The organism is Halorussus marinus (assembly GCF_004521895.1).
Lineage (GTDB): Archaea > Halobacteriota > Halobacteria > Halobacteriales > Haladaptataceae > Halorussus > Halorussus marinus.
Genome location: NZ_SBIR01000001.1, coordinates 111,876 through 167,907 on the forward strand (window position 1 = coordinate 111,876; position 56,032 = coordinate 167,907).

52 protein-coding genes, 2 tRNA genes and 2 pseudogenes (2 of these 56 only partly in view) are annotated in these 56,032 nt (G+C 69.0%); 34 read left to right on the forward strand and 22 right to left on the reverse strand.

Annotated elements, in window-relative coordinates:
* The 6 genes from EPL04_RS00525 to EPL04_RS00550 form a co-directional block, all read right to left on the reverse strand.
* Window positions 1–256, reverse strand: partial view of a methyl-accepting chemotaxis protein gene (locus EPL04_RS00525; RefSeq protein WP_134668447.1) — the 5' end (the start) only. The gene continues 1,391 nt to the left of window position 1, outside the view; 256 of the gene's 1,647 nt are visible here — the first part of the coding sequence; the start codon lies at window positions 254–256; its stop codon lies beyond the left edge, outside the window.
* A 1-nt stretch (window position 257) separates the two neighbouring features.
* The gene (locus tag EPL04_RS00530; RefSeq protein ID WP_134668449.1) at window positions 258–533 is read right to left on the reverse strand and encodes a hypothetical protein; all 276 of its coding nucleotides are present in this window, start codon (window positions 531–533) and stop codon (window positions 258–260) included.
* Between the two features lie 343 nt (window positions 534–876).
* Window positions 877–1,146, reverse strand: a complete 270-nt coding sequence (locus tag EPL04_RS00535) for a hypothetical protein (protein WP_134668450.1) — start codon at window positions 1,144–1,146, stop codon at window positions 877–879.
* A 51-nt stretch (window positions 1,147–1,197) separates the two neighbouring features.
* Window positions 1,198–3,615, reverse strand: a complete 2,418-nt coding sequence (locus EPL04_RS00540; protein ID WP_134668452.1) for a methyl-accepting chemotaxis protein — start codon at window positions 3,613–3,615, stop codon at window positions 1,198–1,200.
* Window positions 3,616–3,806: 191 nt separating this feature from the next.
* Entirely contained in the window at window positions 3,807–4,838 is a 1,032-nt protein-coding gene (locus tag EPL04_RS00545; RefSeq protein ID WP_134668996.1) for a mannose-1-phosphate guanylyltransferase, read from the reverse strand.
* A 23-nt stretch (window positions 4,839–4,861) separates the two neighbouring features.
* On the reverse strand, window positions 4,862–5,140 hold the full coding sequence (locus EPL04_RS00550) for a DUF7091 family protein (RefSeq protein ID WP_134668454.1): 279 nt from the start codon (window positions 5,138–5,140) through the stop codon (window positions 4,862–4,864).
* Window positions 5,141–5,253: 113 nt separating this feature from the next.
* Here EPL04_RS00550 and EPL04_RS00555 point away from each other — a divergent pair, with 113 nt between their 5' ends.
* The 4 genes from EPL04_RS00555 to EPL04_RS00570 all read left to right on the forward strand — a co-directional run bounded on the left by EPL04_RS00555 (window position 5,254) and on the right by EPL04_RS00570 (window position 8,248).
* Window positions 5,254–5,889 carry a LysE family translocator gene (locus tag EPL04_RS00555; RefSeq protein WP_134668456.1) on the forward strand — a complete coding sequence of 212 codons (636 nt, stop codon included), beginning with the start codon at window positions 5,254–5,256 and terminating at the stop codon, window positions 5,887–5,889.
* Window positions 5,890–6,024: 135 nt separating this feature from the next.
* A complete protein-coding gene (locus EPL04_RS00560) occupies window positions 6,025–6,960 on the forward strand; it encodes a replication factor A (protein ID WP_134668457.1) in 936 nt (311 codons plus the stop codon).
* A complete protein-coding gene (locus EPL04_RS00565) occupies window positions 6,960–7,595 on the forward strand; it encodes an RPA family protein (protein ID WP_134668459.1) in 636 nt (211 codons plus the stop codon). The genes EPL04_RS00560 and EPL04_RS00565 overlap by 1 nt, the downstream gene beginning before the upstream one ends.
* A gap of 323 nt (window positions 7,596–7,918) precedes the next feature.
* The gene (locus tag EPL04_RS00570) at window positions 7,919–8,248 is read left to right on the forward strand and encodes a hypothetical protein (RefSeq protein ID WP_134668461.1); all 330 of its coding nucleotides are present in this window, start codon (window positions 7,919–7,921) and stop codon (window positions 8,246–8,248) included.
* On the opposite strand, the gene EPL04_RS00575 is transcribed toward EPL04_RS00570, so the two are convergent.
* Window positions 8,245–8,649, reverse strand: a complete 405-nt coding sequence (locus EPL04_RS00575) for a universal stress protein (RefSeq protein ID WP_134668463.1) — start codon at window positions 8,647–8,649, stop codon at window positions 8,245–8,247. The two genes, EPL04_RS00570 and EPL04_RS00575, sit on opposite strands and share 4 nt — an antisense overlap.
* 140 nt (window positions 8,650–8,789) lie before the next feature.
* On the opposite strand from EPL04_RS00575, the gene EPL04_RS00580 reads away from it, so the two are divergent.
* Together EPL04_RS00580 and EPL04_RS00585 are read left to right on the forward strand one after the other, a co-directional pair.
* Complete coding sequence (locus tag EPL04_RS00580; protein WP_134668465.1) at window positions 8,790–9,320, forward strand: DoxX family protein; 531 nt, start codon at window positions 8,790–8,792, stop codon at window positions 9,318–9,320.
* 10 nt (window positions 9,321–9,330) lie between these two features.
* Window positions 9,331–9,630 (forward strand): DUF7521 family protein, encoded by a 300-nt coding sequence (locus EPL04_RS00585; RefSeq protein WP_134668466.1) that lies wholly within the window; start codon window positions 9,331–9,333, stop codon window positions 9,628–9,630.
* On the opposite strand, the gene hutH is transcribed toward EPL04_RS00585, so the two are convergent.
* From hutH to hutU, 4 genes are read right to left on the reverse strand one after another with little or no spacing between them, the layout of a single operon-like run.
* Complete coding sequence (gene hutH, locus EPL04_RS00590) at window positions 9,631–11,217, reverse strand: histidine ammonia-lyase (RefSeq protein ID WP_134668468.1); 1,587 nt, start codon at window positions 11,215–11,217, stop codon at window positions 9,631–9,633.
* Complete coding sequence (gene hutI / locus EPL04_RS00595) at window positions 11,210–12,430, reverse strand: imidazolonepropionase (RefSeq protein WP_134668470.1); 1,221 nt, start codon at window positions 12,428–12,430, stop codon at window positions 11,210–11,212. Before hutI ends, hutH begins: the two co-directional genes overlap by 8 nt.
* Window positions 12,427–13,368, reverse strand: a complete 942-nt coding sequence (gene hutG / locus EPL04_RS00600) for a formimidoylglutamase (protein ID WP_134668471.1) — start codon at window positions 13,366–13,368, stop codon at window positions 12,427–12,429. The genes hutI and hutG overlap by 4 nt, the downstream gene beginning before the upstream one ends.
* Window positions 13,365–15,128, reverse strand: coding sequence for a urocanate hydratase (gene hutU / locus EPL04_RS00605; RefSeq protein ID WP_134668473.1), 1,764 nt, complete (start codon window positions 15,126–15,128; stop codon window positions 13,365–13,367). The genes hutG and hutU overlap by 4 nt, the downstream gene beginning before the upstream one ends.
* A gap of 88 nt (window positions 15,129–15,216) precedes the next feature.
* Here hutU and EPL04_RS00610 point away from each other — a divergent pair, with 88 nt between their 5' ends.
* Entirely contained in the window at window positions 15,217–15,945 is a 729-nt protein-coding gene (locus EPL04_RS00610) for a helix-turn-helix domain-containing protein (RefSeq protein WP_134668475.1), read from the forward strand.
* 107 nt (window positions 15,946–16,052) lie between these two features.
* Here EPL04_RS00610 and EPL04_RS00615 read toward each other — a convergent pair whose 3' ends face one another.
* Window positions 16,053–16,865, reverse strand: a complete 813-nt coding sequence (locus tag EPL04_RS00615; RefSeq protein WP_167599380.1) for a mechanosensitive ion channel family protein — start codon at window positions 16,863–16,865, stop codon at window positions 16,053–16,055.
* A gap of 163 nt (window positions 16,866–17,028) precedes the next feature.
* On the opposite strand from EPL04_RS00615, the gene EPL04_RS00620 reads away from it, so the two are divergent.
* The gene (locus tag EPL04_RS00620) at window positions 17,029–17,439 is read left to right on the forward strand and encodes a ribbon-helix-helix protein, CopG family (protein WP_134668478.1); all 411 of its coding nucleotides are present in this window, start codon (window positions 17,029–17,031) and stop codon (window positions 17,437–17,439) included.
* On the opposite strand, the gene EPL04_RS00625 is transcribed toward EPL04_RS00620, so the two are convergent.
* Window positions 17,436–17,891, reverse strand: coding sequence for a DUF5814 domain-containing protein (locus EPL04_RS00625; RefSeq protein WP_134668480.1), 456 nt, complete (start codon window positions 17,889–17,891; stop codon window positions 17,436–17,438). The genes EPL04_RS00620 and EPL04_RS00625 overlap by 4 nt on opposite strands.
* Window positions 17,892–18,025: 134 nt before the next feature.
* Here EPL04_RS00625 and EPL04_RS00630 point away from each other — a divergent pair.
* Window positions 18,026–18,098, forward strand: a tRNA-His gene (locus tag EPL04_RS00630).
* Window positions 18,099–18,202: 104 nt separating this feature from the next.
* Here the strand turns inward: EPL04_RS00630 and EPL04_RS00635 are convergent.
* On the reverse strand, window positions 18,203–18,583 hold the full coding sequence (locus tag EPL04_RS00635; protein ID WP_134668482.1) for a DUF7475 family protein: 381 nt from the start codon (window positions 18,581–18,583) through the stop codon (window positions 18,203–18,205).
* 24 nt (window positions 18,584–18,607) lie between these two features.
* Complete coding sequence (locus EPL04_RS00640; protein ID WP_134668484.1) at window positions 18,608–19,720, reverse strand: glycosyltransferase; 1,113 nt, start codon at window positions 19,718–19,720, stop codon at window positions 18,608–18,610.
* A 164-nt stretch (window positions 19,721–19,884) separates the two neighbouring features.
* On the opposite strand from EPL04_RS00640, the gene EPL04_RS00645 reads away from it, so the two are divergent.
* The 5 genes from EPL04_RS00645 (at window position 19,885) to EPL04_RS00665 (ending at window position 25,035) form a co-directional block, all read left to right on the forward strand.
* Window positions 19,885–21,852, forward strand: coding sequence for an aldo/keto reductase (locus tag EPL04_RS00645; protein WP_134668485.1), 1,968 nt, complete (start codon window positions 19,885–19,887; stop codon window positions 21,850–21,852).
* The gene (locus EPL04_RS00650) at window positions 21,849–22,625 is read left to right on the forward strand and encodes a CDP-alcohol phosphatidyltransferase family protein (RefSeq protein ID WP_167599381.1); all 777 of its coding nucleotides are present in this window, start codon (window positions 21,849–21,851) and stop codon (window positions 22,623–22,625) included. Before EPL04_RS00645 ends, EPL04_RS00650 begins: the two co-directional genes overlap by 4 nt.
* 92 nt (window positions 22,626–22,717) lie before the next feature.
* Window positions 22,718–23,749, forward strand: coding sequence for a zinc-dependent alcohol dehydrogenase (locus EPL04_RS00655; RefSeq protein ID WP_134668487.1), 1,032 nt, complete (start codon window positions 22,718–22,720; stop codon window positions 23,747–23,749).
* Window positions 23,750–23,801: 52 nt separating this feature from the next.
* Window positions 23,802–24,179: a 6-pyruvoyl trahydropterin synthase family protein gene (locus tag EPL04_RS00660; protein WP_134668489.1), complete on the forward strand. Its 378-nt coding sequence runs from the start codon at window positions 23,802–23,804 to the stop codon at window positions 24,177–24,179.
* 1 nt (window position 24,180) lies between these two features.
* Window positions 24,181–25,035, forward strand: a complete 855-nt coding sequence (locus EPL04_RS00665) for an SAM-dependent methyltransferase (RefSeq protein WP_134668491.1) — start codon at window positions 24,181–24,183, stop codon at window positions 25,033–25,035.
* Between the two features lie 355 nt (window positions 25,036–25,390).
* On the opposite strand, the gene EPL04_RS00670 is transcribed toward EPL04_RS00665, so the two are convergent.
* Together EPL04_RS00670 and EPL04_RS00675 are read right to left on the reverse strand one after the other, a co-directional pair.
* Window positions 25,391–26,065 carry an SOS response-associated peptidase gene (locus tag EPL04_RS00670; RefSeq protein WP_134668492.1) on the reverse strand — a complete coding sequence of 225 codons (675 nt, stop codon included), beginning with the start codon at window positions 26,063–26,065 and terminating at the stop codon, window positions 25,391–25,393.
* A gap of 4 nt (window positions 26,066–26,069) precedes the next feature.
* Complete coding sequence (locus EPL04_RS00675; RefSeq protein ID WP_134668494.1) at window positions 26,070–27,254, reverse strand: CBS domain-containing protein; 1,185 nt, start codon at window positions 27,252–27,254, stop codon at window positions 26,070–26,072.
* Between the two features lie 181 nt (window positions 27,255–27,435).
* On the opposite strand from EPL04_RS00675, the gene EPL04_RS00680 reads away from it, so the two are divergent.
* Window positions 27,436–28,644, forward strand: a complete 1,209-nt coding sequence (locus tag EPL04_RS00680; protein ID WP_134668496.1) for an RNA-guided endonuclease InsQ/TnpB family protein — start codon at window positions 27,436–27,438, stop codon at window positions 28,642–28,644.
* A gap of 54 nt (window positions 28,645–28,698) precedes the next feature.
* Window positions 28,699–29,091 (forward strand): cupin domain-containing protein, encoded by a 393-nt coding sequence (locus EPL04_RS00685; protein ID WP_134668498.1) that lies wholly within the window; start codon window positions 28,699–28,701, stop codon window positions 29,089–29,091.
* Here the strand turns inward: EPL04_RS00685 and EPL04_RS18530 are convergent, their stop codons facing one another.
* On the reverse strand, window positions 29,092–29,265 hold the full coding sequence (locus EPL04_RS18530) for a hypothetical protein (RefSeq protein WP_167599382.1): 174 nt from the start codon (window positions 29,263–29,265) through the stop codon (window positions 29,092–29,094).
* Window positions 29,266–29,496: 231 nt separating this feature from the next.
* On the opposite strand from EPL04_RS18530, the gene EPL04_RS00690 reads away from it, so the two are divergent.
* The 5 genes from EPL04_RS00690 to EPL04_RS00710 all read left to right on the forward strand — a co-directional run bounded on the left by EPL04_RS00690 (window position 29,497) and on the right by EPL04_RS00710 (window position 34,820).
* The gene (locus tag EPL04_RS00690) at window positions 29,497–31,551 is read left to right on the forward strand and encodes a DEAD/DEAH box helicase (protein ID WP_134668500.1); all 2,055 of its coding nucleotides are present in this window, start codon (window positions 29,497–29,499) and stop codon (window positions 31,549–31,551) included.
* Window positions 31,552–31,645: 94 nt separating this feature from the next.
* Window positions 31,646–31,945, forward strand: coding sequence for a HalOD1 output domain-containing protein (locus EPL04_RS00695; RefSeq protein WP_167599383.1), 300 nt, complete (start codon window positions 31,646–31,648; stop codon window positions 31,943–31,945).
* Between the two features lie 153 nt (window positions 31,946–32,098).
* Entirely contained in the window at window positions 32,099–33,919 is a 1,821-nt protein-coding gene (locus tag EPL04_RS00700; RefSeq protein ID WP_134669001.1) for an SLC13 family permease, read from the forward strand.
* A gap of 81 nt (window positions 33,920–34,000) precedes the next feature.
* A tRNA-Pro gene (locus tag EPL04_RS00705) sits at window positions 34,001–34,073 on the forward strand.
* Between the two features lie 132 nt (window positions 34,074–34,205).
* On the forward strand, window positions 34,206–34,820 hold the full coding sequence (locus tag EPL04_RS00710; protein WP_134668501.1) for a hypothetical protein: 615 nt from the start codon (window positions 34,206–34,208) through the stop codon (window positions 34,818–34,820).
* A 66-nt stretch (window positions 34,821–34,886) separates the two neighbouring features.
* On the opposite strand, the gene EPL04_RS00715 is transcribed toward EPL04_RS00710, so the two are convergent.
* Window positions 34,887–38,495 (reverse strand): InlB B-repeat-containing protein, encoded by a 3,609-nt coding sequence (locus EPL04_RS00715; protein WP_134668503.1) that lies wholly within the window; start codon window positions 38,493–38,495, stop codon window positions 34,887–34,889.
* A 135-nt stretch (window positions 38,496–38,630) separates the two neighbouring features.
* Here EPL04_RS00715 and EPL04_RS00720 point away from each other — a divergent pair, with 135 nt between their 5' ends.
* Window positions 38,631–41,738: a right-handed parallel beta-helix repeat-containing protein gene (locus tag EPL04_RS00720; RefSeq protein ID WP_134668505.1), complete on the forward strand. Its 3,108-nt coding sequence runs from the start codon at window positions 38,631–38,633 to the stop codon at window positions 41,736–41,738.
* A 497-nt stretch (window positions 41,739–42,235) separates the two neighbouring features.
* Here the strand turns inward: EPL04_RS00720 and EPL04_RS00725 are convergent, their stop codons facing one another.
* Entirely contained in the window at window positions 42,236–43,309 is a 1,074-nt protein-coding gene (locus EPL04_RS00725; RefSeq protein ID WP_134668506.1) for a succinylglutamate desuccinylase/aspartoacylase family protein, read from the reverse strand.
* A gap of 174 nt (window positions 43,310–43,483) precedes the next feature.
* Between EPL04_RS00725 and EPL04_RS00730 the strand changes: the two genes are divergently transcribed.
* The 7 genes from EPL04_RS00730 (at window position 43,484) to EPL04_RS00760 (ending at window position 49,065) form a co-directional block, all read left to right on the forward strand.
* The gene (locus EPL04_RS00730; RefSeq protein ID WP_134668508.1) at window positions 43,484–45,580 is read left to right on the forward strand and encodes a minichromosome maintenance protein MCM; all 2,097 of its coding nucleotides are present in this window, start codon (window positions 43,484–43,486) and stop codon (window positions 45,578–45,580) included.
* Entirely contained in the window at window positions 45,581–45,892 is a 312-nt protein-coding gene (locus tag EPL04_RS00735; protein ID WP_134668510.1) for a DUF7854 family protein, read from the forward strand.
* Window positions 45,893–46,008: 116 nt separating this feature from the next.
* Entirely contained in the window at window positions 46,009–46,635 is a 627-nt protein-coding gene (locus EPL04_RS00740) for a DUF7504 family protein (protein ID WP_245154505.1), read from the forward strand.
* A 36-nt stretch (window positions 46,636–46,671) separates the two neighbouring features.
* Complete coding sequence (locus EPL04_RS00745) at window positions 46,672–47,010, forward strand: DUF7855 family protein (RefSeq protein ID WP_134668512.1); 339 nt, start codon at window positions 46,672–46,674, stop codon at window positions 47,008–47,010.
* Window positions 47,007–47,813, forward strand: coding sequence for a DUF7856 family protein (locus EPL04_RS00750; RefSeq protein WP_134668514.1), 807 nt, complete (start codon window positions 47,007–47,009; stop codon window positions 47,811–47,813). Before EPL04_RS00745 ends, EPL04_RS00750 begins: the two co-directional genes overlap by 4 nt.
* Before the next feature lie 32 nt (window positions 47,814–47,845).
* Complete coding sequence (locus tag EPL04_RS00755) at window positions 47,846–48,400, forward strand: DUF7857 domain-containing protein (protein WP_134668516.1); 555 nt, start codon at window positions 47,846–47,848, stop codon at window positions 48,398–48,400.
* Entirely contained in the window at window positions 48,397–49,065 is a 669-nt protein-coding gene (locus tag EPL04_RS00760) for a MinD/ParA family ATP-binding protein (RefSeq protein WP_134668518.1), read from the forward strand. The genes EPL04_RS00755 and EPL04_RS00760 overlap by 4 nt, the downstream gene beginning before the upstream one ends.
* Here EPL04_RS00760 and EPL04_RS00765 read toward each other — a convergent pair.
* Window positions 49,055–49,926, reverse strand: a pseudogene (locus EPL04_RS00765) (transcription initiation factor IIB). The gene EPL04_RS00760 and the pseudogene EPL04_RS00765 overlap by 11 nt on opposite strands.
* A gap of 150 nt (window positions 49,927–50,076) precedes the next feature.
* Here EPL04_RS00765 and EPL04_RS19505 point away from each other — a divergent pair.
* Window positions 50,077–50,445 (forward strand): annotated as a pseudogene (locus EPL04_RS19505) (DUF7858 family protein); the annotation flags it as partial.
* A 163-nt stretch (window positions 50,446–50,608) separates the two neighbouring features.
* Here the strand turns inward: EPL04_RS19505 and EPL04_RS00775 are convergent.
* Window positions 50,609–51,385: a ParA family protein gene (locus EPL04_RS00775; protein ID WP_134668520.1), complete on the reverse strand. Its 777-nt coding sequence runs from the start codon at window positions 51,383–51,385 to the stop codon at window positions 50,609–50,611.
* Between the two features lie 323 nt (window positions 51,386–51,708).
* Here EPL04_RS00775 and EPL04_RS00780 point away from each other — a divergent pair, with 323 nt between their 5' ends.
* The 4 genes from EPL04_RS00780 to EPL04_RS00795 all read left to right on the forward strand — a co-directional run.
* On the forward strand, window positions 51,709–53,166 hold the full coding sequence (locus EPL04_RS00780) for an aryl-sulfate sulfotransferase (protein WP_134668521.1): 1,458 nt from the start codon (window positions 51,709–51,711) through the stop codon (window positions 53,164–53,166).
* Window positions 53,167–53,266: 100 nt separating this feature from the next.
* On the forward strand, window positions 53,267–54,574 hold the full coding sequence (locus tag EPL04_RS00785) for an MFS transporter (RefSeq protein ID WP_134668523.1): 1,308 nt from the start codon (window positions 53,267–53,269) through the stop codon (window positions 54,572–54,574).
* Between the two features lie 62 nt (window positions 54,575–54,636).
* Window positions 54,637–55,692 (forward strand): S66 family peptidase, encoded by a 1,056-nt coding sequence (locus EPL04_RS00790; RefSeq protein ID WP_134668524.1) that lies wholly within the window; start codon window positions 54,637–54,639, stop codon window positions 55,690–55,692.
* A 57-nt stretch (window positions 55,693–55,749) separates the two neighbouring features.
* A protein-coding gene (locus EPL04_RS00795) for a hypothetical protein (RefSeq protein WP_134668526.1) crosses the window boundary here: on the forward strand, window positions 55,750–56,032 show its 5' portion. It continues 275 nt past the right edge of the window; the window shows 283 of its 558 coding nt (coding positions 1–283); it begins with the start codon at window positions 55,750–55,752; its stop codon lies beyond the right edge, outside the window.

Below are 56,032 nucleotides of genomic sequence, written 5' to 3' on the forward strand. Positions count from 1 at the left end.
TCCCGCCGATGGCGAACACGGCGACCGTCGCCGTCATTAGCGGGGCGGTCGCCAAGTTGAACACTTCTGTGTAGATGCCCGCCTTCTCTAACATCAAGCTGACCGTCCACGTAGTACCCAACGCCGAGGCGAAGACGAACGTCATCCAGAACGCCGACTCGGTCTCGCTGTCGCGGTAGTTCAACAATCCGATGACTACCGCCCCGGCGAATCCGAGCGCACCGACCGCGTCGAAGACCGGATTGAGTCCGACCATCTCACGATCCCTCCGTTTCGATGACTTCGTTCCGGCGCAGGTACGCGGCCCAGAGGAACGCGATCCCGGCGGCCCCGACGCCGACGCCGTGTTCGACGAGGTCCAAGACCGTCCCGAGGACGATTGCCTCCAGATTCGTCGCGACCATCCCCACGACCAGGAGGAGGTAGCCCACCGTGAACCACTTCGACTCGTCTCTGTACTGGAGGACGACCGGCACCAGACCGATCACGCTGACGATCAGTCCGACCACTTCGAGCGGTTGTAATTCAGACATAGGTCGATTGGCAGTCGTCGGTCTCGGTCGTAGCGGCGCCGTTCTGTGGTGCCCGTGTGCCAGCGTCGATAGGAGCGTTCGAGTGATAGCTTCGCATAACTGTGTTTGTCGCTATATTTTGAAGTCGCCTCGCTGTTCGATTCCCCAACTTCATGTAAAGAACTTCGACACACCACTTATAAAATCGAGGGTGAAATTATCAATAGTAAGATGGCACTCTTGCTCATGTTATTTTAAAGCACGAAATAGTTACCTAACTTTATTTTACATTCCAGATATACTTATCAGTCCCCGACTTCGATGGATCACACACCCCGCCGACGGCAGGTCTGATGGATCCGCCTCAGCTTTCTATCTTTTCGACGATCTTCTGGGCCTGCTCGCGGGCCTTCCGCTCGCCGACGTGCTTCTCGATCAGGACGCTCTGGACCTTCCAGTCGTCGCCGCCCGTCTCCTCGCCCGTCCGGACCTCCGCCCCCGCCGAGACGTCTTGGGCCGCGTTCGTCGCCCAGTCGGGCGTCCGGATCGTCTTGAACCCCTCGGGATCGCGAAACCGGACGTGGATGTACTCGTCTTCGGTTTCGACAGCCTGAACCTCGGGTGACTCGGCCATACGCGCGGCTTCGGCGGCCACCCTCAAAGTCCGACTGGCCGGGTCGCCGGATCACCTCGCGCCGTCGCCGTCGGTGGCGACCGGCCGGCCGTCCTCGGTCGGGTGCGTCGGATCTCGCCCGTCGGTCGCCACGTCGAACTTATCCAGTAGCGAGTCGAGCTCCAGGGACTTCTCCGAAAGCGTCCGGACTTCGGCGGTCACCTGACTCAGCGACGAGGACTGCTGTTCGGCCGCCGCCGAGACGTTCTCGGCCTCCGTGGAGGTCTCCTCGCTGATCGAAGCGACCTCGCTCGCCATCGCGACGACTTCCTCGGCCGAGGTCGCCTGATCCTCGGTCGCGTCCCTGATCTCCTGGACGCCGTCGTTGGCGTCCTCGACCGCTCGGACCACCTCGTCGAGCGTGCCCAGTCCTTCGTCGATGGTTTCCATCCCGGTTTCGACCCGATCTCGCATCTCCTGCATCTCCTCGACGGTCTCCCCGGTCGAGCGTTGGACTCGTTCGACGAGTTCGGTGATCTCCTGGGTGGCGTCGCGGGTGTCGGCGGCGAGGTCCTTGACCTCTTCGGCGACGACCGCGAAGCCCTCGCCGGCCTCGCCGGCGCGGGCGGCCTCGATCGAGGCGTTGAGCGCGAGCACGTTCGTCTGCTCGGCGATGTCGTCGATCAGTTCGACGATGTCGCCGATCTTGGCCACCTCCTCGTCGAGTCGTTCGACCGTGTCGACGGTCTCGGTCGTCGTCTCCTCTATCCGATCCATCTCCTCTATGGCCTCGTCGGACAGCTCTCGACCCGTCGCGCCTCGCTCGGCGGCCTCCGCCGAGAGGCTCGACACCTCGTCGGCGGAGGCGGCCACCTCCTCGATGGTCGCCGAGAGGGTACTCATCTCGCCGGTGACTTCGTCGATCCGCTCGGACTGCTCGACCGCGCCGCTCGATATCTCGCCGACGGATTCGGCGACCTCCTGACTCGCGCGCTCGACCTCCTCGCTCGCGGTGCTCGCCTCCTCGCTGGCGTCGGCGACCTCGTCGGAGAACTCCTGGATGCGACCGATGGTCCGCTCGAGATCGTCCATCATGGCGTTGAACGAGTCGGCGATGTCGCTCATGGCCTCGCTCTGGCTTTCTGCGTCCATCCGCCGAGTGAGGTCGCCCGCCGCCGCCTCCTCCATGACGTCGCGGAACTCCACGGCTTTCCGTTCGAGCGCGTCGTTGACCGCCTCGGCCTCCGCTTGGGCCTCCTGTGCCTCGGTGCGGGCTCGCTCGATGTCGGTGATGAGCGTTTCGAGGTCGCGGCTCATCTCCTCGAGCGACTCCCCGAACTCGCCGGGCACGTCCTCGTCTAACACCGGCGCGTCGAAGTTCTGGGCGGCGAGCGCGTTCGTCTGCTCGGCGGCGGTGTTCAGGAACGCCTTCATCGACGCGAACGCGTCGATCACCTCGCCGACCTCGTCGATGCGGTCGGTTTCGTCGATCTCCACGTCGAGGTCGCCGTCGGCGATCGCGCTGGCCTTCCCCGAGAGGTCGTCGAGCGAGACGGCGGTTCGACGACCGATCGTGAGTCCAACGACGACGAACCCGAGGGTGAAAACGCCTACGAGAGCCACGATGGCCTGCTCTATCTGGGATTTGAGGGCGTAGGCGCTCGACTGCGGGACGTGCATCAGGACGACCCAGTCGGTCCCCTCGACGGGGGCGAACGCCATGACGTGGTCCGAGTCGATGACGCCCTCCATCGGGCCCATGTCCATTACTCCGGACTCCCCGCCGAGCCCCTTTTTCATCGCCATCGAGTCTTTGCCCATGTACGTATCGAGGATCCGGCCTTCCCGCTGTGCGAACACGACGGTCCCCTCCGAGTCGACGACCTGCGTGAAGCTCCCCTCGTACGGTCGCTTGAACAGGTCCGCGACGTGCCCGGGGTCGACGGTGATCAGGACCGCCCTGTCGGGCGCGTTCGGAACCGGACTGACGAACGCGATGGTCGACTCGTTGTGGCTCCGATACGGACCGGACACGAACACGTCGTCGGCGCTCTGTAGGGCCGAGACGTTCGCCAGCCACGGAACGCCCCGCTCGGCGAGGTCGGCGCCCACCAGTTCGTCTTCGGTCCCGCTGATGACCCGTCCGGAACTCGTGTTGAGGTAGCTGATGCCGTGTACCTCGTCCGGTAGCGCTTCGAGTTCGGTCTCGAACGTCGACCGAATTCGGTCGGCGTCACCCGAACGGACCGCGACTCCCTCCGAGAGCAACCGCGTCGTTCGCTTTCGCTCGCTCTGCCACTCCTGTAGTTGATCGGCCGACAACTCGGTTATGGTCTTCGCCTCGTTGTGCTTCTCGTCGGTGAGCTGGGCCGACACCTCGCCCTGAATCCAGAATCCCACGCCCGCGACGACCGCGAGCGTGAGGAGCACCACCGCGGCGAACTTTCTGAGATAGCTCTTCCGTACGAAACTGAGCGTCTGTTCATCCATCCCCGTGAAAATTACTGATTACTGGCATGTCATAGAACCTTCGTCGCAGTTATCAATTCTGATAGCAGATCAGCCATGTTGAACGAAAATCGTAGACTCTCGATCGAGTCGGGACGGACCGAACGCGACAGGGACCGACGTCTCGCCCGAGCCTCGACACCACGGCACCGAACCCGGTTCGATCGCCCGTCTCAGAACCGCCCCCGTTCGCGAAGCGCGGCGACGACCTCGCGGACGCGCTGGGCGTCGTCTTTCGGGACGACCACCACTCGGTCGCCGGCGGCCGCGACCACCAGTCCCTCGACGCCGACCGCGCTGACGTGTGCGCCGTCGAGGCCCGCGACCACCGTCTCCTCGGCGTCGATCGTGAGCGCGTCGCCGAGGACCGCGTTGCCGTCGGCGTCGGTCTCGACGACGCGCTCGATCGCGTCCCACGACCCCACGTCGTCCCACTCGAAGTCGGCGGCCACGACGTAGGCGTCGTCGGTCCGCTCCATCACCGCGTAATCGACGCTGACGGGCTCGACCGCCCGGAACCCTCGCTCGGGATCGCCGTCGTCGAGGGCCTCGACCAGCGGCGCGAGCGGCGAGTCGCGGGCCGCCCGGAGCAAGGCCTCGGGCGTCCACGCGAACAGCCCGGCGTTCCAGTAACAGCCCGCGGCCACGAGTCGCTCTGCGGTCTCGGCGTCGGGCTTCTCGCGGAACCGAGCGATCTCGGCGTACTCGCCCCTCGACTCGCCCGGCTCGATGTAGCCGTAGCCGGTCGCTGGCCGCGTCGGTTCGACGCCGAACGCGACCAACCCCTCCGTTTCGACTGCGGCGCGGGCCGCGGTCCGGGCCGCGCCGGCGAAGCCGTCGCCGACGACGTGGTCGCTCGGGACACAGAGCACCACGCAGTCGCCGTCCCGATCGGCGGTCGTCTCGCCCTGCTCGCCCGTCTCCGGGGCGGGCCCGTTGCGTTGCTCTCGGACCCGGTGGGCGGCGTACGCCAGCGCGGGGCCGGTGTCTTTGGCGTCGGGCTCGACGATGACCCCCGCCCCGGGAACCGCCTCGCGGACGCGGTCTGCGTGCTCGGCGGTCGTCGAGACGTACACCTCGTCGGCGAACCCGACGCGCTCGACGGTCCGAGCGAGCAGCGACTCCGACCCGCCGAGCGCGAGGAACTGCTTCGGCCGATCCGCCCTGCTCGCCGGATAGAGCCGGGTCCCGGTGCCGCCGGCCATCACCACCGCGACGATCGGGCGGGCTACCACGTCTCGACCCGTCCGTCGCGAACGTCCTCGACACACCCCTCGCAGTCGGGGTGGTCGGCGTCGAAGCAGGCGGGGCGGGCCGCCGCGTCGAGCGAGACGGCCCGACGCTCGGCGTACCGCCGACAGACGATCTTCGCGCGGCCCTCCTCGTCTTGGGGGAGGTCCGCGAGCGCGGCCTGCCGGCCGTCGCGGTAGGCCCGTTTCGCGTCGGCGACCTGTCGCCCCGCGGACCTGAGCTTGGCGCGGAGGAAGCTTTCGAGGCGGTCGTCCATGTCGGTTCATGTAGGGCGTGGGCGTAGAAAGGTTTGTTCGTCGATCGGCTCGATCGAACGGATTGTGCCAACCCCACGATTTAGGGCGGCCCAGACCGACCCTCGAACCAGCGATGCTCCCGTCGATCGACTCGTACTTCGTGTTCGTCGGCGCGGCGGCGGCGCTGATTCTCACGCCCGGCCCCGACACCGTCTTCGTGCTCACGCAGGGCGTGAGCGCGGGCAAGCGCGGCGGCGTCGCCTCCGCGCTCGGGGTCAGCACCGGAATCCTCGTCCACACCGCGGCCGCCACGCTGGGACTGGCCGCCCTGCTCCGGACCTCGGCGCTGGCGTACGCCGCGGTCAAGTACGCCGGCGCGGTCTATCTCCTGTATCTCGGTGCGAAGACGCTCCGATCTGGCGGGGAGTTCGACGTGCCGACCGCGACCGACGCCTCGCGGGCCGACCCCGACCTCCGTCGGAGCTACCTCCGGGGCGTGACCGTCAACGTCCTGAACCCGAAGGTCGCGCTGTTCTTTCTGGCCTTCCTCCCGCAGTTCGTCGACGCCGGGGCCGGCGCGCCGACCGCGATGATCGCGCTCGGTGGGACCTACGCCGCCCTGACCGCGCTGTATCTCGGCGGGGTCGGGGTGGCGTCGGGCGGCATGCGGTCCGTTCTCCGGACCCGGCCTCGGTTCGCGGACGGCCTCCGATACCTCTCGGGGTCGGTGCTGGGGGCGCTCGGCGCCGCGCTGGCGCTGGACGCGTGACCCCTGCGGGACCGGCACAGAGGGCCAGAGCGCTTCAGTTTCACTTTCACTCCGGCCTCACCGAGCTTTTTATATCATGGCGCACTAACCGTTCGCACGTCTCCCGAAGAAAACGACGCGGAGACAGATACACCCATGAGCGATGTGCGCCAGCACGCCGAAGAGATACGCGAACAGTTCTCCGAGCACCTAGACGTCACCGTCGACGAGGTCGAACAGCGCCTCGACAACCTCGTCAACGAGTACCGAGTCCCCCTCGAGGAGGCTCGCCGGAGCGTCGTGAGCCACTACCTCGACGAGGCCGGCCTCGACCGCGACGAGATCCGGAGCGGCGGGGGCGGCTCCGAACAGGTCTCCGTCGAGGACGTCGACGAGGACGAGCAGTGGCTCAGCCTCACCGCGAAGGTCGTCGACCTCTGGGAGCCCCGGAGCGACGCCGTCGGGCAGGTCGGTCTGCTCGGCGACGAGACGGGCACGATCAAGTTCACCAAGTGGGCCGACTCGGACCTCCCCGAACTCGAGGAGGGCGCGGTCTACCACCTCGGCAACCTCGTCTCCGACGAGTACCAGGGTAACTACTCGGTGAAGCTCAACCGCACGACCACCGTCGCGGAGGCCGACGAGGACATCGAGGTCGGCGACGACACCGCCGAGGTCGAGGGCGCGCTCGTCGACATCCAGAGCGGGAGCGGCCTCATCAAGCGCTGTCCCGCCGAGGACTGCACCCGCGTCCTCCAGAACGGTCGGTGCTCCGAGCACGGCGAGGTCGAGGGCGAGTTCGACCTCCGGATCAAGGGCGTCCTCGACGACGGCCTCGAAGTCCACGAGGTCATCTTCGACAAGGAGGCGACCGAGGAGTTCACCGGTATCGGCCTGCAGGAGGCCCAGGACATGGCGATGGACGCGCTCGACACGACCGTCGTCGCCGAGGAGATGCGCGAGAAGACCCTCGGGCGGTACTACCGCGTGAGCGGTCCCACGATGGGCCGGTATCTCCTCGCCGACGAGGTAGAGACCCTCGCCGGGCCGACGGACGCCGAGGACGTTCTCATCAAAGCGAGGTCGATATAATGAGCGGAACCCCGACCAGAGAGGTCGCGCGCCGCGTCTTCGCCGACGAGTTCAACGACGCGACCCACACGTTCAAAGAGTCCGACGAGGAGCGCGCCCCGGTGTACGTCCTGTTGCCGACCGGCGAGCGAGCCAACCGCGTGTTCATCGTCGGCACCCTCACCGAGACAGAAGACGTCGGCGAGGACAGCGAGTACTGGCAGGGCCGCGTGGTCGACCCGAACGGCGACCCGTTTTTCGTCTACGCGGGCCAGTACCAGCCCGAGGCCGCGAGCATGCTCAGAGAACTGGAGCCGCCGGCGTACGTCGCCATCACGGGCAAGCCCCGGACGTACGAGACCGACGACGGGAACACCAACGTCTCCGTGCGACCCGAATCGATCACGCTGGTCGACGCCGCGACCCGCGACCGCTGGGTGGTCGAGACCGCCGAACAGACCCTCGACCGGATTCAGGCCTTCGACGACGAGACCAACGAGTACGCCCGAATGGTCGAAGACGAGTACGACCTGCCGCTCGACCGCTACCGCGAGACGGCCATCGCCGCGCTCGAAAGCCTCGAAGACCAGCAGTCCGACGCCGACGGGAACGACCCCGACGGCTCGGACGAAACCGAACTCGAGCCCCAGACGTAGCCGGGGCCCGATCCGCCGATTCGACAGCCGACCGGCTCTCTGGGGGTAGGGACGACGTCGCGGCCGGAGCATCGGTGACCGAACAGCCCAGCGGCCGCGCTCGAAAACGCGCCCGGGTGGTACCAGCACCCGAACGCTGGGCGTGTCAGCTACGAGTAGCCCAATGGCAACCCATACGTCACGATTACAAGAAGGTACCGAGACCGTCTCCGGGCCGCACCTCGGCCGCGGCCGTGACGGCGGGCCCGACCACCGCTACTGGCGGTGCGAGCGCTGCGGGCTCGAAAGCACGGATCCGGACCTCCGCGAGGGGTGTTTCCGGTGTGGAGACGACGAACTGCAACGAGTCTCGACGAGCGAGCACCGCGACCGGCCCGGCGTCTCGGACGCGAGCGCCCGCCGACGACGCGGGGGAGACGATGCCCGACGAGCGTGAGTCCCCGAGCGCGGGGTGGCGCGGCGTGTGCCGCGAGATGGCGGTCGACACCGGGATCGAGGCCGCGACCGCGCGGTGTCCGGACTGCGACCGACCGTGTCCGAACGTCGCGGGCGACGCCTACGACTGTGTGGCCCACGGACTGTTTCGCCCCGGCGAGGACCGGTCCGAAGACTCCGCCGACCCGAACGACCGGATTCGCGGGACGGCCGATTAGCCGCTGGCGGTTCCGGCCCCGCAGACGAGGACCGGGCGGTCGGTCTCCAGCAACACCTGCTGGGTGACGCTCCCGAACAGCGCCTTCCCGGCCGGCGTCCGGCCTCGGGGCGCGAGCGAGACCAGATCGGCGTCGAGGTCGGCGGCGGCCTCGAGGATCTCCTCGGCGGCGGGGCCGCTCGACTCGGCGTACTCGATCTCGATGCCGGCGTCCTCTAAGTGTTCGGCCGCCCGCCGGACGGCGGCGACCTGGTGGACCGACGCCCCTTCGGTGTTGTCGGTGAAGTCGTGAAAGAGGGTGACCGCCATCGCCGCGGGGTCCCGGGGCAGGTCCGCGATGGCCCGAGCCTGTTCGATCGCTCGCTCCTCGTCGTCGCCGATCGCCGCGAGCACGCGGTACATACCCGCGAATACGGCCGCTTCCGCCATAAGTGTGGAACTCGACCGTCGGTCGGCGGCCTCGACCGATTTTCACGAACTGAGATTCGGGTCCCCTATTAAACTGTTTTCCCGAACGAGTATCGCATGTGAGGTGACCGCCGATGTCCACTCGTACACTCGAAACCGAACTGCTCGGGCGGCGTACCGACTTCGAATACTCCGAGACGTGGGTCGGGTACGCCCTGCTCGCGCTCCGCCTCGTGATGGGATGGACGATGTTCTACGCCGGCATCACGAAGGTGCTCGACCCGTCGTGGTCCGCGGAGGGGTTCCTCCTCCACGCGATCCCGGAGGGCAACCCCTTCACCGGCCTCTGGACGACGCTCGCCAGCGACTGGCTGTGGCTCATCGACCCGCTGAACCAGTGGGGCCTGACCCTCGTCGGGCTGGCGTTGCTCGTCGGGGCGTTCGTCCGATGGAGCGCCTTCTGGGGCGCGGTCATGATGCTGTTCTACTGGGCGGCCAGCCTCCCGCTGGAGAACGGCATCGTCATCGACGACCACATCGTCTACGCGATGTTGCTGTTCGGGCTCGGCGCGTTCGGCGCGGGCCGAATCCTCGGGCTCGACGAGCTCGTCGAGGACGCTGGCATCGTGCAACGAAACCCGTGGCTCCGATACGTCCTCGGGTGACGACGGGACGATGCCGGGTTTCACCGCGCTCGTCCTCGCGCTCGACGCGGTGCTCATCGCGCTCGGCGGCGTCCTCGCGTACTTCGCCCAGCAGGCGTTCCGGCGCACCGAGTCGCCGGGACTGCGGGTGGTCGCGATCGGCATCTGCGTAGTCACCGTCGGAACCGCGCTGCCCGGCGTGGCCGCGCTGGGCGTCGGGCTCGCGCCCGCGCCGAGCCTGCTCGCGGGCACCGCGGTCGTCACCCTCGGGTTCGTGGTACTCGCGTACTCGCTGTACGCCGAGTATCCCGGCGACGACGGCCCGAGGTGACTATTCGAGCGGGTCGCCGACGGCGCTCTCGACTCGTTCTTCGAGTAGCCCCGACGCCACCAGCGCGTCGGCGCGCTCGATGTCGTCGTGGATCGGTCGGTCCTCGACCAATCGGGGCACGGCGTCTCGGACCGCCTCGTACGCCGCGGCCGTGCCGGCGCCGTGGGCGAGGTCGTCGGGCAGGAACTCGGCGGCCTGCGCACAACAGAGCAGTTCGATCCCGACCACGGTCGTCGCGTTCTCGACCGCCGCGCGGGCGTCGAACGCGCTCTGGGCGCTCATGCTGACGTGATCTTCCTGATTGCCGCTGACCGGGGTGTTGTCCATCGAGGGCCGGCCGGTCGCGCGGTTCTCGTTGACGAGCGCCGCCGCGGTGTACTGGGCGATCATGTACCCCGAGCGCAGGCCGCTCGCTTCGGTCAGGAACGGCGGCAGGTGTGACTCCTGGACGTTCGGGTTCACCATCCGGTCGACCCGGCGCTCGGAGATGGCCGCCAGTTCGGTGATCGCGTTGGTGAGGTAATCGAGCGGGAGCGCCAGGGGATCGCCGTGGAAGTTGCCGCCCGACAGCACTGCCGCGCTCTCGGTGCCCGAGGCCCGCGGGTCGGCGTCGGCGGCGTCGAAGATGAGGGGGTTGTCGGTCGCGCTGTTGAGTTCGACCTCGACCGCCTCCCGGAGGTGGGCGACGGCGTCCCGGACCGCGCCGTGGACCTGGGGCGCACACCGGATCGAGTAGGCGTCCTGCACCCGGTCGCAGTTGCGGTGGGACTCGACCACCTCGGAGTCGGCGGTCAGGCGCTTGAGGTTGCGGGCGGTCTCGGCGTGGCCCTCGTGCGGGCGGACCCGAGCGATCGCGTCGTCGGCCGAGGCGGTGGTTCCCATGGTGACCTCCGTCGTCAGCGCGGCCGCGACGTCGCCGGCCCTGATCGCCCGCTCGGCGTCCACGACCGCGAGCGCGGCCAGACCCACGCTGAGTTGGGTCCCGTTGATGAGCGCGAGCCCCTCCTTTGCCTTGAGGGTCAGGGGGTCGAGGTCGGCGGTCGCGAGCGCCTCCTCGCCCGGCAGTCGCTCGGTGTCCGTTCCGGACTCGACGTCTGCCTCCCCTTCGCCGATCAGCACGAGCGCGAGGTGCGCCAGCGGCGCAAGGTCGCCGCTCGCCCCGAGGCTCCCCCGAGATTTCACCACGGGGTGGATCCGCTCGTTGAGCGCGGTCGCGAGGTGGTCGACGACGACCTCCCGGACGCCCGAGTGGCCCTTGACGAGCGCGTTGAGCCGGCCGAGCAAGAGCGCCCGGACCTCCTCGCGGCCGAGTTCGCGGCCCGCGCCCGCGGCGTGGCTCCGGACGAGGTTCAACTGGAGCTGTTCGATGTCCTCGTCGGGGATGCGCTCGTCGACCAGCTCGCCGAAGCCGGTGTTGACGCCGTAGACGGCCTCGCCGCTGTCGACGACCGCCTCGACGCGCTCGCGGGCGACCCGGACCTTTTCGCGGGCCGCGTCCGGGACGACGACCCGGGCGTCCTCGCGGGCGACCCGGGCGACGTCCTCGGGCGTGAGGCGCTCGCCGTCGACCTCGACCGGATCAGGCACGGTGGACCACCTCCCCGTCTTTCAGCACGGTCCCGACCGCGTTCACGCCGAAGTTGTACGGGACGTGGACGTAGGTCGGGGCGTCGAGCACCGCCAGATCGCCCGGCGATCCCTCCCGGAGGGTGCCGACGCCGTCGTCGAGATCGAGCGCGCTCGCGGCGTTTGCGGTCGACGCCACCAGCGCCTCGGCGGGGGTCAGCCCCATCTCGACGCACGCCAGCGACGCCGCGAACCCCATGCTCTGGCTGTAGCAGTTGGGGTTGAAGTCGGTCGCGATCGCCACGTCCGCGCCCGCCTCGACGAAGGCCCGCGCGTCGGCGTACTCGGCGCCGAGCCCGAACGCGGTCCCCGGGAGCAACACCGGCACCACGTCGGCCTCGACGAGCGCGTCGACGTCGTCGGCCGTCGAGTGGAGCAGATGGTCGGCGCTCGCGGCCCCGACCTCGGCGGCGAGTCGGGTGCCGCCGATGTGCGCCAGCTCCTCGGCGTGGACCTTCGGCGTCAGGCCCGCCTCCGCGCCGGCTTCGAGCACGCGTCTGGACTGCTCGACGTCGAAGACGCCCTCCTCGCAGAACACGTCGCAGAACTCCGCGATGCCCTGGGAGGCGACCGCCGGGAGCTGGTCGTCGACGACATCGTCGACGTACTCGTCGGCGTCCCGGTCGGCCGGCACCGCGTGGGCGCCCATGAACGTCGCCACGACGTCGACGGGGTGGCGGTCGTCGGCCCGGTCGAGGACTTCCAGCATCCGGAGCTCGGTCTCGGTGTCGAGGCCGTACCCCGACTTCACCTCGACCGTCGTCGTCCCGTGGGCGAGCATGGTGTCGAGGTGGTCGAGCAGGTTCGACAGGAGTTCGTCGTCGCTGGCCTCCCGGGTCGCCCGCACCGTCCGGAGGATGCCGCCGCCGTCTTCGAGGATCTCCTGGTAGGTCTTCCCCCTGAGTTTCGCCTCGAACTCGTCGGAGCGGTCGCCCGCGAACACCGCGTGGGTGTGGGGATCGACGAACCCCGGGATCACGGCCTTCCCCGAGGCGTCGACCGCGTGGGTCGCGTTCTCGGGCGGGAACTCGCGGGTCACGGGTCCGGTCGGGCCGACCCGGGCGACCGCGCCGTCCTCGATCGCGATCGCCGCCTCCTCGTAGACGCCGAGGCTCCCGTCCGGTTCGACCGTCACGACCTCGCGGGCGTCGTGGACGACCGCGCTCACCGTCATGGCTCGGCCCCCGACTGGCGCGCGCTCAGGAGGTGGGCGATCGCTCGCGCGCCGGCGCTCGCGGTCAGAGCCGCCGACCCCTGCTCAAGGGGCGGCGCACACTCCACGACCTCGAAGCCGGCGAGGCGGTCTTCCTCGCCGAGCAGTCGGAGCATCCGGAACAGCTCTCTGGTCGTTATCCCGCCGGGCGTCGGGGCGCTCACGCCGGGCGCGGCCGCGGCGTCGAGCACGTCGAGGTCGACGCTGACGTAGACCCGGTCTACGCCCGCCACCGCGTCGAGCGCGCGGTCGACCGCCCCGATCTCGTCGTCGCCGACCTCCTCGCTGGTGACGACCTCGCCGCCGCGCTCGCGGACGAACTCGGCGTACGCCGTCGAGGTCTCGAAGTGGCGCGCGCCGACGCAGGCGTAGGCGTCGAGCCCGGCGTCGTAGAGCTGGCGGTAGGGGCTCCCGCTGGTGGGGTCGTCGCCGACGTCCCGCACGTCGAGGTGGGCGTCGAAGTTGACTACCCCGAGCGACCCCTCCGCCAACAGCGGCGCGGCGTTCGGGTACGTCATCGAGTTGTCCCCGCCGAGAAAGACCGGGAAGGCGTCGGCGTCGTGGACCCGTTCAGCGATGGTCCGGACCCGGTCCTGAAGCTCCGCGACCGACTCCGGGGACGCCTGAAAGGTCACGTCGCCGAGGTCGGCGACCGACCCGACCGGCCCGGCGTCGAAGTGGTGGGTCTTGGTGCCGGCCAGTCGCTGGCGGAGCGCCGCGGGGCCCTCGGCGGCCCCCTTCCGACCGATGACCGCCCGGTCGAACGGCTCGCCGACCAGCGCGGCGTCGTAGCCGTCGGCGTCGTCGATGCTCGCGAGTTCGACTACGTGGCCGAACTGTTCGTCGTTGGCGTCGGTTGAGGTGCCCATCCAGTCGAAGGTTCGTGCGAGTTCGGTCATTCGTCGGTCCCGTCGCGCATCGGTACGGCCACGCCCGAGGCGGCGGCCTCGTCGATCGCCTCGTCGTAGCCCGCGTCGGCGTGGCGGATCACGCCCATTCCGGGGTCGGTGGTGAACACCCGACGGGCCTTCTCGGCGGCGAGCTCCGAGCCGTCGAGCACGACGTGGTTGTTCGTGTGGAGCGAGTTCCCGATGCCGACCCCGCCGCCGTCGTGGACCGACACGATGTCGGCGCCGGCCGCGCAGTTGACCAGCGCGTTCAGGATCGGCCAGTCGGCGACCGCGTCCGAGCCGTCGCGCATCGCTTCGGTCTCGCGGTTGGGGCTGGCCACGCTCCCGGCGTCGAGGTGATCGCGAGTGACCACGATCGGGGCCGAGATCTCGCCGTCGGCGACCAGCTCGTTGATGCGGAGCGCGAACGCCGCCCGCTCGGTGAGACCGTCTTCGGCGGCGTAGCCGAGCCAGCACACTCGCGAGGGCAGTCCCTGAAACTCGACCTGCTCTTGGGCGAGGTCGATCCACCTGTGGAGGCGTTGTTTCTCCGGGAACAACTCCTTGACGGCCTCGTCGGTCCGGTGGATGTCGGCCTCCTCGCCCGAGAGGGCGGCCCACCGGAACGGCCCCTTGCCCCGACAGAAAAGCGGCCGGATGTAGGCGGGGACGAACCCGGGGAAGTCGAAGGCGTCCTCCCGGCCGCGGTTCTCTTTGACCTGCCCGCGGATGTTGTTGCCGTACTCGACGGCGACCGCGCCCCGGTCCTGGAGTTCGAGGATCGCGTCGACGTGGCGCTCCATCGTGTCGAGGCTCTCGGCCCGGTACGTCTCGGGGTCGTCCTCGCGGAGTTGGTCGGCCGCCGCGACCGAGTAGCCCGACGGGTAGTACCCCTCGAGTTCGTCGTGGGCGCTGGTCTGGTCGGTGACCACGTCCGGGACGAACTCCCTGTCTATCATCCCTTCGAGCATGTCGGCGGCGTTGACGTGGACGCCGACCGAGTAGGGCTCGCCGGCCTCGGCCGCCGCCCGGGCCTTCTCGATGGCGGTCTCGACGTCCTCGGCTTTCTCCTGGCAGTAGCCGGTCTCGATCCGGCGGTCGATGCGGTCCTCGTCGACCTCGGCGGCGATGCAGACGCCGTGGTTCATCGTGACCGCGAGCGGCTGAGCCCCCCCCATCCCGCCGAGTCCGCCCGTGACCACGATGCGCCCGCGGAGGCCGTCGTCGTCGGGGAAGTGCTGGCGGCCGAGTTCGGCCAGCGTCTCGTAGGTGCCCTGGATGATGCCCTGCGTCCCGATGTACGCCCACGATCCCGCGGTCATCTGGCCGTACATGATGAGCCCCTTCGATTCGAGCTCGTGGAAGTGCTCCCAGTCGTCCCAGTTCCCGACGATGTTGGAGTTGGCGATCAGCACGCGGGGCGCCCGTTCGTGGGTCCTGAACCGCCCGACGGGCTTGCCCGACTGGACCAGCAGCGTCTCGTCGTCGTCCAGCCCGCGGAGCTCTCCGAGGATGGCGTCGTAGGCGTCCCACGACCGGGCCGCCCGTCCGGTCCCGCCGTACACTACCAGTTCCTCGGGCTTTTCGGCCACCTCGGGGTCGAGGTTGTTGTTCAGCATCCGGAGGGCGGCCTCCTGTCGCCACCCCTCACACTCGATGTCGGTCCCGGTCGGCGCGCCCTGGTACTCGCGCCACTCGTCGCTCGGGTCGCCGATCCCGGCGTCGTCGGCGTCGTCGGCTTCGGTCGCTTCGGACTGGCCTTCGCTCATACGTTCGTGTTCGGGCGCGACCGGCAAATAGCTGAACCCCGCCCCTCGGAGGGTGATTTAAATGAGTCGGGCGCGAATCCCGAGCCGAATGCACGAGGCGCTCCTCGGGATCGACCAGCCCGGCGCGTACGCCGACGCGACCGCCGGAACCGACACGACGGTCGAGTTGTGGTGCAACGACCACTGCGACCTCCTCCACGTCAGCGGCGGGGCCGACTCGGACGCCGGGAGCCCCGCCGGCCGCGGGACGCGGACCGACGCCAGTGCGACGGGGGCCGATCGCGACGCGGACGCGGGCGCGACGGCGGTCGTCGCCCACGTCGAGGCGACGGTCGGCGTCCGCGAGCGCCTCGTCGAGGACGGCCAGCGACTCCTCATCACCGACGACTGCCTGAAGTCGTCCGACGACGACCACATCGAATCGGTGCTCGCCGACCACGGCTGTCTGCTGGTCCCGCCGCTGACCTACGCCGACGGGACGAAGTGGTGTCGCGTGCTCGCGCTCGACCCCGCGAACCTCACCGGGTTCTACCGGGCGGTGGCGGCCGACCACCCGGTGACCGTCGAGTCCAAGCGCGAGGTCGCGTCGGTCGCGGCCGACCGGCCGCTACTCACCTTCCAGTCGGCGTTACCCGACCTCTCGGCCCGCCAGCGCGAGGCGCTCGCGACCGCGACGGAGTTTGGCTACTACCGGATCCCGCGCGATACGACCACCGCCGACCTCGCGGCCGAGATGGGCGTCGAGCGCCGCACCTTCGAGGAGCATCTCCGGCGCGCGGAGAACAAACTGCTCGGCGCGATGGTCGAGTACTTATAAGAGCCCGAGCGCCGCGACCGCGTGGGTCATCCCCGCGACGAGCGGGACGACGTCGCGATACCGGATCGGAACGTCGCTGGACGCGTCCGGCTCACCGGGCGCCGCGTTCACTCTGCCGGTAGCTCGATCCCCTCGGCCGCGAACCGGACGCTCGTTCGGCGGAGGTACTCCGATCGGATCCGCACGAGCGCCTCCCGGGAGGGCCGGTCGATCCAGAACCGGGTCTGGACGCCCGCCCGGCCGGCGTCGAGGTCGACGACCCGGACCGACGGCGTCGGCCGGTCGAGGATCTCCTCGTGGCGCTCGGCCTCGGCGACCAGCATCTCGGCCACCCGTCCGAGGTCGGCGTCGTCGCCGACGTGGAAGGTGTACGAGACCCGCCGCGGGGACTTGGCGACCGCGTTGACCACCGCGGAGGTCGCGAGCTGGGAGTTAGGAACCGTCAGCAGTTCGTTGTCGAACGTCCGGATCCGGGTCACCCGGAAGCTGATGTCCTCGATGACGCCCTCCCTGTCGCGCCACTGGATCCAGTCGCCGATGTTGAACTCCGGGTCGGTGACGATGAACACGCCGCTGACGAGGTTCGAGGCGATGTCCCGGCTCGCGAACCCGGCGGCCACCGTCAGCGCGGCGACGACGGTCGGCGGGATCGACAGCAGGTAGCCGTAGTCGGCGACGTCGAGCGCGACCCGGAGCGCGACGACGAGGACCCCGACGCGGATTCCCTTCACGAGCGCGTTCGCCGCGGTCCGGTTGATGCGGGCGTCCAGCGTTCGCTCGACCAGCGGTTCGAGCACCCATCGCCCGACCGCGTAGACCGCCGCGAACGCGACGGCGAACTCCCCGACGCTCCACGCGAGTTCGATGTACCTGTCGGTCGGGAGCTCCGACGGCTCGGCTCCGGGTGCGACGCCGCTCACCGACCGACACACGCCCCGAGCCCCCCTGAACATTCCGGCCGCTCAGTCGGTCTCGCGGACGGCCGTGTCCTTCGGCGCCTCTCGACGGCGCGCTGTCACCCGCGGTCGCCCGCGTCGCGTCTGACGAACGCTTAAGTGGCGAGCCCTGCGAACTGTCACCAAGATGGGCAACAAGAACAAGACGATCTCCTTCCGGGTCAACGAGGACTCGTTCGAGACGCTCCGGGAGATCGCCGAGGAGCGGGACCTCTCGCTGTCGGCGGTGTTCCGCGACTACGTCGACACGCTGGTCGCCCACGACGGTCGGGTGAAGGTCGTCCCCGAGAGCGAACTCGGCGAGCAGGCCGACGGCGAGGAGTTCCCCCCGAAGGTCGAGGTGTCGAAGAGCTTCGTCCGCGAACACGAACGCCTCGAACTCGAAGCCGAACACCTCCGCGAACAGCTACAGGAGTACAAGCAGTACGTCACCCGGCTTCAAGAGCAGGCCGAGGGCGACGGCGGCGTCGAGGAGGTCGTCCAACTGGAGGAGCTCGACGACGAACTCGACACCGACGAGACCTATCGGCTGGGTTAGCCCGACAGCCGGCGCTTCTTCTGGCGGGCCTCCTCGGCGGTCTCGCGCTCGCCCTCCACCGCCGCGAGCTCTTCGACGGCTTCGAGAGTCCGGACCGAGTTGTCGAGAAACGAGAGCACGTCGCCCGGATAGGCATACACCATGTAGTCGTCGGTCATCACGTCCACGATGGCTTCGGGGCCCAGCCCCTCCTCGCGGAGTTCGAGCAGGTAGCGCATGAACTTCCGCTCGGGACAGCCACAGTAGGGGTTGCTCTGACAGTCACAGTCCAGAAAGTCCTCCGCGAAGTCGAGCACCCGCTCTTGGGTGGTGTCGTCGAGTTGCGCGAGGTTCTGGCCCTGAAACAGCATGTCGAGGGTCGCGCCCTTGAACGCTCCCTTGGGGATGTTGGTCTCGAGCTGGGAGCCGATCTGGCGGTGGTTTTTGACGTATATTTTGTCCGTAATCGCCACTGTTAGCCCCGAATATGGCGCTCGGACGCAAAAGCGTGTCGTCGTCTCGCTCCGGCCCGAACGCGTGAAAGCGTCCCAGTACCGCCGCGAGTCGTAACGTATTTTAATCCCACGAGGCTAGGTCCGGATGCGTGTCCGGGTTGGGGTAGTGGACCATCCTTCAGCCTTGTGGAGGCTGAGACGCGGGTTCGATTCTCGCACCTGGACCTTTTCGACGCGAACCAAACGGCCAGTACTGCGAAACCCGCTTCGAGAGTTCCGAGTATCGCAGAAGAGATCGAACCCTGCGAGTCGGGTGTCGTCTCTCTCCGTCACCGCGCGGCCGACTCCCGCCGATACAGCCCGACGATGACGGCGATGAGACCGACCTGCGCGAGTTTGTCCGCGATTCCCAGCACCGAGAACGCCGGCGCGTTCACCAGATACCACGCGACGATCTGGATGCCGGTGAACGGGAGTCCGAGGAGGTACACCAGCCGACGGCGGTAGCCGACCGCGACCGCGCCACCGCCGGCGAAAAAGCCGACGCCGGCGAGCAGGAAGCTCCAGCCCATCGGAGTTCCGAGAAACGAGACGCCGAGCACGAGATGTATCGCCCCGGTGACGGCGGCGAGCGCGATGCCCGCCCACTGGAGCGCGGTCACGTCGCCGAGATCGAGGCCGCCACTCTGATTGGTGGTACCGATACCCATACAAGGTCGTGTCGCTTCAGTCACTTAAGACGGGAGGGTCTCGGCAACGAGGTCGCGCAGGCGGCGATGGAAGCGCTCGCTCGCGAAGCGGTCCCGCGCCAGCGAGGGCCTCGCGTCGCTCTCGACGGCCGCCGAGAGCTTCGCCGCCGCGTCCGGGGCCGACTCGTAGAGCCGGCGGTCCTCGCCCGCGAGCACGTCGCGCTGGCCGCCCGAATCCGGCGCGAACGCCACCATCCCGGCGGCGACGTACTCCGCGACCGTCATCCCGAAGTGCTCGTCGGGCTTGGCGTTCAGGCCGTACCTGTGGGTCGTCAGCAGAGTTTCGAGTCGGCCCCGGGGCACGTCGGTCTCGACCGTCACATGCGACCGGGCGGCCGCCGCGCGCTCGACGCGCTCGACGTACGACCGGTAGGCGGGCGCGGCCGACCCGACGACGTGGAGGTGGAGGTCGGGCCCGCGCTCGCGGACGGCGTCGACGATCCGGATCGCGTCGAGGGTCCGCTTGTCCGGCGCGATCCGGCCGGCGACCACCACCCCGTTCTCCCGGTCGGCCCAGTCGGCGCCGCCCGTGATCGGATCGACCGGCGGGTGGACGACGGCGGGTCGTCGGTCGTACCGCTCGGCCACGACGTCGGCGGTCCACGAGGAGTTCGCGACGAGCGTCGCGTCTCCGGGGAGTCGACCCCCGCCCACGCCGGCGAGGCGACTCCAGAGCGCGTCGAGCCGGGGGGCGTCCTCGTCGCCGACCGCCCGACCGTTGAACTGCGGGTAGTGGACGTACTGGACCGACGGGATCGGCGGCGCGAACTCGTTTGCGGTGCTGACCGCGGCGTCGTACCCGTCGGCGTGTCGCCGGAAGAACCGATCCAGCAGGACGCTCCGGACCGCGAGTAGCGGTCCCGCCCGGTCGGCCGCCGTCGCGAAAGCCCGGCCGAGGAGGCGGTCGCCGGGCGGCGTCCGGACCGGAACTGCGGCGTCGGTGTCGAACAGCCGATTGAGCCCGGCCAGCGGCGGGTGCGAGAGCGTGAACAGCGTCACGTCGTGTACCTCCTGGAGCGCCTCGCAGACGTGCAGACAGACGGCGTCGGCGCCGCTCCGGAGATCGAGGGTGTTGTGAACGACCGCCAGCCGTGCCATACGAAAACGACGGGCTCGCACGGCAAAACTCCGACGTTCCGGCGCCGGCGTCCGTACCGCTTCCACAACCGTTTTTATCGATTGGTCCTGCGCTACTGTATGAACGTTGTGACCGAGAGCCACGGTACCGGCGTCCGCGGCCGGTTCGCCGGCGCGATCGCGCCATGAACTGCCTGTTCGTCGGCGCCGGCGAGGTGGCGCGCGAGTACGCCGCCGGGCTCGCCGACACCGATCTGGGGCTCGCGGCGGTCTGTGACCTCGACCGCGAGCGCGCGGAGGGGCTGGCCGACGAGTACGGCGCGACCCCCTACGCGGACCTCTCGGCCGCGATCGCGGCCGAGCAGGCCCCGCTCGTTCTCAACCTCACCGGCCACGCGGCCCACGCGCCCGTCACCCGGACCGCGCTCGAAGCCGGCCGCCACGTCTTCAGCCAGAAGCCCCTGGCGATGGACGCGACGGTCGCTCGCGAACTCGTGGCGCTCGCCGACGAGCGGGGGCTCTCGCTCGCCTGCGCGCCGACCAACCCCGCGGGCGGTCCTCAGCGCCGGGCGGCGACCGCGCTCGCGGACGGTCGACTCGGGACGGTCCGGTTGGCCTACGCCCACGCCCACGTCGGTCGGGTGACCGAGTGGCACGACGATCCGGAGTCGTTCCTCCGCGTGGGGCCGCTGTACGACGGAGCGGTCTACCCGTTGACCCTGCTGGTCGCGTGGTTCGGCCCGGTCGAGCGCGTCCGCACCGCCGACGCCGCCGACCCGTGGCCCGACCGGGAGGCCCGACGGCCGGAGCGTCCGAGCCACGTCGAGTCGACTCTCGGGTTCGCGTCGGGGCCGACGGTCAGGCTGACCGCGAGCCTCTACGCGCCCCACCGGAGCCGGGAGTTCAACGCCCTCGAACTCCACGGCGACGACGGCTCGGTGTACCTCCGGGACGCCGGCGCGATGACCGACGGCCCCGACCTCGTCTCGTTCGGCCGACGGGGCCGCGAGTACGTCTCGGTGCCGCCCCAGCGACCAGACGGCGATCGGGCGTTCGTCTCCGGGCCCGCCCGGTTCGCCGCCGAGATCCAACGCGGTCGCCAGACGCTCCGGACCGCGCGGCGAGCCGCCCACGTCGTCGCGACGTGCAACGCGATCGAGCGCGCCGCCGAGTCCGGATCGCCGGTCTCGGTCGACGCCGACGCGCCGCCCGCCGCCGGCCCGCACCCGCCCGAGTTCGGAGCCGAGTCGCGGTCGGACGCCGCGATCCGATTGCCGCCGGTCGGGGTCGGGTGCGCGCGCTACCGCGACGGCGAGTACGTCGACCGCCGGGACTCGATCGCCGCGGCCCTCGACGCGGGCTACCGGCTGCTCGACTCGGCGGAGCTGTACGGTAACGAGGCACGTATCGGCGATATTCTGGCCGCACCGGGGTCTCCTGATCGATCGTCGCTCCACCTCACGAGCAAGGTGTGGAACACGAACCACGGTCACGTCGCGGAGGCCTGCGAGACGACCCTCGACGCGCTCGGGATCGACCGACTCGACTCGTATCTCGTCCACTGGCCCGACGCGTGGGCGTATCAGGGGCCGCTCGTCGACCTCGCCTCCCGGCCGGTCGACGAGCAGGAGGCGCTGACGTTCCCCCGCGACGAGGACGGCGAGATCGTCGCGGCCGACGTGTCGCTGTCCGAGACGTGGCGGGCCATGGAACGACTGGTCGACCGCGGGCTGACCCGAGCCATCGGCGTCTGTAACGTCTCGGCCGATCGCCTCGCCGACCTCGTCGAGCGCGCCGACGTCGAGCCGTCCGTGGTGGAGGTCGAGACCCACCCGCTCGAACCTCGGCGGGACCTCGTCGCGTTCTGTCACCAGCGAGGGATCCGGGTGCTGGCCCACACGCCGCTGGCGTCGGGCGAGCTGGTCGGGAACCGGACGGTGGCGTCGGTGGCGGCCGACGCCGGCGTGGGGCCCGCGCAGGCGGCGCTGGCGTGGAACGTCCACCGCGGGGTCGTCCCGATCCCGTCGAGCACCGACGACGACCACCTCGTCGAGAATCTCGCGGCCGGCGCGGTCCGGCTCGACGCCGAGCAGATCGCGCGACTCGACGGGCTGTCGGGCGCCGAACGATCGGCCGCGGGGTCCGACGCGTGAGCGAAGCGACCCGTTCTCCGCCCGGCGACCGGGTCCGGATCGAGGTCGCGGTGTCGGCGCTGATCGCGGGCCTCTGGCTGTTCGCCGGACTGCGAGTCACCGCCGGTCACGCCGACCCGCCGACCGCGAGGCGGTGGTTCGGCGTGGCGGGGGCGGTCGTCGTCGCGGAGCTCGCGTACCTCCGGCTCTCGCTCGACGCGTGTCGGCCCGAGTCGGGCGCCACTCGTCGCCGATCGCTCGGGCTCGCGAACGTGGTGACGCTGTGTCGGGGCGGGCTGTTCGCGTCGGTCGCGGGGTTCCTCGCGGTCCCGTCCGCCGGCCCGCTGGTGTGGGGGCCGTCGGTCTGCTACGGCGCGGGCGTCGCCCTCGACCGACTCGACGGCGCCGTCGCCCGGACTATCGGTCGCACGACGGCGCTCGGGGAGCGCCTCGACCTCGCGTTCGACACGCTCGGGTTCGTGGTCGCGCCGCTGGTCGCGGTCGCGTGGGGCCGGCTCCCGGTGTGGTACCTCTCGCTGTCGGCGGCCCGCTACGTGTTCAAGGCCGGGGTCGCGTGGCGTCGACGCCGCGGGCGACCCGTCTGTGACCTCCCGGAGAGCCGGCTCCGGCGGCCGCTGGCGGCGCTCCAGATGTGCTTTCTCACGGTCGCGCTGGCGCCGGTGGTTCCGGCCGGCTCCCTGCGGGCGGTCGCGGCGGTCGTGCTGGCGCCGTCGCTGACCGTGTTCGCCCGCGACTACCTCGCGGTCTCGGGTCGGCTCCGGTCGACGCGTTGAAACGTAATCTTCAACAACAGTCGGCCCAACTAGGTGTGTGTCCTGTACTCGTTTCACGACCGGGTCGAGCGGCGTTCGGGGGACCGGCTGAGATGAGCGAGCGCGCACGGTCGCTGTACTTCGAGGCGCCCGGCGAGGTCGCGCTCCGCGAGCGGGCGGTCCCGGAGCCGGGTCCCGAGGAGGTTCGGGTCGAGACCGCGATCTCGGCGATCAGCGCCGGGACCGAACTGCTGGTCTACCGCGACGAGGTGCCGACCGAGATGGCTGTCGACCCGACGCTGGAGGCGTTCGACGGCGACTTCTCGTTTCCGGTCAGCTACGGGTACGCCGCCGTCGGGACGGTGACCGCCTGCGGCGATCGGGTCGACGACGCGTGGCGCGGCCGGTCGGTGTTCGCGTTCAATCCCCACGAGTCGCAGTTCCTCGCGGCCCCCGACTCGCTGATCCCCGTCCCCGACTCGCTGTCGGCGACCGAGGCGGCGCTGTTGCCGACCGCCGAGACCGCGACCAATCTCGTCCTCGACGCCGCGCCGGCGGTCGGCGAGCGGGTCGCGGTCCACGGCGCCGGCGTCGTTGGGCTGTTCACGATCGGCCTGCTCGCGGCGTTTCCCCTCTCGTCGCTGGTCGCGGTCGACCCCCTTCCGGGTCGCCGGAACCTCGCCGCCGAACTCGGCGCCGACGAGACGCTCCACCCCGACCGTAGCGACCGACTCGGCGATCGCCGGGACGCCGACGAGCCGCCGGGGCTGGACCTCGCGGTCGAGATCTCGGGCCGGCCCGCCGCGCTCGACGACGCGGTCGACGCGGTCGGCTACGACGGCCGGATCGTCGTCGGCTCGTGGTACGGCCAGAAGCGCGCGGACCTCGACCTCGGCGGGGAGTTCCACCGCGCCCGGATCGACATCAGTTCGAGTCAGGTCAGCACCATCGCGCCCGATCGACGCGGCCGGTGGACCACCGACCGCCGGCTCGACGCCGCGGTCGACCTGCTCGAACGGGTGCCCGTCGAGGAGATCGTGACCCACCAAATCCCGTTCGACGAGGCCCCGCGGGCCTACGACCTCCTCGACGGCGCCGACGCGGGCGAGGGGTCGCCCCTGCAGGTGCTTTTGACCTACGACTGAGCGATCCGCGACTACCCGGAGAACTAAGAGCTGAGCACCCTAGAACCGGACCGTGTACGAACTGTCCGTCTCTCGCGACTTCGTCGCCCAGCACTTCCTGACGGTGCCCGACCCGGGACCGGAGGGCGAGGTTCACAGCCACCACTTCGAGGTCGCGGTCCGGTTCGCGGGCCCCGAACTCGGCGAGTACGGCTACCTCGTGGACATCGACGCGGTCGACGAGGCGCTCGACGCGCTCGAAGCCCGCTACCGGGACGCGCTGTTGAACGACCTCCCGGAGTTCGCCGACGCGAACCCGAGCGTCGAGCGGTTCGCCCGCGAGTTCGGCGACCGGCTCCTCGCGGAGCTCGACCCCGAGACGCCAGACCGGCTCGCGGTCCGGATGTGGGAGGACGACGCCGCGTGGGCGAGCCACGAGCGGTCGCTCTGAGATGGTCGACGACCACGCCCGGATCGACTACCTGAACGCCAAGCGCTCGGTCGACGAGCGCGCGTTCGCGCGGTCGGTCCGCGAGCGACTCCTCGCGGCGCTCCCCGAGCGCCCGACGGTGTTCGAGGCCGGCGCCGGCACCGGCGTGACCGTCCCCCGACTGCTCGAGTGGGGCGTCGAGGCGGGTCGCTACCGGGGGGTCGAACGCGCCGAGGCGCTGGTCGAACACGCCCGGACGGCCCGCGCCGCCGAGCTCGAGGCGGCCGGCTACGACCCGGTCGAGACCGACCGCGGGTTCCGGGTCGAGGAGCTCTCGGTGGCGTTCGAGGCCGGCGACGCGCTGGCGGCCGTCGATGGCGTCGACGCCGGCCTCGACCTGCTCGTCGCGCAGGCGTTCATGGACGTGGTCGCGGTCGAGCCGGCGGTCGCCGCGTTCGAGCGCGCCCTCTCGCCGGGCGGGCTCGCGTACTTCCCGATCACGTTCGACGCCGGGACCATATTCCAGCCGAGCCACCCCGCCGACGACGCCGTCGAGCGGGCGTACCACCGCGCTATCGACGCCCGGGAGAGCCGGGACAGCCGCGCGGGCAGACGCCTCCTCGATCTGCTCGGGCGGGCCGACGGCGACCTGCTCGCCGTCGGGGCCTCCGACTGGGTGGTCCGGCCCCGCGACGGCTCGTACCCCGCCGACGAGGCGCTGTTTCTGTCGTGCATCCTCGACTTCGTCGCCGACGCGCTCGCGGGCGGCGAGGTGGCCGAGTTCGACGACTGGATCGAGACCCGCCGCGACCAGCTCGCGGCCGGGGAGCTGAGCTACGTCGCCCACCAGTACGATCTGCTCTACCGGGCGCCCTGACGCCGGTCGGGGGCGGTCCGGGGGGCCGTACGCGGTCGTAGCGTCGGTCTGTCGCGTCACAGTCGCGTCCTGTGGCGGGGAACTCGCCCCATAACAAAGTCCGAACCCGCCAAAGCAACTGACGCGCCCGGCGGCTCGGGCGCAGTAACAGGACGGCGACGTCCGGCGGAGCCGGAGGCGCTGGTGGCGGGCTGGCCTCCCGCCGTCGTGTCACCAACCCTCCCACGAAAGTTCTCGTTCCGGGTCGCCGTCACTCTCGGTATCTCTCCTTTCGGTTCCGTTCGACGCCGAGCGGTCTCCCCGTTTCGCGGACGGCCGGCGGGGCTTCCGAGCGACCTCGACGGCGGACTCCGGCCTAGAAGTCGCCGAGCCCGGTCTGGACGTCCTCCTCGGCCGGGACCTCCTCGATCACGTCGGGCGAGTCGTTCGCGGGGTCGTTGACCGCGTCCGAGACCGGGTAGGCCCGCAACTCCTCGGCGGGGAACGGATCGAGCAGATCGACACCGCCCTCGCGGAGCCAGCGGCCCTCCTCGCCCGGCGAAAGCATCACCGGCATCCGGTGGTGGATCGGCTCGACGACCGCGTTGGGCTCGGTCGTAAGGACGGTGAACGTCGGGTCGTCGGCGCCGGTCGAGGCGTCCGCGCGGGCCGGCTCCCACAGCCCCGCGAACGCGAACGGCTCGCGGTCGGCCCGCTCGATCCGGTAGGGCTGTTTGCCGGTCGGGACGGGTTTCCAGTCGTAGAAGCCGTCGGCGAGGACGAGACACCGCCGCTCGGCGAACGCCTCTCGGAAGCTTGGCTTGTCGGCGACCGTCTCGGATCGGGCGTTGATGTGGCCCGAGCCGTCGCCCCACTCGGGGACCAGCCCCCACGTCGGGAACCGAATCTCGTCGGGGGCGTCGTTCAGGACCGCGGGGTGGTCGTCGCCCGGCGCGACGTTGTACCGCGGTTCGAGCGGTCGGACCGGCTCGGCGTCGAAGCGCTCGCGGACGCGCTCGGCCGAGGCGAAAAGCGAGGTTCTCCCACACATCGTCTCAGAAGGGCTGTTCGGTCTCGCGGGTCGGCTCCTCGGCGGGCGTGACCTCGCTGATCCGGCCGGTCTGCTGGATGACCTCGAACGCGGTCATCAGGTCGGTCCGGGAGATGAGCCCCGCGAGCTCGCCGTCGTCGTCGACGACGAGGAGCCGGCCGATGCCGTGTTGCTGGATCCGCTCGAACGCGGTCATCGCGTCCTCGTCGGCCCGGATCGTCTTGAGCTCCCGGGACATCACGTCGGCGACGGTGTAGGCATCGCGCTCGACCTCGTTGACATCGCGAGCGTCTTCGAGGGTCACCATCCCGACCGGCTCGCCGCTCTCGATCACGGGGAAGCCGGTGTGGCGCTCGCGGAACATCGCCTCCAGCAGGTCCGAGACCGACGTGTCCGGGGTGACCGCGTCGAGCTCGTCGACCTCTGTCATGACGTCGCGCACCCGGACGTTGCGAAACGCCGTGCTCATCACGGTCTGTTGGGCCTCGCTGGTCGCGCCGACGTAGATGAAAAACGCGATCCCGATGAGGACGATGTTGAACTGGAGCAGTCCGAACAGCCCGAGCAACACCGCAAACAGCTTGCCGACCTCCGCGGCGATCCGGGTCGCGTCGGCGAACGGCCGGTTCCGGGCGAGCAGTGCCCGGAGGACCCGCCCGCCGTCCATCGGGAACCCCGGCAGGAGGTTGAACGCCGCGAGCACGAGGTTCATCAGCGCGAGGTAGCCGAACACGAACCGGACCGTCGGGAGTCCGGTCGGGATCACGAACAGCGCGGCGTACGAGAGCACGCCGAGCGCGATGCTGACCGCGGGGCCCGCGATGGCGATGGCGAACTCCTCGCGCCACTCCTCGGGCTGGTCGCTGAGTTGCGCGATGCCGCCGAAGATCCAGAGCGTGATCGAGTCGATCGGGAAGCCGTATCTGATCGCCACCAGCGAGTGGCCGAGTTCGTGAAGCACCACGCCGGCGAACAGCCCGACGGCCGCGACGGCGCCGAGCACCCACTGCGTTCCGTCGGCGGTGAGCGGGCCGGCGTCCAGATCGAGCGCCCACAGCATGTTCAGGTTCTCGACCCACAGACCCACCTGTGACCCGATGAGCCACGCGAACACCGGGAGGATGAGGAGAAACGTCAGGTCGAGCTTGATCGGAATGCCGAACGCCCGACCCACTGTGAAACTTCGCATACCTGTGGGTTACCGTGGCAGACCCTTAACAGTATTTGGTCGCCCGTTCGGGGGCTTCGTGGGACGACAGTCGGCCATCCCGGCGGTCTGTGCCGGCGGTTCGACGGTGGCCCGGGTCGGTCCCGTCCGGCGACCGTCAACCCAAGTATTCAAGAGGCCCCCGGAGACAGTCACGAACAACGTGGCAGACACCGAGTACTGCAGACGGACGGCGGTCACGGGTCTCTCCGTGTCTCCGACGGACGCCACACGGCTCCGCGAGCTGGTTTCGGAGTGGAAACGCGGCTGTCAGCTCGCGGTCAACGAGGCGTGGGGTGTCTGTCACACGCGGAGCGAGGTCCAACAGCTCGCGTACGACGAACTCCGCGAGCACACCGACCTCAGTAGCCAGCACGCGGTGTTGGCGACCCACCGAGCGGCCGAGGCGATCAAACGCGCCGGCGAGTCGGGGACCAAACCCGAGTTCACCAGCCCGACCGTCGCGTTCGACACCCGCACGATGACGGTGTTCGAGGACCGCACGGTCAGCCTCACGACCACCGACGACCGGGTCCGGTGTGACCTCGATCTGCCGGCCGACGGCGGCTACCAGTCCCGATACCTCGACGGCGAGGAGTGGGAGCCCGCAAAGAGCGCGCTCCGCTACCGCGACGGCGAGTTCGTCTTCCACCTCGGCTTCCGGACGCCCAAGCCCGCCGTCGACCCGCCGACCGAGGGCGCGACCGTGCTCGGGGTCGATCTGGGCGTCGAGAACCTCGCGGTCACCAGCACCGCCCGGTTTTTCCCCGCGGGCGAACTCTCCCACCGCCGCGAGGAGTTCGAGCGCGTCCGGGAGTCCCTCGAAGCGACCGGCACCCGGAGCGCGTCCCGGACTCTCCGGCAGGCGGGCTACCGGACCGACCAGTTCGTCACCCATCGGCTCCACGAGATCGCCAACGGCATCGTCGAGGAGGCGACGCGCTACGACTGCGAGCTCGTCGCCTTCGGCAAGCTCGCGGAGGTCCACGACCTGCTCCCCGAGGCCGACCCCTTCCACGAGTGGCTGTTCGAGCGGCTCCTCTCGATGGTGGAGTATCGCGCGGCCGCCCGCGACATCGCCGTCGTGGAGGTCAACCCCGAGTACACCAGCCAGCGGTGCATGGAGTGTGGGTTCACCCACCCGCAGAACCGCGACGTCGAGGCCGGCCACTTCGAGTGTCTCAAATGCGAGGCGTCGGCCAACGACGACTACAACGCCGCCAAGAACATCGCGTTCCGGTGCGTGCGACGCGGCCCGCTCTCCTCGCGCGGGCTCGGCGCGGCGGCGTGTGCGCTCCAGTCGGGCGTCGTGACCCCAGACGACGGGTTCACGCCGTACGCGGAGCTGTCAGACCCGCCGCTGTCGGACTGACGCGCTCGCCGACCGAGCCGACCTTTTAAGCGCTCGCGTGCGTAGGACATCCGTATGAGCGAGCAAGTCGAGTCGGTGATCCGGCGCGGAGACGACATCGAGTACGAGAACGTCGGCGCGGCCGACGGGATGCGAAAGGGCGTGCTCGTCGCCGAAGAGCACGGCGCCCCGAACTTCGCGATCCGGCGGTTCGAACTCGACCCCGGCGCGTCGGTCCCCGAGCACACCAACGACGTCGAACACGAGCAGTACGTCCTTGCGGGCGAGTACGTCGTGGGGATCAGAGAGCCGTCCGAAGCCGACGGCGAGGAGTACACCGTCAGCGCGGGCGACTCGCTGCTCATCCCCGCCGGCGCCGTCCACTGGTACAGAAACGAGGGCGACGAGTCCGGGGCCTTCCTCTGTGCAGTTCCGAACGGCGACGACGAGATCGAACTGGTGGAGTAGCTACTCGTACTCCGGCAGCGAGACGAGCGCCGAGATATCCGCCGAGATCCACGCCTCGGAGACGCGTCGGTCCTGCATCCGCACGGTCGGGCGGCCGTCCGTGGCGTCGTCTATCTGTAACTGGACTTCCTCGTCGAACCGCGCCGGCAACTGCTCGTTTTGGCTCCCCCGCATAGGTCTGGTACGTCCCGCGGTTGCGACGAAGCGGGCTTTGTTATTTGCCGGTTGCCGAACGGAATTGTGACGATAACGAACCCGTCGGGGGAGTTATCCCGAGCTTACCGACCGGTATCGTCGCGTTTCGGGCGGTCGCGACCCGCCCGGTGACGGTCGTCGACGCCGCGCGCTCGGCGGCCGACCGACCGTTCCGAACCGCTCAAATACCGCGAGCCACTATCGGGTGGTGTGTCGAAGCAGGTCCCGCAGGTGGACACGCTGTTCCTCCACGAGCAGTCCGGCGACTACGTCGCGGTCGTGAACCGCGACGGGTCGCGCGTGTTCCGCGCGAAGCTCGAACTGAAACAGACCGACGCCGGGCCCCGCCCCGGGAAGCTCCGGGTCCAGCGCGGGTCGAGCGAGGAGCTACGCGACCCGGACCAGTTCGTGGAGATCGCCCGCAGGGCCGACCGCATCCGGATCTCCGAACAGACCCCGTCGTCGAGTCGAACGGAGCTACGGGAGATGCTCGACGGCTACCAGCTCGACGCCAAGGTCGTCCGGACCTGTCGGCTGTGTGCGTCGAGCGGGCGCTACTCGCCGATCACGAGCGAGACGGCCATCGACGCCGGCGAGGAGTACATCTGTCCCGACTGCGCCAAAGAGGAGCTAGAGCGTGAGCTCGCGTTCCACGGCGACCTCACCGGGCAGGCCCACGACCGGCTCGAAGACCTCCTGCTCGAAGTGCAGGACCTCGAACGCATCACGAACCTCCTGAAGGGACAGCTCGACCCCGACCTCACGAAGTTCGACGAGATCAGCGCCAACGTCGAGGACGTCGAGACGGTCCCGGTCGACTCGCTCGGGCTCCACCCCGGCGTCCAGAACCTCCTCGAAGACCGCTTCGAGGAGCTGTTGCCCGTCCAGAGTCTGGCGGTCCAGAACGGCCTCCTCGACGGCGAGGACCAGCTCGTGGTGAGCGCCACCGCGACCGGCAAGACCCTCGTCGGCGAGATGACCGGCCTCGACCGGGTGCTCGACGGGAAGGGCAAGATGCTGTTTCTGGTGCCGCTGGTCGCGCTGGCCAACCAGAAACACGAGGACTTCGAGGAGGAGTACGGCGACCTCGTGGACGTGACCATCCGGGTCGGCGCGAGCCGGGTGCGCGACGACAGACAGGCGTTCGACCCGAGCGCGGACGTCATCGTCGGCACCTACGAGGGCGTCGACCACGCGCTCCGGACGGGTCGGGATCTGGGCGACATCGGGACGGTCGTCATCGACGAGGTCCACACCCTCAAAGAACAGGAGCGGGGCCACCGCCTCGACGGGCTCATCGCCCGGCTGAAACACTACTGCGAGACCCGCGCCGAGCGCCGCGAGGCGTACGACGGGGCGCAGTACGTCTACCTCTCGGCGACGGTCGGCAACCCCTCCGGGCTCGCCGAGTCGCTCCGGGCGAACCTCGTCGAGTACGAGGAGCGGCCGGTCCCGCTCGAACGCCACGTCACCTTCGCCGACGGCCAGGAGAAAGGCGACATCGAGAACAAACTGGTCAAACGCGAGTTCGACAGCACGTCCTCGCAGGGGTATCGCGGCCAGACTATCATCTTCACCAACTCCCGGCGGCGGTGTCACGAGATCTCCCGGAAGCTGGAGTACAGCTCTGCGCCGTACCACGCGGGCCTCGACTACGGCCGTCGGAAGACCGTCGAGCGCCAGTTCGCCGATCAGGACCTCGCGGCGGTCGTGACGACCGCGGCGCTGGCGGCCGGGGTCGACTTCCCGGCCTCGCAGGTCGTGTTCGACACCCTCGCGATGGGGATCGAGTGGCTCTCGGTCCAGGAGTTCCACCAGATGCTCGGGCGAGCGGGCCGGCCGGACTACCACGACCGCGGGAAGGTGTACGTGCTGGTCGAGCCAGACGCCGCCTACCACAACAGCATGGAGATGACCGAAGACGAGGTCGCGTTCAAGCTCCTGAAAGGCGAGATGGAGAACGTCCGGACGCTGTACGACGAGAGCGCCGCCGTCGAGGAGACGCTCGCGAACATCACCGTCGCCGGCACCGAGACCAAGCGGCTCAACGAGCGGATGATCGGCGAGGTGCCGACCAAGCACGCGCTCGGCAAGCTCCTCGAATACGGCTTCATCGACGGGCTCGAACCCACCGACCTCGGTCGGGTGGTCACCAGCCACTTCCTCGCGCCCGACGAGGCGTTCAAGATCCTCGACGGCATCCGGAAAGACACCGACCTCTACGAGATCGCGGCCGAACTCGAACTCCACGGCGACGAGGAGTGAGACCGCCCGCGACCGCCATCTGGGCGCGACGACCGGGAGCGTCTGACGCTCGTCTGCCGGAGTTTCATATGCGGTAGCTGCCAATGCGTTGATAATGGCCACGGCAAACCCCGAGAGCTCCGAACGCGCGGTCGCGCCCAAACACGAAGCGTACCACGACCCGGACGGCGACGCCGCGCTCAGCACGACGGTGATCAACGCGGTCGCGGCCGCCGAGGGCGTCGACCCGACCCACCGGAACCTCCAGTTGTACGACGCGCTCGATCTCGAAGCGCTCGACTCGCTGTTCGAGCGCCGCTCGCGCGGGGACCACTGGCGCTTCGAGTTCGGCGTCCACGATCTCGTGGTCGTCGTCCACGGCGACGGCTGTATCGCGGTGTACGACGACCGCTGACGCTCCCGACGCTCGCCGCCCGGTCGACGACCGACCGGGCGCTCGACGCTCGCTGAGGGGGATCGCCGTCGCCGTCAGTCCGCACTATTTTTGTTCACCCGCCGAGACGTATCCGCCGTGGTACTCCCGGAGCTGACGGCGGGTGTCGGCGGCATGCATGTCGTCTTCCTCGTCATCCTCGTCGCGCTTGTGCTGTTTGCCACCGAGCCGGTTCCGATCGACATCACCGCGATCGGGATCATGGTGGCGCTGATGGTGCTCGAGCCGTGGACCCGGGTCTCGCCCGCGGAGGGCGTCTCGGGGTTCGCCAGCACTGCCACCGTGACGGTGCTCGCGATGTTCGTGCTGAGCTACGGCGTCCAGCGTACCGGCGCGGTCCAGATTCTCGGCCGGAAAATCGCGGCGTTCACCGGCGACGACGAGGGCCGCCAGCTCGGCGCGACGATCGGCGTCGTCGGCTCTATCTCCGGGTTCATCAACAACACCGCGGCGGTCGCGATCCTGCTTCCGATGGTGACCGACCTCGCCCACGAGGGAAAGACCTCCCCGTCGAAACTGCTGTTGCCCCTGTCGTACGCCTCGATGTTCGGCGGGACGCTCACGCTCATCGGCACCTCGACGAACATCCTCGCCAGCGACCTCTCGGCCCGGCTCGCGACACAGGACCCCGCGGCGTTCGGCGAACTCCACGCGTTCTCGATGTTCGAGTTCACCGCGCTCGGGCTGATCGTCTCGGGGGTCGGGACGGTGTACCTGCTCACGGTTGGCCGGTGGCTCACCCCCGCACGCATCCCGCCCCGCGAAGACCTCACCGAGGAGTTCGAGCTCGAAGAGTACCTGACCGAGGTCGTCGTCGAGGACGACTCGCCGCTGGTGGGCCGGACCGTCGCCGACGCGCTCGCGGAGACCGACTTCGACGTCGATCTCGTCCAGCTCATCCGGGGCGAGACGACGTTCGCCGAACCGCTCGGTCCCAAGGAGATCCAGTCCGGGGACGTGTTCGCGCTCCGGACCGACCGCGGGACGCTCGTCGAGCTCATCGACGCCGAGGGGCTGGCACTGCTCCCCGAAGTCGACGTGACCGACGCCGAACTCGAGGGCGGCGACGACACCGGCCTCGCGCGAAGCCTCGTCGAGGTGGTCGTCGCGCCCCGGTCGTCGCTGGTCGGCGAGAGCCTCGCCAGCGCGAGCTTCCGGGACCGGTACGACGCGACGGTGCTCGCGCTCCGGCGGGGGCCCGAGTACATCCGCGAGCGCATGGACCACGCCGAACTCCGTGTCGGGGACACGCTGTTGGTGCAGGCGACCGCCGACAGCGTCTCGCGGCTGAACGCCAACCGCGATTTCATCGTGGCCCAGGAGATCGAGCGCCCCGACTACCGGGAGTCGAAGATCCCGCTCGCGCTCGGGATCGTGGCGGCGGTCGTCACGGTCGCCGCCCTCGACGTCCTCCCGATCATGGTGTCGGCGCTGGCCGGGGCGCTCGCGATGGTCGTGACCGGCGTGCTCAAGCCCCCGGAGGTGTACGACGCCGTCGAGTGGGACGTCATCTTCCTGCTCGCGGGGGTCATCCCCCTCGGGATCGCGCTCGAGAAGACCGGCGGCGCGGACCTGCTCGCGGATCTGGTGGTCGCCTCGGCCGACGTGTTGCCCGCGATCGCGGTCCTCGGGCTGTTCTACGTCGTGACCGCCCTGCTCACCAACGTCATCAGCAACAACGCCAGCGTCGTGTTGATGATCCCGGTCGCGGCCGAGGCCGCCGCCCAGCTCGACGCCAACGCCTTCGCGTTCGTCCTGGCGGTCACGTTCGCGGCCTCGACCGCGTTCATGACGCCCGTCGGCTACCAAACGAACCTCTTCGTCTACGGTCCCGGCGGCTACCGGTTCACCGACTACATCCGGGTCGGCGCGCCGCTTCAGTTGCTGTTCGCGATCGCCACGACCGCGGGCATCGCGGTGATCTGGGGCGTCTGAGGCGCGCGGGTCGCTGATCGGCGCCGTCGGCCGCGACAAACGAAACCCTTTACAGGTGTTCGCGCGCTACGTACACGGTACGGGACCGTGGGGTAGCTTGGTATCCTTTCGGCCTTGGGTGCCGATAACCCCGGTTCGAATCCGGGCGGTCCCATCCAGTTTTGCTCCGTCACGGCGGAGTCGGCGTCCTCGGGAACGTCTACGGCCGACGTCCGGACGTAGCCTTGTCTTTTTCGATCACTCACCGTGGTTAACGTTTTTATACGGAACGTGTAACGTCTCGAGTATGAGATACGCTCTACTCGTCTGCGTCGTTCTGGTCTCTCTCTCGGGTTGTGCCGGCGTGTTAGACGAAAGCCCCGAATCGACTACCGCTCGGGTCACCACTCAGGACTCCGTCGAGCAAACTTCGACGGTTTCGACGCCGACCACGCTTTCTCCTACGACCGATCTGGTAGAGTTGAACGTCGAGTCCGTCGCCCTGTCCGGGAACTACACGCTCACGAAATCGCCGAACCAATCCAACACCGAACTGAGCGACGTCTCGAACATCCGAAAGAGTCAGAAAAACATCTTCGCCCGAGAGGGCGACGCAGGAACGCAAACTCCGATAGCCGTCCAGTCGACGCTCGTCCTCGTCGACCAGACCGCCGACTCGGCGTCGGTGGCCGCCGAGATACTGGACTTGTACACTGACGCCGAAGGCGTCGAGTTCACGAGCGGCGATATCCGGAGCTTCGAATACACCACTCCGAGCGGATACGACGCCACGATCTCTATCGCCGTCTACCAGAACGCGATCATCTACGCCACCGAAGTCGGCGGGAACGGTCATTACACGCAGGTCACCGAAGACGTGACCGAGCGAGTGCTCCGTCACGCTGAGCGGCGAGCGCCCTAACGAGACGGTATCCGGTTCCCGGCCGAGGACCCTCGTGAATTCGGTCGCGGTCGCTTGCTTCAGACATCACCCATCGTGAACGTCGTCCGCGATACGGTCCAGTTCCGAATTGGAGAGCGACATCGTCTCGTCGTACCCCGTCCCGTCGCTCGGACCGATCGTTCCCTCGTCGATAGCGTCGGCGCGTTTGAACTGCGCGGGGTCGATTTCGTCGGTCCCTTTCAGGGTGATTTGGTCGGCTTCGTGTCGCTCGACGTACGCCATCGCTTTCCGGAGCTCGGTCCCGGCCTTCCCCGCGTCGTCGACCGCGGACTTCGTTTCCCACACGCCGACGACCTCGCCGTCTTTCACGACGACGTGGTCGATCTCACCCGCCGAATTCCCGTTTGCTCTGACGATCTCGACGTTGTCAACGACTTTCACGTCGTCGCCGTATCGGGCCGGAATAACCGTCGCACGGGCGACGATCTCCCCGAGTTCGCCCCGGGCGTTACTGAGATCCTCGATCCTCGCGACCGCGTCGAGGCGCCGATCGATCAGCCCGATGTCCGCTCCCTCCGTCCCGAGCCTCTTGAGATCCTGCCGATCGAATCCCGCGTCGAGGAGACGCGACCCCGCGCCGTCGTGGATCTCGTCCAAAATCCTGACGAACTGGCTGTCGAGCACGTCGAACCGGGCTGCGAACTTCGTCAGCTTCCGCACCTCCATGTACTTCGCGGCCTTCCCGAATATCTGGGTTATCCTCGGCGTGTCGCCGACGGCTGGAACTAACCCCACGACGGTGACGCCAAGTTCGACCCCCTTCTGTTCTATGAGGTAGTTCGAAATATCTCGCACGTCGCCGAAGATGGCGATTCCGCTGATGATCCAGCCGGTCAGGTAGTCGACGTTGTTGTGGGAGTCTTCGGCAAAGCAGTACTCCCCGCAGACGAATCCCATGCCGAACTCCTGCCACTCGCTCACCCGGTCGTCCATGATCGTGTCGAGCGTCCGCTTGCTCTGCTCGGTCCCGTTGAACGCGATCGTGACCGTCTCGTCGTCGTCCGCGATTCGGACGCTTTCGGAGAACGTCATGTACTCGGATTCGGTGAGTTCCGGGCGGTACACGACCCGGTACTCGCCCGGCGGAACGTCCTCGAAGACGAACTCTTCGTCTCCCGGTGCGGTGACCGACGCGTCTAACTCCGGGATCGAAACGACCCACTCGCCGGAGGACTCTCTCGACTCGGGAACCGACGTGTCTTCGAGTCTCAGCGCGACGGTTCGTTCACCCTGAACCGAGAACTCGACGTCTTCGCGATCCTCGGACCGTTCGAGCCTGACCGTTCTAACCGCCAGCACGTCGCCGTGGCCTGCAGAGCGAACGTAGGCGGTGTAGGTGCCCGGTTCGAGCTCGTCGAACTCGGCCCGTCCGTCGCCGCCGACCCGGACCTCGGCGCCTTCGACCTCCTGAATACCGACGCGGGCATCGCGGGAGACGGTACTCTCAGACTCGTCGATTTCGACGACCAGTTCTTTGGACGCCGCTGGGTCGAAGCCGGCAGTCAGCGATCGGGCTCGATCCATGGTCACTTCGATCGACCGGTCGTCGCGATCGACGAGACCCACGTCGCCTTCCCATCCCGAGAACTGGGTCTCCGGTTCGGGCTCGGCGATGAGCCGAACCGTCGTTCCGTTGGCGTAGGATCGGCTGAACTCGCGGTTTCTGCTGTTGGGGGGAACGACGCGGACCGATCCGTCGCCGTCTGCCCGCGCCGTCAGCTCGTACTCCTGGGTCTCGCTCTCGAAGACCGCGGTGAGCGACCGGGCCCGATCCATGGTCACCTCGATCGACCGGTCCTCGCGGTCAGCGAACCCAACGTCACCGTTCCAGCCGACGAAACGCGCGTCCCCCTCGGGGGTAGCCGTTAGCCGAACTTCGGTCTCTTCTCGGTACGTTCGGGTGAACTCCTCGGTCGACACTCCCGGCGGGGACACCGCTACTTCGCCGTCGCCGTCGGTTTCGGCTTCGAGTTCGTAGCCGGGCGTCTCGAAGGTGGCGGTGAGCGACCGGGCCTGATCCATGGTCACCTCGATCGACCGATCCTCGCGGTCGGCCGTCCCGACGTCGCCCTCCCACGCCTCGAACTCCACGTCGGGGTCGGGGTCCGCGATCAGCTCGACTTCGGCGTTTCGTTCGTACCGGTGTGTGAAGTCTTCGGTCAGAACGCCCGGCGGGGAGATCCGCAGATCCCCGCCCTGTTCTGCGTCGGCCCGGAGTCGGTACTCCGCGGTCTCCTCCTCGAAGGTGGCGGTGAGCGACCGGGCCTGATCCATGGTCACCTCGATCGACCGATCCTCGCGGTCAGCGAATCCGACGTCGCCCTCCCAGCCGGTGAACTGCGACTCGCTGTCCGGCTCTGCCACCAGTCGGACCTCGGTTCCGTCCTCGTAGTCGCGGCTGAACCGTCGGTCCCGAACACCCGGCGGATAGATTCGAACGTCTCCGTTCTGTTCGGCCTCTACGTCTAATTCGTGTTCCTCGGTTTCGTCCTCGAAGGTGGCGGTGAGCGACCGGGCCTGATCCATCGTCACTTCGATCGATCGATCGTCGCGGTCGGCCGTCCCGACGTCGCCCTCCCACGCCTCGAACGCCATCTCGGGGTCGGGGTCCGCAACCAGTTCGACCTCGGTGTCTTCCTCGTAGGTGCGAGCGAAGTTGTCGGTCCGGACGCCCGGCGGGAAAATCTGTAGATCGCCACCGCGTTCGGATTCGGCCCGGAGTCGATACTCGTCGGTTTCGTCCTCGAAGGTGGCGGTGAGCGACCGGGCCTGATCCATGGTCACTTCGATCGATCGGTCGTCGCGGTCAGCGAATCCGACGTCGCCCTCCCAGCCGGTGAACTGCGACTCGAACGCCGGCTCGGCGGTCAGTCCCACGACGGTGTCTTCCTCGTAGCTCCCGTCGAAGTTCTCGGTCGTGACGCCCGGCGGATAGATCCGAAGGCTCCCGTCGCCCTCGGTGTCCGCGTCGAGGTCGTAGCTCTCGGTTTCGGGGTCGACCTCGACTTCGACTCTTCTCACCCCGAAGTCCTGCGTATCGTATGCGTCGGGCGACTCGGGCGCGTTGAACTTTCGGTCGGGGTCCTCGTCACCGGAAAGTGTCGTTCGCACGTAGAAAACCAGCGTCCCGGTCTCCTCGGCGGTGATCTCGGTCGAGAACGAGTGTTCCGCACTGCCCTCCCAGTAGGAGTCTCCCGGCGTCCCGGCCTCCGCGAGTGCGTACTCCGCTGTTATCCGGTCGCCGTCCTTGTCGTAGACCTCCTCACCCGCGTCGAACCTAGCCTTGTAATCGAGGCTCGTCGACAGGTCATCGAACCGATCTCCCTCGGAGAACGACGGCGACGAAACGGTGATCGTAGAGAACTGCCCGGCTCTCCCGCCGTCGTTCTCGGCTTCGACCGCGATGTCGAACGTGTCACCGACCGTCACCCGGTCGGGGGCGTCGACGGACATCTCCGGTTCGGGATCGGCCCGGGCCTGACTCATCTGCGGGTGGGCCTGGGCGGTGTCGGGACGCTCTACACCCCTCGGTGCGGCGCCAGAGGCGGCTCCCAGTTGCGTGCCCATCGCACCCCCGACGGGTGCGGTCACCAGCAGAATCGCAAAGACGACCGCCACACTCTCTCTGAGCATTAGCTGTCTCCTCTCGGACGTATCTGGGTCATTATAGATACATAAAACCTACTCCCGATCTACACACCGGAGCCCGCCAATTTCACCGATTAGCCAACGAAACGATTTATACCGCTCCTCTTTCTGGTGACACGTATGGGCATCGTATCGTCCCGGAAAATCGCCGTCTTCTGTCTCGTCGCCGTCGTTCTCGCGCCGACCGGAATCGCGACGAGCAGTACGGCTACTATAACGTATATCGAGGACGATATAACCGGCGAGACGACGTGGTCCGCCGAGGAGGGACCGTATCGGATCGCCGAGGACATCACGATCGAACGGGGGGCGACGCTCGAAATCGAACCGGGAACGACCGTCCAGCCCGCCGAAGATATCACGATCACCGTCCGTGGGAATCTCACGGCGAACGGAACGGCGGCGGCTCCGGTCGGATTCGAGACGGCTCCGCAGGCGCCCGCGGACATTCACTGGGGGACGATTCGGTACAACGGCTCGTCGAACTCGCGGCTCTCGCTGTCTCACACGACGCTCGAAACCGCCCGGAGCGCCGTTACGGTGACGAGTAGCGAAGGCACGGTCGACCTTTCGTCAGTCGCGGTCCGGTCGACCGCGCGGAGCGGAATCGAGGTCACGGACGTCTCGGTCCCGCCGCGGCTCTCGATCGCGGACTCCTCGTTCGCCAATATTAGCGGCCGCGGGGTCGCGATCGCGCCCGCTTCGGGCGCCGTAGCGGGCTCTGAGATCCGGCCGAACTTCACCGAACTCGACGCGCGAGCGACCCACCGTATCGCGCTGTCGACCCGAACCGACGTCACCGGTGACACGCTGGCGGTCGACTATCGGGGCCACGGTGACGTCGACCGAGTCACCGCGTCGTCGATCGAGCGGTTCGGCATCGACACGAACGGGGACGGAGAGATCGACCGGTCGCTCGCGTCGCACGTCGAGGCCGTCGGCCACCGATCCAACGCCTTCGCGATCGAACTGAACCGCTCGGTCCGGCTTCGAGCCGACGAGTCGCTTCTCGTGCGATACGATAACGTGACCAATCCCAAAACGTACGGAACCTACCCGGTTTCGATACGGATCCGCGACCGCGGGGTCGAACAGCTCGCGGACACGACGCTCCCGCTCAATATTCGAACGACCGAGCGGGCCCGAGCCCTGGGAGAATCCGACGGGAGTCGCGCCTCGCGGTTCCGGATCGTCGACTCGACGTTCGAGGCGATCGACGATCAGGCGGTGTTCGTCGCCGCAGAGACGGCCCGGAACTTCGAGGTTCGGGGCAATCTAATCCGGGGTATCGGCGGGAGCGGACTCGCGGTTCGGAGCGAGCGCACCGCGGACTTTCAGGTGTCCCGGAACCGGATTTCCGAGACCGAGACCGGCATTCGGATCTACACGCGCAACGACGCGCTCGGTCGCTTCGAGATCACGTCGAACACGATCACGCAGAGCACGACCGGCCTCTCGGTCCGACACACTCATATGGGCCGGTCGACCGTCGACAGGCTCTCGATGCGGGTCGCGGACAACCGGATCGCACAGAACAGCCGCCACGGGATCTCGGTCGTCGCGCACCGGGCACGACTCACCGGCCTCGACGTCCAGCACAACGAGATCACAGACAACGGTCGCGCCGGCCTCTATCTCGGCGGCGGCCACGTCGTCCACTCGACGCTCGCGAACAACACTATCGCGGAAAATTCGAACGTCGGCGTCGCGATCGAGAGCGAGCAGGCCCGCCATCTCCGAGTCGCGGACAACGAGATCGGGCGAAACGGCGATCACGGATTGTCGCTTCGGACCGAGCTCCTCGTTGACAACGTCTCGGTCGATTCGAACACCGTCTTCGACAACGCGGCGATCGGGCTCGATCTCGACAATCAGCTGACCCACGCAGGGACGCTCAACGTAACGCGAAACACCGTGACGGCGAACGCGTACGGCGTCCGCATCGCGGGATCGGTCGATGCCAGCGTCCGGAACAACTCGATCGTCCACAACACGTACGGGTTCGACACGCCCGCTCGACTCGCCGGCTACGCGCCCGGAACCGGAATGATCGTCGAAGAAGGCGCAGCCGGGGCCATCTTCCGGGCCGGAGACGTCTCCGAACAGCTCACCGAACTCTTGGACGATCCGGACGTCCGTGCCAAGTTTGGACCCGGCTCCAGCGACGACTCGATGGTCGTGCTTCGACCGGACGGTCCGAACACGCTGTGGAAACCCGATCGGTCGGCTCTCACCGTCCGAACCCTCACGAGGGAGCTCCCGACCGGGATCGTCCTCTCGAAGGACGACGACCGGCGGGCACGAGTCCGCGTGCGCGATAACGACGTGTACGGCCACCGACGCGGCATGGTCGTGAACGTGAGCACGCTCGTCGACGCGAACACGACGACGCGACTGCTGCTCAACGCGACACAGACCGTCGTCGCCGAACGCAACTACTGGGGCGCACCGGACGGCCCGACTCACTCCTCGATCCACCCCGAGGGCACCGGCGACCGGATCGTGACTCGCAACGGCTGGGTCGATTTCCTCCCGAGCACCGCCTCGCACGTCCACGCCCCGAAGCATCGTCCGCAGGCCAACCTCACCGTCTCGACGACGACCCCGAGGGTCGGCGAGGAACTCAGAATCTCGGCCGCCGGCTCGTCCGATCCCGACGGCGCGGTCGAGACCTATCGGTTCAGGACCGACGGATCCGAGCGGACCGCGACCGACCCGGTGTTCGCGGTCACGTTCGAGCGCCCGGGCGAACGCACGGTGGCGATCTCGGTCGAAGACGAACTGGGCGTCGAAAGCGCTGATCCAGCGACGGTGACGCTCACGGTTCGGGACCGACAGAACGCGACCGACGAGCCGAACACCACGACACCGACCACGACCGGATCGGCCGAGCGGGCAACCACGACCGTCGCCGAGACTACGACACAGAGCGCGGACGTGTCGCTCTCGGGAGCGCCGTTTTTCAGCTCGATCGGGGGCTTTCTCGGGTTCGTCTTCTACGGAATCGGGCTAGTTCTGGGCTCGTACGGGGCCCTCCAGACCGTTCGCTCGACGCCCGTGACCGTGAGCGGGCTCACGATCAACGGGTTCGCGGCCGGCGGCGTTCTGATCTGGATCGGGTTCGGGCTCTTGGGCACCGACGGCTTGCTCAGGATCGGTGTCGGCGCCGGCGTACTGTGGCTCGCGCTCGTTCTCGCCCTCTGGGCGCTGTCCGTCGTCCTCGACTGACACGACCCCGACACGCGGCCGATTTCTCGCCGTCCTCGCCGACCGTCGCGCGGTCCGAGTCCGGTCGCCGACGCGCGAACGTCGAACAGTTCGGTCGCGCGGTCGGTCCCCGAGTGGATCGCGGTGTCGACGAACCGGAGCCACTCGGCCGGGATTTCGAACTCCTCGGAGTCGACCGTCGTGAGACAGCCGCCGTTCGGGCCGAAAATCCGCCACTGCTCGCCGCGGGTCCGGTCGCTCGGCGCCCTCGCGATCCGGTGGTCCCGGTAGGTGAGTTCGGCGTCCCGCGGCTGGCGTTCGGTGTACGCTCGCCGGAGGCGACCGCGTTCGGTCGGGAGTTCGTGGCGTTTTCGACTCGAACTCATCACGAGCGGGGAGACGCGCTCCGAGCCGATAAACGTCGGCCGTGTGCGAAGTGAAAGTGAAACTGAAGCGACGCGAACGCTCCCGGTCGATCGCAGTCGTCTCGACTTCCGACCGACCCACGCCCCGATTCGTCACTCGCCGTCGCGTTCGACGACGACGTCGTCTTCGTCGCGGACCGCGAGGTAACACAGCGCATCGTTTTCGTACACCGCGACGCCCTCGGTCCGACCGACGACGTAGCCGTCGCGTTCGGACTCGACGGTCGCCTTGTGCTCGCCGTGGGGCGTGACGATGTCGGCCACGGGGTCGCCCGCCGCCACGACGTCGCCCGGTTCGACGCGGTGGCGGACGATCCCCGGCGTGTCGGTCCGCGGGTGCTGGGCGCGCCGGACCGAGTAGTCGACGGGCTTTTTGAACCCGGGGTCGGCGGCGGCGACCTCCTCCGGGACCGATTCGAGCATCCCGAGCGCGACCATCACCCGATAGCACCCCGCGACACCCGCCGCCGTGATGTCGTCGTCGACGACGCTGTGGCCGCCGAGTTCGGGCGTCATCGCGGGGATGCCGGCCACGTCGAGCGCCGCGCCGGTGGTCGAGCGCTGGAGCCCCCGGTCGGTGTACTCCGGCTCGGGGTACTGATTGAGCACCGGCAGTCCGAACGCTTCCACGAGTCGGCCCTGCGTCTCGGCGAGCGTTCGGGCGGCCGATTCGGTCCGGCGGTCCCCGTAGAACACCCGGTGGCGGATGGTGAACGGCACCGAATCGACGACCGACGTGTGGAGGTTGACGAGCGCGTCCGCCGAGTCGGCGAACGCCTCGTAGACGCGCCGGTCGATCAGCTCTTGGACCTTCGGCGGCCGAGTGGTCTCGGCGTCGGGGTCGGGGAAGTAGCGGTTCGGGTCGTCGTCGTGGTAGTAGGAGGTGCGCTCGTTGCGGCGCAGTCCCGCGGGGTTCAGGTTCGGGATGCAGACGACGGTGCCGGCGAGGCCGGTCGGCAACGTCTCGTCCATCGTATCCTGGGCGACCGCGAGCCCGGTCGCCTCGTCGCCGTGGAGCGTCCCCGTGATCCAGAGCTCGGGGCCGTCCGCGTCGCCCTCGGCGACGACGACGGGCAGGCGTTCGGCCCCGCCCGTCGGCAGGTCGGTGACGTCGAGGTAGCCGGTCGCCAGCTCGCCCGGGTCCGCGTCCGCGGTACCGAGTTCCATGTGTCACTCCTCCGGGTGCGGGTACAAAAGTCCGGACAATCCAGCAAAGGGGTTCGCCCACTCGGTCACAGTGCCCACCGCGACCCGACCGCAAGCGGGGCGCGCCGACGCCACGTTCACTTTCGGCCCGCTTTACGAAAGTTCTTACCGGAGGAGGAACTACGAGACGACCGAATGGCTCGCGCGGAGAACACCGAACTAGTCGACGATTTCGAGCAGTTCTATCGGCGGTACTACAGCGACGAGATCGGGGCGCTCGCCGCGAAGTACCCCGGCGAGCAGCGATCGCTGTACGTCGACTGGAACGACCTCTACCGGTACGATGCGGACCTCGCGGACGACTATCTCTCTCAGCCCGAACAGCACCAGGAGTACGCCGAGGAGGCGCTTCGACTCTACGACCTCCCGGTCGACGTGAGCCTCGGGCAGGCCCACGTCCGGGTTCAGAACCTCCCCGAGACCACCGACATCCGCGCGATCCGCGCCCGCCACGTCAACACCATGGTCGACGTCCAGGGCATCGTCCGGAAGGCGACCGACGTCCGGCCGAAGATTCAGGAGGCCGCCTTCGAGTGCCAGCGGTGTGGCACGCTCACCTACATCCCCCAGAGCGGCGGCGACTTCCAGGAGCCCCACGAGTGTCAGGGCTGTGAACGTCAGGGCCCCTTCCAGATCAACTTCGACCAGTCGGAGTTCATCGACTCCCAGAAGATCCGGGTCCAGGAGAGCCCCGAGGGACTGCGCGGCGGCGAGACGCCCCAGAGCATCGACGTCCACATCGAAGACGACATCACCGGCGAAGTGACGCCCGGCGACCACGTCCGGGTCACCGGCATCCTCCACCTCGAACAGCAGGGTAGCGGACAGGACAAGTCCGCGGTGTTCGACGTGTACATGGACGGCGTCGCGGTCACCATCGAGGACGAGCAGTTCGAGGACATGGACATCACCGACGAGGACAAAAAAGAGATCGTCGAGCTCTCGAACGCCGACGACATCTACGAGCAGATGGTCGGCTCGATGGCTCCGGCCATCTACGGCTACGAGGAAGAGAAGCTCGCGATGATCCTCCAGCTGTTTTCGGGCGTGACCAAACACCTCCCCGACGAGTCCCGGATCCGCGGGGACCTTCACATGCTGTTGATCGGGGACCCCGGAACGGGAAAATCCCAAATGATTTCGTACGTCCAGAACATCGCCCCGCGCTCGGTGTACACCTCCGGGAAGGGGTCGTCAAGCGCGGGGCTTACCGCCGCCGCGGTACGCGACGACTTCGGCGACGGCCAGCAGTGGACCCTCGAAGCCGGCGCGCTCGTGCTGGCCGACCAGGGCATCGCGGCGGTCGACGAACTCGACAAGATGGCGCCCGACGACCGGTCGGCGATGCACGAGGGGCTCGAACAGCAGAAGATCTCGGTCTCGAAGGCCGGCATCAACGCGACGCTCAAGTCCCGGTGTTCGCTACTCGGTGCCGCGAACCCCAAGTACGGCCGGTTCGACCAGTACGAGCCCATCGGCGAGCAGATCGACCTCGAACCCGCGCTCATCTCGCGGTTCGACCTCATCTTCACGGTCACCGACCAGCCCGACGAGGAACACGACAAGCGCCTCGCCCAGCACATCATCCAGACGAACTACGCGGGCCAGCTCAACACCCAGCGCACCGAGATGAGCGCCCCGAACATCACCCAAGAGGAGGTCGAGAGCCAGACCGAGGAGGTCGCGCCGGCGATCGACCCCGACCTCCTGCGCAAGTACATCGCGTACGCGAAGCGCAACTGCTTCCCCACGATGACCGAGGAGGCAAAGCGGACCATCGAGGACTTCTACGTCGACCTCCGGACGAAAGGCGCCGACGAGGACGCGCCGGTCCCGGTCACCGCCCGGAAGTTAGAGGCGCTGGTCCGGCTCTCGGAGGCCAGCGCGCGGGTTCGACTCTCCGACGAAGTCGAGGTCGAGGACGCCGAGCGCGCGGTCGAGATCACCCGATCGTGCCTCCAGGACATCGGCGTCGACCCCGAGACCGGCCAGTTCGACGCCGACGTGGTCGAGACCGGCACCTCGAAGACCCAGCGCGACCGCATCAAAAACATCAAACAGCTCATCGCCGATATCGAGGAGGAGTACGACGACGGCGCCCCGGTCGACGTCGTGCTCGAACGCGCCGAGGACATCGGGATGGATCACTCGAAGGCCGAACACGAGATCGACAAGCTAAAACAGAAAGGCGAGGTGTACGAGCCCTCGACCGACCACCTGCGGACGACGTAGATGGACCGCATCTCCGCGCTCCGTAACGTCGAGGACGCGCTGGCGGACTTCGAGGCCGGCGAGGCGGACCTCGAAGCGACCGAGCGCCGGGTCCTGACGGTGTTGCGGACCTACGCGACCGAGTTCGAGGAGGAGACGCTCTCGGCGTACCGGGCGTCGGGAGCGCCGTCGGTTGAGGGCCTCGTCGTCGTCGCCGAGTCGCCCGCACAGGCGCGTCGGCGCGTTCGGGAGCTGACGGCGACCGAGCCAGAGGCCGGCTCGGACGACGAAGACGGCGACTGGGGGGCGTTCGAGGTCGAACCGGTCGAGTGACGCCGCGATGGTTCCCGTCAAGAGGGGAAAATAAATAAACTAGGTCCTCTAAGAAGAAAGCAACGCTCACGTCTGTCGAGCGGTCGAGCGTGCGAGTCCGAACGTACGATCCACCGATGCAAACGAAGCGAAACAACGAACCAGGGCCGCCGTGGGACGCCGTCGGACCGGGTACCTGTACGCTGGTCCTGGCGCCGTCGCTGCACGACGCGACCGACGAGGCGTGCCTCAACCTCCTCTCGCTCGACGACCCCGCCGACCAGAACGTCATGTGGGTCACTTACACCCGCTCGCCGGACGCCTGCATCCAGGATTGGCTGGCCCACGCCGGCGAGCGCCCCCGAAACATGCGGTTTGTCAGCGTCGGCGAGACCACGCGCTCGACCTCCGCGGTGTCGAACGCGGCCAACGGGCGAAGCGAGGTGGTCGAGACCCTCTCGAACCCCAGCGACCTGACGGGACTCGGGATCAAACTCAGCGAGATTCTCAAAGAGTGGACCCGCAACGACTACCCGACCACCGCCTGTTTCGACTCGCTGACCGCGCTGCTCCAGTACGCCGACCTCCAGACGGTGTATAAGTTCCTCCACGTCCTGACCGGCCGGTTCGACGCGGCCGGCGTGACCGCCCACTTCCACCTCGACCCCGACACCTGCGACGACCAGACCGTCAGTACGCTCACGTCGCTGTTCGACACGGTTGTCGAGTTCGACGACGGCGAGTGGAACATCCGGTCCAGATGACGTAATTTTAAGTTCGAAACGGCCGAATTTTTCGGCGTGCTCCTAGTCGTAACGTACTCCAAGGCGGCCCGCCAGACGCTTCGAAACGTCTGTAACGGCCACGACGAGGCGGTCGTCCAGCGACTCGGCCGCGCCGCGCTCCTCGAACCGACCCGGCTCGGAGCGTTCCTCGCGCTCCGACTCCGGGCGAAACACGCGGGCGACGTGCAGATCGAGCGGACCGACCCGTTCAACGAGTTTCGCGACGCCCCCGAGGCGGTTCGGCGCGCCGCCGCCGCGTACGAGGACCGAGCGCACCCGAGCACGCCCTACCGAGCGTTCGCGGCCGGCACCGACCACCCGGATCCGAGCGCGATGGCCGGGACGGAGCTGTGAGGGTTCGGCGGTCGACCGAGACGCGGACGGGCCGGGCGATCGACCTCTCGGACTGGAACGTCTCGGCCGACGTCGTCGGCGACGCGGTTCGCGGCGACGACTCCGACGGCCTCGCGATCGCGTGCCCGCCGCCCGGCCCGGTCCACGAGCACGTCGGCGTGATTCGGCCCCGGATCGAGTTCTCCCGGCGAGCGGCGCTGGCGGCGGCCGCTCGCTCCCGGGGACGGACCGCGCCCCAGGACGGCGAACTGGCTCGGATCCGCGAGCGTCTCGACGCGCTGGATCCGGCGCCGGTCGGCCTCGCGGACGCGCGCCGACGCGTCGCCGACGCCGAGGGGTCGGAGGCGGCGGTCCGCGAGCGCGTCGCCACGCTGCAGGGCCGCGTGCAGGCGCTCCGGGAGACCGACGGGGATCCGAGCGACGCCGAGGCCGAACTCGCGGACGCGACCCGCCGGCTCGCCGACCTCGAAACCGAGCGGATCGCGGCCGAACAGACGCTCGCTCGCGCCCGCGAACGAGCCAGAGAGACCCGGGACGCCCGGCGCGAACGCCTTCGGCTCCGGGATCGGGCGGACAACCTCCGACGGCGCGCACGCGAGCACCTCGCGGACGCGCTCGGGCCGGCGTTCGAGCGCGTTCGCGGGGCGGTTCCGGGCGAGACGCCCCCGTCGGTCACCGCGGCGCTCGCGGTCGCTCGCCTCGCTGACCTGACCGCGCCGATCGTCATCGACGCCGAGGCCGCCGGATTCGAGGCGCCGAGCGCCGCCGCGACGTGGCTCGACGCGCCCGTAATCTGCGTGTAGGTTTAACACCGAAGCCGCGCCGAACCCGCCCTATGGTGGATCTCGACTGGCGCGTCGAAGCGCAGGCGGGGGTCTCGCTCGTGGAACTGATGGTGCACAATCCCGGCCGAACCGCTCGACGGGTCCGGGTCGCGAATCGGCTCGACGGCGCGGTATGGCCGCCCAGACGCGAGGGCGTGGCCGCGGCCGGCTGGGACGACGGCGGCTTCGAGGGGGTCGTCGCGGCCGGCGGTCGTCGAGCGCTCGGCTACGCGAGCCCCGCGGCCCCGACCGAGCCCCCGGCGGAGGTCGTCTGGACCGAGCGCGCCGGCGTCGCCGAGCCCGCCGATCGGTCGGCCCTCCGCGCGACGCCCGACGGAGTGGTGCGCACGCTCGGTGCGGCTCGTCCGCCGGCGGACGCCGTCCCGCGGCCGACCGAGCCCGACCAGGTTCCGGACGCCGTCGAGTCGTGGCTCGGCGCGCTCGACGACCGATCGACCGCGCCGACGGCCGCCGAGCGCGAGGCCCTCGAAGCGGTGGCGCGCCGCGCCGGAGCGCTCGCCGACCGCTCGGCCGACGAGCGATCGTCTCCGGGGGACTCGCGGTGATCCTCGCGATCGCGGGCGGGAAAGGCGGGGTGGGAAAGTCGACGGTGTCGCTGAACCTCGGCGCGGAACTCGACGCGGTCGTGGTCGACGCCGACCTCTCGATGGCCGACCTACCGACTGCGCGCGGTCCTGATCTCCACGACGTGCTGGCCGGCCGCGCCGACCCGGTCGAGGCGGTTCGGGAGGACGGTCCGGTCGACCTGCTCCCGTGCGGTCGCACGCTCGCCGGCGCCCGGGCGGGCGAGGTGGCGGCGCTCGCCTCGGCGCTCGACGCCGTCGAGTCGATCTACGATCGCGTGGTCGTCGACTGTCCCGCGGGGATGGCCGCCGACGTGGGCGTGCCGCTGTTGGCGGCCGACGCCGCGGTGCTCGTCACCTCTTCCCGCGAGTTTGCGCTCGCCGACGCGGTCCGGACTCGGGCGCTCGCCCGGGAGCTCGACGCCGGGCTGGCGGCGGTCGCGCTCAACCGGACCGGTCGGGAGCCGCCGACCGAGACGCTCCGTCGCGCGCTCGGCGCGCGGGTCGTGGCGGTCCCGGACGACGGGCGCGTCCGGCGGGCTCAGCGGCAGGGTCGTCCGGTCGCGTCGCTCGCGCCCGACAGCCGACCGGCGGCCCGATTCGTCGCGCTCGCAGAAACAGTCCGGACCGGAACGCTCACTCGGTGAGATCCTCGTAGGTCGACCGGAGCGTGACCGGCGTCACGTCGGCGACGTCGGCGGCGTCCGCCTGGGTCAGCCGCGGCCCTCGCTCGCGGGCCGCGGTGTAGAGACACGCCGCGGCGACCCCGCTGGGATCCCGACCGCTGAGGAGGTTCCGCTCCGCGCTCGCTCGACCAGCTCGGCCGCCCGGGTCTCGACGGCCTGCGGGAGGTCGAGCCGGCTGGCGAACCGCGGCAGGTACTCGCGCGGGTCGATGGGGCCGGTCGGTAGCCCCAGCTCGCGGTTGAGCGCGTCGTAGGCGGCCTTGAGCTCGTTTCGGCTCGCGCGGGCGACTTCGAGGATCTCGTCGAGCGTGCGCGAGACCGCGGCGGTCCGACAGGTCGCGTACACCGCGGCCGACGCGAACCCCTCCAGCGACCGGCCTCGCAGGAGGTCCTCAGACTGGGCGGACTCGAACAGGACGCAGGCCCGATCGCGGACGTCGTCCGAGAGTTGGAGCGCGCTGACGAGCCGCCGGATCTCGGTGAACGCGTACACCTGATTGCGCTCGGACTTCGAGGAGATGCGGGCCCGGCCGTGTTCGCGGCGCATCCGGGCGACCTGTCGGCGCTTTCGCCCCGTCAGCCGGAGGTCGCTCCCGTGACCGATCTCGGTCGTCAGCCCGCGGTCGTGGCGCGACCGGGTGAGGGGCGCGCCGGTCCGCTCTTTCTCGGTGTCGTCGTCCGCGAACGAGCGCCACTCGGGCCCTCGGTCGATGCGGTCCTCGGCGACCACAAGCCCGCAGTCGGCACAGACGGTCTCGTCGCCGTCGGGGGTCAGTCGGCCGTCGCACTCGGGACACGTCGTCGAAGCGTGTGCTTTGCTCATCACACTCCAAACTTCGTTCCGATCCGTATTTAAACGAAGGAGCGAACGCCGCCGAAAGACGCGTCGCGGCGCGACGAACGTACCGATTACCGGTAGCTTCCTCCCCGACGCGGACAATAATTACAAAATTATAAAAGAAATTTTAAGTGGATGTGGCGGGCAGTTTCGGACGTGACGCTCTCGGAGATCGCAGACGGACTCGAAGTGACCGCCCAACAGCGCGACCGCGGGGTCGCGACGGTCGACGCCACCGGCGACCTCCGGGGGAGACTCGATGCGTTCGCCGACGAGTTGCCCTGCGACGCCGCGTCGGCCGCGACCGTCGTCGAGGGGCATCTCGCCGGCCGATCGGTCGGCGAGAGCGCGCGATCGGCGGGTATCGCCCCGGTGACCGCGGCCAAGGTCCTCCACCTGCTCGGCTGTGAGGGCGTCTCGCCGCTGACGCCGCGCGCACACGATGTCGTCGCGGACTGGCTGTCGGCGGAGCTCTCGCGCGCCGACGCGAAGGCGCTGACCGGCGCCTCCGAGACAGAGTTCGCGCTGGCGGCGTTCGTCGAGACCCACGAGTCGCTCGACGGGCCCGGGCGGTCGTCGAGGGCGCGCGTCGGACGGCCGACGGCGACGCGCTCGAAGAGGCCCGGAGCGAACTGGCCGATCTGGTCTGACCGGCGGGCCGGCGCTTTTACCGATCCGACACGGAGTCGGGCAACAGCGACCCCGCATCGACGTCGAGCAGACCGCTCTCTGCGAATTCGAGATCGAGAGTCGTCTCGAACACCGCCTGCGCGGCGTCGGCGACCGCCGGCGCGAACCCGGCTTCGGGATCGGGCGCGCTGGCGGGGACCGCCTCGACGCCCGTCGCATCGCTCTCGGGGACCGCGGCGTCGGCGCTCCGGAGCGGGTGGTCGGAATTCGCGCGGTTCGCGACGACGGCGTCGACGCTCGCGCCGACGTCCGCGACTCGGCCCCGGGCGCGCTGGACCGCGTCGACGCCCCGTTCGCTGGCGGGCGCGACGATGGCGACCCGATCGGCGGCGGTCACCGCCGCGACGCTCTGGTTGCCCGCGACCGGCGGGGCGTCCACGAGGACGTGATCGAACCTCTCGGCGGCGTCGGCGATCCGCTCCTCGAAGCGGCGGGCCGCCTCGACGGTCTTGGCCCGCGCCGCCCGCTCGAAGGGCGCTCTCGCCGGACAGAGCTCGAGCCGTCCGGGAAGGTCGGCGCTCGCGCCGTGGTCGGTCAATCCGTCGGCGAGCGGTCGGTCGTCGGTCACCACCGCCGTCGCGTCCGGCTCGACGCGGCCGGGGACGTGGCGAGCGAGCCCTTCGGTGGCGAACGCGGCGTCGAGGACCGCAACCTCGCGACCGTCGCGTGCGAGCGTCGCGCCGAGTTCGATCGCGAGCCGAGTCGTCCCCGCCCCGCCGGTCGCGCCGACGAGCGTGCAGGTGCTTGAACTCATTAATTTATACTCTGTTCTAATAGCATAAAATACTCCCTTTCCGGATCGGCGATCGACAGCGATAGCCCGTTCGTCTCGCTGATTTAGCAGGAGTCGGTCGGAGACGACTTCGTCGCGTCCCGCCACTCGGCGGTCCGAGACGTGTCCTGCGTGGAACTGCGCCCCTGACTCCGGCGAGAACGTATTTACTCGGCGACGGTGTACAAGCGGCCATGACAGCCCGTCCCGCCGCCGCGACCGCTCTCCGGCGGCCGTCCGTACGGTCTCGCGATCGCCCCCGCCGAGCGACCCCACCGGTCCGATCGGGGACGTACTGCTGACCGATGGCGGACTCGAAACGCGGGGTTCGGATCGCCTTCCTCGCGCTCCTCGCGCTCTCGGTCGCGGCCGTCGGGTACGGCGTGGCGACGTCGTGGACGGAGACGACCTTCGAGTCGCACCTCTCGGACGACGGCGAGGTGAACCGAACCGCCGCGGTCGCCCCCGAGGCCGACGCCATTACAGTCATCGCCACCGACTCGAACTCCTGGCGGGGGCAGGCCAGCGACGGCCCGCGAGCGCGGGCCGAACTCGTCGCCCTGAACCCCGACGGGACGGTTCGGTACTACGACGACAGCCACACCCGCTACTGGGACGTCGATCCGGTCCGGGGGACCGAGACGACCGTCGAGTACTCGTACGCCGACCACCGCGACGCCGAGTCGTGTCCCGCGGCCGACGAGTGGACGCCGAGCGACTACGCCGTCGACGAGCAGACGTGGGACGACTACTTCGAGGTCCACGGCGAGGTCGGCGCCTGCACGTACAACGGCGTCGAACGCGTCAACCTCACGACCGGCGAGGTCGAGGACGTCTGGGGGCAACTCACCCCCGGCAAGGAGGCCTCGCGGTACCACGACGTCGACCGGCTCAACGACACCCACCTCGTGGTCGCGGACATCTACCTCGACGGGGTGTTCGCCGTGAACGTCTCCTCGGGCGAGATCGCGTGGCGCTGGAACGCCTCGGACGCGTTCGACCCCGAGACCACCGGCGGGCCGTTCCCCGACGACTGGTCGCACATCAACGACGTCGAGGTCCTCGACGACGGCCGGATCATGGTGAGCGGTCGCAACTTCGACCGCGTGGTGTTTCTGACCGCCGACGACCACACTCTCGACGCCGACTGGACGCTCGGAAGCGAGGACGACTACGAGGTCATCTACGAGCAACACAACCCCGACTTCATCAACGGCTCGAACGGCGGGCCCGCGGTCGTCGTCGCCGACAGCGAGAACAACCGCGCGATCGAGTACCGGCGGGCGGGAAATGACTGGACCCGATCGTGGGTGTGGCGCGACGCCCGGATGCAGTGGGTTCGGGACGCCGATCGCCTCCCGAACGGGCACACGCTCCTCTCGGACTCGAACGGCAACCGCGTGTTCGAGGTCGACGAGACCGGCGAGATCGTCTGGAGCCTCAACGTCGGATTCCCCTACGAGGCCGAGCGACTCGGCACCGGCGACGAGTCGACGGGCGGGCCGAGCGCTCGCTCGGCCGGCGTCGACTCGCGGGCCGGGACGCTCGTCGATCGGTTCTGGATCGCCGCGAAAAGCGTGATCCCGGGCAAGTACCTGAACGGGCTGATGTACGTCACGCCGGTCTGGATGGGCGTCCCGGAGGTGTTCGCGACCGCGTTCGGCGTCGTCGTCGGCCTCGTCTGGCTCGGGGTCGAGGCGCGGTGGTTCGTCGGCCGGCGGCGGTCGGCGGCCGCCGGCGACGGCGCGATCGACCACGAGTAGTCCCCTCGGTCGGTCGACCGTCGTGTGAGGCCGACCCGATCGGCGAACGCCCGACCCGGGGCAAATCCTATCGGGCGGCCGTCCGAACGTCCGACCGACAATGGCGACGGACGACGAGGCGATCGGCGTCGGCGACCAGTTCCGGCGGTTCCTCGCGCTCGAGTCCGACGTGTTGATCCTGTCGGTGGCGATGTTCGCGTTCAGCCTCGGCTTTCAGATGACCGGCCGCTACCTCCCCGAGTACATGGCGGTTCTCGGCGCGACGCCGTTCGTGATCGGGCTCTACGGGACGTTCGGCAACGTCATCAGCGCCGTCTACCCGTACCCGGGCGGCGCCTTCTCGGATCGGGTCGGCTCGCGGTACGCGCTGGCGCTGTTCGGCCTCCTCTCGACGCTCGGGTTCGCGGTCTGGCTCGCGGCCCCGCTGATCGGGACGGTCGAGGTCGCCGGGCTGGCGGTCGAGCCGTGGCTCTGGATCTTCGTCGGACTGGTGCTGGCACAGGCCTGGAAGTCGTTCGGGCTCGGCGCGACCTTCGCCATCGTCAAGCAGAGCGTGTCCGAGGACCGACTCGCGCGCGGGTTCGCCGGCACCGAGACGTTCCGCCGGACCGCGTTCCTGCTCGGCCCGCTTGTGGCGTCCGGGCTGGTGTTCGTCGGCGGCGGCGACCTCCTCCCGGGGTTCTACTACGTGCTCGGTATCGCGGTCGCGTTCGGCGCGGTCGCGACGACCGTCCAGCACGTCCGCTACGATGCCGGCGAGGACACGTTCGGCGCGGAGTTCGAGGGGCTCGCGCGGGTCGCCCGCGACCTCAGGGCGCTCCCCGACGAACTCCGCCCGCTGCTGGTCGGGGACACGCTGGTCCGGTTCGCAAACGGGATGGTGTACACGTTCTTCGTGATCGTCATCACGCGGTTTCTGGAGGTCGACGTCACCCTGTTGGGCTACTACCTGAGCCCCACGGTCTTTTTCGGCGTCCTGCTCGGGGTCGAGATGGTGGTCGCGCTACTGGTGATGGCGCCCGCGGCCCGGATCGCCGAGACGCTCGGGCTGAAGCCCGTGGTGGCGCTCGGGTTCGCCGTCTACGCGGTGTTCCCGGCGCTTTTGATCTTCGCGCCCGACAGTCCGCTCGCCGTGGCGCTGTTGTTCGCGTTCTCGGGCCTGCGGTTCGCGGGACTGCCCTCCCACAAGGCGCTCATCGTCGGCCCGGCCGAGCGCGACACCGGCGGCCGGGTCACCGGCGCGTACTACCTCGTTCGCAACACCCTCGTCGTCCCGAGCGCCGCGCTCGGCGGCGCGCTCTGGGACTTCGTGAGCCCCGAGGTCGCGTTCACCCTCGCGACCGTCGTCGGCCTCCTCGGGACCGGCTACTTCCTCGCGTACGGCCGGGAGTTCGACGCCTACGCCTGAGATGCGGTATCACTCGTCGAGCGCCCCAAACGCATACGACGCCCGACACCCAACGCACGGCCATGACCGATTTCGTCGTCCCGCCCGCGCTCGACCGCGGCGACCGGGTCGCGATCGTCTCGCCCGGCTCGGGCGCGGCCGCCGAGTACCCCCATGTCTACGAGCTCGGCCTCGAACGGCTCCGGAACGTCTTCGACCTCGCCCCCGTCGAGTACCCGACCGCGACCGCCGACGGCGAGTACCTCTACGACCACCCCGAAGCGCGCGCCCGGGACGTGATGGACGCGTTCGAGGATCCCGAGATCGCCGGCGTCGTCACCACCATCGGCGGGTTCGACCAGATCCGGATCCTCGAGCACCTCGACCCCGAGGTGCTCCGGGCGAACCCCACGCGGTTCTACGGCATCAGCGACAACACCAACCTCGCGCTCTTCCTCTGGAACCTCGGGATCGTCTCGTTTTACGGCGGGACGGTGCTGACCGACCTCGCGATGCAGGGGTCGATGCACGACCACACCGTCGAGTACCTCGAACGCGCGTTCTTCGCCGACGAGATCGGCGAGCTCCGGCCCGCAGATCGGTTCACCGACGAGGACCTCGACTGGGCCGACCCCGCGAATCTCGACGAGCGCCGGGAGATGGAGCCCGCGCCCGGCTGGCGGTTCCGCGGCCCCGAGCGGCCCGTCGCGGGCCGGACGTGGGGCGGGTGTCTCTCGATCGTCGACCAGCAACTCCGGACCGACCGCTACCTCCCCGCGCCCGAGGACCTCGACGGGCGGATCCTACTGCTGGAGACCTCCGAGGAGTTGCCGTCCGCGATGCGCGTCCGCCAAGTCCTGCTCGGGATGGGCGAGCGCGGCCTGCTCGACCGCTTCGACGGCGTCCTCGTCGGCCGGGCGAAGGCCCGCAACCCCTTCGAGGACCCCGGTCCCGAGGCCCGGACGGCGTACCGTGAGGACCAGCGCGAGGCGATCGCGGACGTCCTCGCCGAGTACAACCCCGAGGCGCCGGTCGTCTTCGACGTGGAGTTCGGCCACACCGCGCCCGCCGTGCCGGTGCCGGTCGGCGGCCGCGCCGAGATCGATCCGGCGGCCGGCCGCATCGCGTTCGAGCGATAGCCCCGGCCGGGTCGATGGCGCGGCATTGAAACTCCCCGACCGTCTCGTGGCACACGCATGCCCGACTCCACCTCCGACGACGCGTTCTCGGCGCGCGAGGGCTTTCGGCCGTTCCGCGACCGCGACCGGCGCTCGCAGGTCGCGGTCGTCGCCGGCGGGGTTCTGGTCTGGGCGGCGGCCTACGCGCTCGTCGTGACGGCGCTGGGCGACGGACTCGCGACCGCCGAGGCCACCGAGGCGGTCCGCGCGCGCCGGACCGCGGCCGCCGGGGCGGGCGCGGCGACCGGACTGTACTTCGGCGCCCTCTGGACGCGCGCCCACGGCGGGCCGTTGCTCACGC

What these genes read in the sequence shown, in the direction of transcription:
- EPL04_RS00530 (WP_134668449.1), bottom strand. Translation starts at nt 533, where the DNA reads ATGTCTGAATTACAACCGCTCGAAGTGGTCGGACTGATCGTCAGCGTG.
- EPL04_RS00535 (WP_134668450.1), bottom strand. Translation starts at nt 1,146, where the DNA reads ATGGCCGAGTCACCCGAGGTTCAGGCTGTCGAAACCGAAGACGAGTAC.
- EPL04_RS00540 (WP_134668452.1), bottom strand. Translation starts at nt 3,615, where the DNA reads ATGGATGAACAGACGCTCAGTTTCGTACGGAAGAGCTATCTCAGAAAG.
- EPL04_RS00545 (WP_134668996.1), bottom strand. Translation starts at nt 4,838, where the DNA reads ATGGCCGGCGGCACCGGGACCCGGCTCTATCCGGCGAGCAGGGCGGAT.
- EPL04_RS00550 (WP_134668454.1), bottom strand. Translation starts at nt 5,140, where the DNA reads ATGGACGACCGCCTCGAAAGCTTCCTCCGCGCCAAGCTCAGGTCCGCG.
- EPL04_RS00555 (WP_134668456.1), top strand. Translation starts at nt 5,254, where the DNA reads ATGCTCCCGTCGATCGACTCGTACTTCGTGTTCGTCGGCGCGGCGGCG.
- EPL04_RS00560 (WP_134668457.1), top strand. Translation starts at nt 6,025, where the DNA reads ATGAGCGATGTGCGCCAGCACGCCGAAGAGATACGCGAACAGTTCTCC.
- EPL04_RS00565 (WP_134668459.1), top strand. Translation starts at nt 6,960, where the DNA reads ATGAGCGGAACCCCGACCAGAGAGGTCGCGCGCCGCGTCTTCGCCGAC.
- EPL04_RS00575 (WP_134668463.1), bottom strand. Translation starts at nt 8,649, where the DNA reads ATGTACCGCGTGCTCGCGGCGATCGGCGACGACGAGGAGCGAGCGATC.
- EPL04_RS00580 (WP_134668465.1), top strand. Translation starts at nt 8,790, where the DNA reads ATGTCCACTCGTACACTCGAAACCGAACTGCTCGGGCGGCGTACCGAC.
- EPL04_RS00585 (WP_134668466.1), top strand. Translation starts at nt 9,331, where the DNA reads ATGCCGGGTTTCACCGCGCTCGTCCTCGCGCTCGACGCGGTGCTCATC.
- hutI (WP_134668470.1), bottom strand. Translation starts at nt 12,430, where the DNA reads ATGACGGTGAGCGCGGTCGTCCACGACGCCCGCGAGGTCGTGACGGTC.
- hutG (WP_134668471.1), bottom strand. Translation starts at nt 13,368, where the DNA reads ATGACCGAACTCGCACGAACCTTCGACTGGATGGGCACCTCAACCGAC.
- hutU (WP_134668473.1), bottom strand. Translation starts at nt 15,128, where the DNA reads ATGAGCGAAGGCCAGTCCGAAGCGACCGAAGCCGACGACGCCGACGAC.
- EPL04_RS00610 (WP_134668475.1), top strand. Translation starts at nt 15,217, where the DNA reads ATGCACGAGGCGCTCCTCGGGATCGACCAGCCCGGCGCGTACGCCGAC.
- EPL04_RS00620 (WP_134668478.1), top strand. Translation starts at nt 17,029, where the DNA reads ATGGGCAACAAGAACAAGACGATCTCCTTCCGGGTCAACGAGGACTCG.
- EPL04_RS00635 (WP_134668482.1), bottom strand. Translation starts at nt 18,583, where the DNA reads ATGGGTATCGGTACCACCAATCAGAGTGGCGGCCTCGATCTCGGCGAC.
- EPL04_RS00640 (WP_134668484.1), bottom strand. Translation starts at nt 19,720, where the DNA reads ATGGCACGGCTGGCGGTCGTTCACAACACCCTCGATCTCCGGAGCGGC.
- EPL04_RS00645 (WP_134668485.1), top strand. Translation starts at nt 19,885, where the DNA reads ATGAACTGCCTGTTCGTCGGCGCCGGCGAGGTGGCGCGCGAGTACGCC.
- EPL04_RS00655 (WP_134668487.1), top strand. Translation starts at nt 22,718, where the DNA reads ATGAGCGAGCGCGCACGGTCGCTGTACTTCGAGGCGCCCGGCGAGGTC.
- EPL04_RS00665 (WP_134668491.1), top strand. Translation starts at nt 24,181, where the DNA reads ATGGTCGACGACCACGCCCGGATCGACTACCTGAACGCCAAGCGCTCG.
- EPL04_RS00670 (WP_134668492.1), bottom strand. Translation starts at nt 26,065, where the DNA reads ATGTGTGGGAGAACCTCGCTTTTCGCCTCGGCCGAGCGCGTCCGCGAG.
- EPL04_RS00675 (WP_134668494.1), bottom strand. Translation starts at nt 27,254, where the DNA reads ATGCGAAGTTTCACAGTGGGTCGGGCGTTCGGCATTCCGATCAAGCTC.
- EPL04_RS00685 (WP_134668498.1), top strand. Translation starts at nt 28,699, where the DNA reads ATGAGCGAGCAAGTCGAGTCGGTGATCCGGCGCGGAGACGACATCGAG.
- EPL04_RS18530 (WP_167599382.1), bottom strand. Translation starts at nt 29,265, where the DNA reads ATGCGGGGGAGCCAAAACGAGCAGTTGCCGGCGCGGTTCGACGAGGAA.
- EPL04_RS00695 (WP_167599383.1), top strand. Translation starts at nt 31,646, where the DNA reads ATGGCCACGGCAAACCCCGAGAGCTCCGAACGCGCGGTCGCGCCCAAA.
- EPL04_RS00700 (WP_134669001.1), top strand. Translation starts at nt 32,099, where the DNA reads ATGCATGTCGTCTTCCTCGTCATCCTCGTCGCGCTTGTGCTGTTTGCC.
- EPL04_RS00710 (WP_134668501.1), top strand. Translation starts at nt 34,206, where the DNA reads ATGAGATACGCTCTACTCGTCTGCGTCGTTCTGGTCTCTCTCTCGGGT.
- EPL04_RS00715 (WP_134668503.1), bottom strand. Translation starts at nt 38,495, where the DNA reads ATGCTCAGAGAGAGTGTGGCGGTCGTCTTTGCGATTCTGCTGGTGACC.
- EPL04_RS00720 (WP_134668505.1), top strand. Translation starts at nt 38,631, where the DNA reads ATGGGCATCGTATCGTCCCGGAAAATCGCCGTCTTCTGTCTCGTCGCC.
- EPL04_RS00725 (WP_134668506.1), bottom strand. Translation starts at nt 43,309, where the DNA reads ATGGAACTCGGTACCGCGGACGCGGACCCGGGCGAGCTGGCGACCGGC.
- EPL04_RS00730 (WP_134668508.1), top strand. Translation starts at nt 43,484, where the DNA reads ATGGCTCGCGCGGAGAACACCGAACTAGTCGACGATTTCGAGCAGTTC.
- EPL04_RS00735 (WP_134668510.1), top strand. Translation starts at nt 45,581, where the DNA reads ATGGACCGCATCTCCGCGCTCCGTAACGTCGAGGACGCGCTGGCGGAC.
- EPL04_RS00740 (WP_245154505.1), top strand. Translation starts at nt 46,009, where the DNA reads ATGCAAACGAAGCGAAACAACGAACCAGGGCCGCCGTGGGACGCCGTC.
- EPL04_RS00755 (WP_134668516.1), top strand. Translation starts at nt 47,846, where the DNA reads ATGGTGGATCTCGACTGGCGCGTCGAAGCGCAGGCGGGGGTCTCGCTC.
- EPL04_RS00775 (WP_134668520.1), bottom strand. Translation starts at nt 51,385, where the DNA reads ATGAGTTCAAGCACCTGCACGCTCGTCGGCGCGACCGGCGGGGCGGGG.
- EPL04_RS00780 (WP_134668521.1), top strand. Translation starts at nt 51,709, where the DNA reads ATGGCGGACTCGAAACGCGGGGTTCGGATCGCCTTCCTCGCGCTCCTC.
- EPL04_RS00785 (WP_134668523.1), top strand. Translation starts at nt 53,267, where the DNA reads ATGGCGACGGACGACGAGGCGATCGGCGTCGGCGACCAGTTCCGGCGG.
- EPL04_RS00790 (WP_134668524.1), top strand. Translation starts at nt 54,637, where the DNA reads ATGACCGATTTCGTCGTCCCGCCCGCGCTCGACCGCGGCGACCGGGTC.